General features: G+C 36.5%; 48 protein-coding genes, 1 tRNA gene, 2 pseudogenes and 1 riboswitch. Of the genes and pseudogenes, 13 read left to right on the top strand and 38 right to left on the bottom strand.

Translation table 11 applies throughout. From position 1 onward, the window contains the following. Nucleotides 1–350: 350 nt before the first annotated feature. The 9 genes from BOQ62_RS15315 to BOQ62_RS15350 form a co-directional block, all read right to left on the bottom strand. Nucleotides 351–3,452, bottom strand: a complete 3,102-nt coding sequence (locus tag BOQ62_RS15315) for a reprolysin-like metallopeptidase (RefSeq protein ID WP_129040835.1) — start codon at nt 3,450–3,452, stop codon at nt 351–353. 91 nt (nt 3,453–3,543) lie between these two features. Further along, nucleotides 3,544–5,646, bottom strand: coding sequence for a prolyl oligopeptidase family serine peptidase (locus BOQ62_RS15320; RefSeq protein WP_129040837.1), 2,103 nt, complete (start codon nt 5,644–5,646; stop codon nt 3,544–3,546). Between the two features lie 94 nt (nt 5,647–5,740). After that, nucleotides 5,741–6,418 (bottom strand): hypothetical protein, encoded by a 678-nt coding sequence (locus BOQ62_RS15325; RefSeq protein ID WP_129040839.1) that lies wholly within the window; start codon nt 6,416–6,418, stop codon nt 5,741–5,743. 77 nt (nt 6,419–6,495) lie between these two features. After that, nucleotides 6,496–7,581, bottom strand: a complete 1,086-nt coding sequence (prfA, locus tag BOQ62_RS15330) for a peptide chain release factor 1 (protein WP_129040841.1) — start codon at nt 7,579–7,581, stop codon at nt 6,496–6,498. A gap of 159 nt (nt 7,582–7,740) precedes the next feature. After that, nucleotides 7,741–9,039, bottom strand: a complete 1,299-nt coding sequence (locus BOQ62_RS15335; protein ID WP_129040843.1) for an APC family permease — start codon at nt 9,037–9,039, stop codon at nt 7,741–7,743. A gap of 7 nt (nt 9,040–9,046) precedes the next feature. Beyond that, a complete protein-coding gene (locus tag BOQ62_RS23900; RefSeq protein WP_262708347.1) occupies nt 9,047–9,379 on the bottom strand; it encodes a TonB-dependent receptor domain-containing protein in 333 nt (110 codons plus the stop codon). Then, nucleotides 9,352–11,469, bottom strand: coding sequence for a TonB-dependent receptor plug domain-containing protein (locus BOQ62_RS15340; RefSeq protein WP_262708348.1), 2,118 nt, complete (start codon nt 11,467–11,469; stop codon nt 9,352–9,354). The genes BOQ62_RS23900 and BOQ62_RS15340 overlap by 28 nt, the downstream gene beginning before the upstream one ends. Before the next feature lie 92 nt (nt 11,470–11,561). Further along, nucleotides 11,562–11,667, bottom strand: a riboswitch (SAM riboswitch). 252 nt (nt 11,668–11,919) lie between these two features. Then, nucleotides 11,920–14,757 (bottom strand): alpha-amylase family glycosyl hydrolase, encoded by a 2,838-nt coding sequence (locus tag BOQ62_RS15345; protein WP_129040845.1) that lies wholly within the window; start codon nt 14,755–14,757, stop codon nt 11,920–11,922. Nucleotides 14,758–14,933: 176 nt separating this feature from the next. Beyond that, nucleotides 14,934–17,012, bottom strand: coding sequence for a T9SS type A sorting domain-containing protein (locus BOQ62_RS15350; protein WP_129040847.1), 2,079 nt, complete (start codon nt 17,010–17,012; stop codon nt 14,934–14,936). A 155-nt stretch (nt 17,013–17,167) separates the two neighbouring features. Between BOQ62_RS15350 and BOQ62_RS15355 the strand changes: the two genes are divergently transcribed. Continuing rightward, the gene (locus BOQ62_RS15355) at nt 17,168–18,040 is read left to right on the top strand and encodes a helix-turn-helix transcriptional regulator (RefSeq protein ID WP_164976764.1); all 873 of its coding nucleotides are present in this window, start codon (nt 17,168–17,170) and stop codon (nt 18,038–18,040) included. Between the two features lie 93 nt (nt 18,041–18,133). On the opposite strand, the gene BOQ62_RS15360 is transcribed toward BOQ62_RS15355, so the two are convergent. Continuing rightward, the gene (locus BOQ62_RS15360; protein WP_185097834.1) at nt 18,134–18,418 is read right to left on the bottom strand and encodes a hypothetical protein; all 285 of its coding nucleotides are present in this window, start codon (nt 18,416–18,418) and stop codon (nt 18,134–18,136) included. 93 nt (nt 18,419–18,511) lie between these two features. Next, a complete protein-coding gene (locus BOQ62_RS15365; RefSeq protein ID WP_129040851.1) occupies nt 18,512–20,119 on the bottom strand; it encodes a fumarate hydratase in 1,608 nt (535 codons plus the stop codon). A 170-nt stretch (nt 20,120–20,289) separates the two neighbouring features. Here BOQ62_RS15365 and BOQ62_RS15370 point away from each other — a divergent pair, with 170 nt between their 5' ends. Together BOQ62_RS15370 and fumC are read left to right on the top strand one after the other, a co-directional pair. Next, nucleotides 20,290–20,739 carry a hypothetical protein gene (locus tag BOQ62_RS15370; RefSeq protein ID WP_129040853.1) on the top strand — a complete coding sequence of 150 codons (450 nt, stop codon included), beginning with the start codon at nt 20,290–20,292 and terminating at the stop codon, nt 20,737–20,739. Nucleotide 20,740: 1 nt separating this feature from the next. Next, nucleotides 20,741–22,135 (top strand): class II fumarate hydratase, encoded by a 1,395-nt coding sequence (gene fumC / locus BOQ62_RS15375; RefSeq protein ID WP_079243526.1) that lies wholly within the window; start codon nt 20,741–20,743, stop codon nt 22,133–22,135. A gap of 75 nt (nt 22,136–22,210) precedes the next feature. Here the strand turns inward: fumC and BOQ62_RS15380 are convergent, their stop codons facing one another. The 3 genes from BOQ62_RS15380 to BOQ62_RS15390 are packed head-to-tail and all read right to left on the bottom strand — an operon-like array spanning nt 22,211 to nt 24,440. Continuing rightward, on the bottom strand, nt 22,211–23,254 hold the full coding sequence (locus BOQ62_RS15380; RefSeq protein ID WP_129040855.1) for a porin family protein: 1,044 nt from the start codon (nt 23,252–23,254) through the stop codon (nt 22,211–22,213). A 30-nt stretch (nt 23,255–23,284) separates the two neighbouring features. Further along, the gene (locus BOQ62_RS15385; RefSeq protein WP_129040857.1) at nt 23,285–23,893 is read right to left on the bottom strand and encodes a hypothetical protein; all 609 of its coding nucleotides are present in this window, start codon (nt 23,891–23,893) and stop codon (nt 23,285–23,287) included. Next, entirely contained in the window at nt 23,874–24,440 is a 567-nt protein-coding gene (locus BOQ62_RS15390) for an RNA polymerase sigma factor (RefSeq protein ID WP_129040859.1), read from the bottom strand. The genes BOQ62_RS15385 and BOQ62_RS15390 overlap by 20 nt, the downstream gene beginning before the upstream one ends. 245 nt (nt 24,441–24,685) lie before the next feature. On the opposite strand from BOQ62_RS15390, the gene BOQ62_RS15395 reads away from it, so the two are divergent. Beyond that, nucleotides 24,686–24,892, top strand: a complete 207-nt coding sequence (locus tag BOQ62_RS15395) for a bacteriocin-like protein (RefSeq protein ID WP_129040861.1) — start codon at nt 24,686–24,688, stop codon at nt 24,890–24,892. Nucleotides 24,893–24,952: 60 nt separating this feature from the next. Here BOQ62_RS15395 and BOQ62_RS15400 read toward each other — a convergent pair whose 3' ends face one another. The 10 genes and pseudogenes from BOQ62_RS15400 to BOQ62_RS15440 form a co-directional block, all read right to left on the bottom strand. Further along, complete coding sequence (locus tag BOQ62_RS15400) at nt 24,953–25,891, bottom strand: Dyp-type peroxidase (RefSeq protein ID WP_129040862.1); 939 nt, start codon at nt 25,889–25,891, stop codon at nt 24,953–24,955. A 20-nt stretch (nt 25,892–25,911) separates the two neighbouring features. Next, nucleotides 25,912–26,628, bottom strand: coding sequence for an ABC transporter ATP-binding protein (locus BOQ62_RS15405; RefSeq protein ID WP_129040864.1), 717 nt, complete (start codon nt 26,626–26,628; stop codon nt 25,912–25,914). Between the two features lie 3 nt (nt 26,629–26,631). After that, nucleotides 26,632–28,097: pseudogene (locus BOQ62_RS15410) on the bottom strand (DUF5687 family protein). A gap of 75 nt (nt 28,098–28,172) precedes the next feature. Further along, nucleotides 28,173–29,822, bottom strand: coding sequence for a DNA repair protein RecN (locus BOQ62_RS15415; RefSeq protein ID WP_129040866.1), 1,650 nt, complete (start codon nt 29,820–29,822; stop codon nt 28,173–28,175). Between the two features lie 116 nt (nt 29,823–29,938). After that, the gene (locus BOQ62_RS24105) at nt 29,939–30,124 is read right to left on the bottom strand and encodes a hypothetical protein (protein ID WP_317127383.1); all 186 of its coding nucleotides are present in this window, start codon (nt 30,122–30,124) and stop codon (nt 29,939–29,941) included. Nucleotides 30,125–30,143: 19 nt separating this feature from the next. Beyond that, nucleotides 30,144–30,779 (bottom strand): DUF4835 family protein, encoded by a 636-nt coding sequence (locus BOQ62_RS15420; RefSeq protein WP_317127384.1) that lies wholly within the window; start codon nt 30,777–30,779, stop codon nt 30,144–30,146. Nucleotides 30,780–30,878: 99 nt separating this feature from the next. Further along, on the bottom strand, nt 30,879–32,084 hold the full coding sequence (coaBC, locus tag BOQ62_RS15425) for a bifunctional phosphopantothenoylcysteine decarboxylase/phosphopantothenate--cysteine ligase CoaBC (protein ID WP_129040868.1): 1,206 nt from the start codon (nt 32,082–32,084) through the stop codon (nt 30,879–30,881). A gap of 124 nt (nt 32,085–32,208) precedes the next feature. Continuing rightward, a pseudogene (locus tag BOQ62_RS15430) lies at nt 32,209–32,531 on the bottom strand (DNA-directed RNA polymerase subunit omega). 42 nt (nt 32,532–32,573) lie between these two features. After that, nucleotides 32,574–33,569 carry an outer membrane protein assembly factor BamD gene (locus tag BOQ62_RS15435; protein ID WP_129040870.1) on the bottom strand — a complete coding sequence of 332 codons (996 nt, stop codon included), beginning with the start codon at nt 33,567–33,569 and terminating at the stop codon, nt 32,574–32,576. 102 nt (nt 33,570–33,671) lie between these two features. Continuing rightward, a complete protein-coding gene (locus BOQ62_RS15440; RefSeq protein ID WP_129040872.1) occupies nt 33,672–34,301 on the bottom strand; it encodes a TetR/AcrR family transcriptional regulator in 630 nt (209 codons plus the stop codon). Between the two features lie 96 nt (nt 34,302–34,397). Here BOQ62_RS15440 and BOQ62_RS15445 point away from each other — a divergent pair, with 96 nt between their 5' ends. From BOQ62_RS15445 to BOQ62_RS15460, 4 genes are all read left to right on the top strand, one after another. Continuing rightward, entirely contained in the window at nt 34,398–35,021 is a 624-nt protein-coding gene (locus BOQ62_RS15445) for a TatD family hydrolase (protein ID WP_129040874.1), read from the top strand. Beyond that, nucleotides 35,014–35,739: a ThiF family adenylyltransferase gene (locus tag BOQ62_RS15450; RefSeq protein ID WP_034692724.1), complete on the top strand. Its 726-nt coding sequence runs from the start codon at nt 35,014–35,016 to the stop codon at nt 35,737–35,739. The genes BOQ62_RS15445 and BOQ62_RS15450 overlap by 8 nt, the downstream gene beginning before the upstream one ends. A 100-nt stretch (nt 35,740–35,839) precedes the next feature. After that, entirely contained in the window at nt 35,840–36,211 is a 372-nt protein-coding gene (rnpA, locus tag BOQ62_RS15455) for a ribonuclease P protein component (protein WP_129040876.1), read from the top strand. A 249-nt stretch (nt 36,212–36,460) separates the two neighbouring features. Continuing rightward, nucleotides 36,461–37,069: a DUF4126 domain-containing protein gene (locus tag BOQ62_RS15460; protein ID WP_129040878.1), complete on the top strand. Its 609-nt coding sequence runs from the start codon at nt 36,461–36,463 to the stop codon at nt 37,067–37,069. Nucleotides 37,070–37,109: 40 nt separating this feature from the next. Here the strand turns inward: BOQ62_RS15460 and BOQ62_RS15465 are convergent, their stop codons facing one another. From BOQ62_RS15465 to BOQ62_RS15525, 13 genes are all read right to left on the bottom strand, one after another. Continuing rightward, a complete protein-coding gene (locus BOQ62_RS15465; protein WP_129040880.1) occupies nt 37,110–39,110 on the bottom strand; it encodes a hypothetical protein in 2,001 nt (666 codons plus the stop codon). Nucleotide 39,111: 1 nt separating this feature from the next. After that, nucleotides 39,112–39,663: an LptE family protein gene (locus BOQ62_RS15470; RefSeq protein ID WP_129040882.1), complete on the bottom strand. Its 552-nt coding sequence runs from the start codon at nt 39,661–39,663 to the stop codon at nt 39,112–39,114. Then, on the bottom strand, nt 39,653–40,357 hold the full coding sequence (locus tag BOQ62_RS15475) for a DUF4013 domain-containing protein (RefSeq protein WP_129040884.1): 705 nt from the start codon (nt 40,355–40,357) through the stop codon (nt 39,653–39,655). The genes BOQ62_RS15470 and BOQ62_RS15475 overlap by 11 nt, the downstream gene beginning before the upstream one ends. A 14-nt stretch (nt 40,358–40,371) precedes the next feature. Further along, nucleotides 40,372–41,661 carry a sigma-54 interaction domain-containing protein gene (locus tag BOQ62_RS15480; protein WP_129040886.1) on the bottom strand — a complete coding sequence of 430 codons (1,290 nt, stop codon included), beginning with the start codon at nt 41,659–41,661 and terminating at the stop codon, nt 40,372–40,374. Nucleotides 41,662–41,697: 36 nt separating this feature from the next. Next, entirely contained in the window at nt 41,698–42,495 is a 798-nt protein-coding gene (locus BOQ62_RS15485; RefSeq protein ID WP_129040887.1) for a tetratricopeptide repeat protein, read from the bottom strand. Further along, nucleotides 42,467–42,916 (bottom strand): hypothetical protein, encoded by a 450-nt coding sequence (locus tag BOQ62_RS15490; protein ID WP_129040889.1) that lies wholly within the window; start codon nt 42,914–42,916, stop codon nt 42,467–42,469. Before BOQ62_RS15490 ends, BOQ62_RS15485 begins: the two co-directional genes overlap by 29 nt. Before the next feature lie 78 nt (nt 42,917–42,994). Continuing rightward, nucleotides 42,995–44,431 carry a tRNA (N6-isopentenyl adenosine(37)-C2)-methylthiotransferase MiaB gene (gene miaB / locus BOQ62_RS15495; RefSeq protein WP_129040891.1) on the bottom strand — a complete coding sequence of 479 codons (1,437 nt, stop codon included), beginning with the start codon at nt 44,429–44,431 and terminating at the stop codon, nt 42,995–42,997. A 131-nt stretch (nt 44,432–44,562) separates the two neighbouring features. Beyond that, nucleotides 44,563–44,985 (bottom strand): energy transducer TonB, encoded by a 423-nt coding sequence (locus BOQ62_RS15500; RefSeq protein WP_129040893.1) that lies wholly within the window; start codon nt 44,983–44,985, stop codon nt 44,563–44,565. A gap of 4 nt (nt 44,986–44,989) precedes the next feature. Further along, a complete protein-coding gene (locus tag BOQ62_RS15505) occupies nt 44,990–45,436 on the bottom strand; it encodes a hypothetical protein (RefSeq protein ID WP_129040895.1) in 447 nt (148 codons plus the stop codon). A 171-nt stretch (nt 45,437–45,607) separates the two neighbouring features. Further along, nucleotides 45,608–47,341, bottom strand: a complete 1,734-nt coding sequence (locus BOQ62_RS15510; RefSeq protein WP_129040897.1) for a thiamine pyrophosphate-dependent enzyme — start codon at nt 47,339–47,341, stop codon at nt 45,608–45,610. Between the two features lie 253 nt (nt 47,342–47,594). Further along, nucleotides 47,595–48,797, bottom strand: coding sequence for a diaminopimelate decarboxylase (lysA, locus tag BOQ62_RS15515; protein WP_185146804.1), 1,203 nt, complete (start codon nt 48,795–48,797; stop codon nt 47,595–47,597). Between the two features lie 260 nt (nt 48,798–49,057). Continuing rightward, entirely contained in the window at nt 49,058–50,281 is a 1,224-nt protein-coding gene (locus tag BOQ62_RS15520) for a PolC-type DNA polymerase III (protein WP_129040901.1), read from the bottom strand. Between the two features lie 151 nt (nt 50,282–50,432). Further along, nucleotides 50,433–51,959 (bottom strand): helicase HerA-like domain-containing protein, encoded by a 1,527-nt coding sequence (locus BOQ62_RS15525; RefSeq protein ID WP_129040903.1) that lies wholly within the window; start codon nt 51,957–51,959, stop codon nt 50,433–50,435. Between the two features lie 346 nt (nt 51,960–52,305). Between BOQ62_RS15525 and BOQ62_RS15530 the strand changes: the two genes are divergently transcribed. Beyond that, nucleotides 52,306–53,715: an MBL fold metallo-hydrolase gene (locus BOQ62_RS15530; RefSeq protein ID WP_129040905.1), complete on the top strand. Its 1,410-nt coding sequence runs from the start codon at nt 52,306–52,308 to the stop codon at nt 53,713–53,715. A gap of 19 nt (nt 53,716–53,734) precedes the next feature. Next, nucleotides 53,735–54,034 carry a thioredoxin family protein gene (locus BOQ62_RS15535; RefSeq protein WP_034692844.1) on the top strand — a complete coding sequence of 100 codons (300 nt, stop codon included), beginning with the start codon at nt 53,735–53,737 and terminating at the stop codon, nt 54,032–54,034. A gap of 133 nt (nt 54,035–54,167) precedes the next feature. Here BOQ62_RS15535 and BOQ62_RS15540 read toward each other — a convergent pair whose 3' ends face one another. Continuing rightward, the gene (locus tag BOQ62_RS15540) at nt 54,168–54,920 is read right to left on the bottom strand and encodes a nitrilase family protein (RefSeq protein ID WP_129040906.1); all 753 of its coding nucleotides are present in this window, start codon (nt 54,918–54,920) and stop codon (nt 54,168–54,170) included. A gap of 221 nt (nt 54,921–55,141) precedes the next feature. Here BOQ62_RS15540 and BOQ62_RS15545 point away from each other — a divergent pair, with 221 nt between their 5' ends. From BOQ62_RS15545 to BOQ62_RS15555, 3 genes are all read left to right on the top strand, one after another. Beyond that, complete coding sequence (locus BOQ62_RS15545) at nt 55,142–55,582, top strand: DUF6646 family protein (protein ID WP_129040908.1); 441 nt, start codon at nt 55,142–55,144, stop codon at nt 55,580–55,582. 106 nt (nt 55,583–55,688) lie between these two features. Beyond that, nucleotides 55,689–57,179: an RIP metalloprotease RseP gene (rseP, locus tag BOQ62_RS15550; protein ID WP_129040910.1), complete on the top strand. Its 1,491-nt coding sequence runs from the start codon at nt 55,689–55,691 to the stop codon at nt 57,177–57,179. An 80-nt stretch (nt 57,180–57,259) separates the two neighbouring features. Further along, nucleotides 57,260–57,333, top strand: a tRNA-Asn gene (locus BOQ62_RS15555). Nucleotides 57,334–57,671: the final 338 nt, after the last annotated feature.

Genomic DNA, 57,671 nt, shown 5'->3' on the forward strand with positions numbered 1-57,671 from the left:
TTTTTCATTATCAAATATGCAATACAAAAGCAGGTAGAATATTTTTCTTCCATGCAGAACTTTACTATAATAATCCACTTTTGTACTTGCGGAAAGGTGACTTAAAAGTGCTTCGGGAATAAATTCTAAAACATCTTTAAGTGATATTTTGTGATCTTTAAAAACTGACATAAACAATTGATTATCAGCAATAAAGATACAAAAAATGAAATAATAAAACAAATTAAACAACTGATAATCAATTAATTAAAATAATAATATTGAATATCTAAAAACAAAAAGTCGGAAGAAAAAATCTTCCGACCATGACTAGGCAAATGCCCGGCCTTTCTTATTAATATATCGTCTGCTTATTTTTTGATAAGCTTCGTATTGTAAGTATTTTTATCATCTTTGATAGTGATCACATACATACCTTTGATTAATGAAGCAACATTAATTCTTTGTCCATCAATCTGTCCTTCCTGAGCTAATCTTCCGTCAGCAGTATAGATTTTATAATCTGCTTTTCCTTTCAGATTTTTCACTTCTACGAAGGTATCTGCAGGGTTCGGGTAAATTGAAATTTCAGATGATTTTACTCCGTTTGTTTCGTTTACGGCAAGGGTACCTGTAATTTTCACAGAAAAATCCATAACACTACCACCACCAGAAGTAATATCTCCACAAGGGTTAGCTAATGCTGATGTACCAAATTTAGATATTACACGCATTCTTAATAGTTTATCCCCCGCATATGTTGTTGATGGAACCACAAAGGTTTGTGGACCAAATGTAACACTTCCTGCCGGAACATTTCCACCAACAGAAATCACCCTCTCTGTTGCAGCTTCAAATATTCCATTTCTATTGTAATCAATCCAAACAGAAACATTCAAAGGAACAGCATTATTGCTATATGCTTGTCTAACTACAGGGGTAAGAGCATATGATGTCCCTTGAACAAGATTTACAATTTTACTTGCATCTTCGGATAAATCCTTGTAGGATCTTAATGACGGATCATCATAAACAATATTGGATATTGTTACTTTTCTGATTGCTCCAACATAAGAAGTTCCACTATTTGCAATACAATAATCAACTCCTGTCTTTAAACCATTTGTTTTAAATACATAATTATTAGAGAATGCACCCGGAACACTGTTTACAACAGCTGCTACCTGTACTTCATAATTTGTTTCATCTTCAAGACCTGTTAATACAACTGAATTCGTTGGGCTTGTTGCATTTGACCAGCTTGAAGCGCCTTGTTTTCTATAGTTAATAGAATACGTTGCTCCAGGTACACTATTCCATGATGCTCTGGCTGTTGTTTTAAATACTTCTGTACTTATTGTTGTAAGTCCTGTTGGAGCTGCAGTTGTAGAAGTAGGAGCATCTGCAACAGTAACTTGAGGAGAAACAGCATAGAAAACATTACCAATTGATGACACTCTCAACTTAATTGGTGTCGTAATGGTATTTGGCATTTGTACTGTAAAGCTCCCTGTATTAGGTGTAGAAGCTACTAAGTCTGTCCAGGTTGCTCCGTTATCTGAAGTATAGTCTATCTTTACATTAGGTGAGTTATAAGGAGCTGTATTTGTATTCGCTACTTCCCACTGAATAACATTATTAGCATTTTTATATAATACTGATGATGTAGTAATTCCGTTAAACTTGAAAGGACCATCATTACCCACTACTGTATTAACTTCTGAAGAAGATAACATTGGTCTTTGTGCGTTTTGATCTCTAACAGTTACAGCATAGCTTACCGTTCTAGGAACATAAGATACAGTTTCCCAGTTTGGATTTGGGTTATTTGCAGCATCAGTTTTATTGGTAAGAATTCCATTCATCACTAGAGAAAGGCTTGGGAAATATCTTCTTCCACTAGCTGTTCCAAAACGGGATCTTGTTAAAGCCCCCTGTGTATTATATCCCCATCCTGTGTCTCCGGAAATTGAAGCCAAGCCAGTAACACTATTCGTCTGTTCCCAAGTATAATTAATAGCATCTCCTTCTGCATCTGTTGCTGATGCATCAAGATAATAAGCTGTCCCCTTAGGAACTGTATATGACGTAAGTGCTCCTATTACAGGCGGTGTATTATTCGTAATATTTTCCGAAGTACCACAAGCTGCAGGCTTACCTTCTAAATTCGTTAAAATCTGATCTACTGATTTATAGTGGAAATAAGCATCTGAAGACATTTGAACATTATCACTTGTAATCCCCGCATATCCCATAATAGTAGTTCCTCCTCCTGGTTCTACATTAACATTACTTCCTTCTGATGTATTTGAGAAAGTATGATTCCCTCCTAACTGATGCCCCATCTCATGAGCTACATAATCAATGTCAAAAGAATCTCCGCTTGGAACATTATTGGATGGTGAAGTAAATCCTGATCCTTTACCCTCAGGTACACTAGTCGTTGGATCAACACATATACAACCAATACATCCGGCATTTCCTCCTCCTCCTGAAGCACCAAATAAGTGCCCGATATCATAGTTTGCATTGGTTACCTGAGCTGTCATAACATTCTGAAGTTCCAGATTCCAAGCTCCATCTACACCATCATCAGCAATTGAATAAGGGTCTGAATTTGGATCTGTATAGATAACATTTGGGAAGTTCTGAACCAATAATTTTATTCCGAAGTCTTTTTGAAATACTCCGTTCACACGGCTCATCGTGTTGTTAATTGCAACCAATGCAGGAGCTCTCTTTTGATCATCTGTCGCTGTCGCTGGTACACCCGCCAGATTCATAAAATATTGAGTATACTCTCCTGTAACAGAAACTGCTAATCTGTAAGTTCTGAATTTTGTACTTGATGGTCTGCTGGTTATTCCTACATTAGAAAGATTCTTTTTTCCATTGGCTTCTAATGCCTTTATGTCTTTAAAGTTCTTTTCGTCTGTAGCACATTCAAATCCATGTTCACTTTCTGTTCTTTTTGTTTTATAGAAAACACCGTATACCTGCTTATCTGTAGTAATAGGCTCTATAAACTGAAATTTTCCGTCTTTGATAATCATTGACTGCATTTCAGTAGGTGCAGTACTGAATCTTACATATTTACCCGGATCATCTACTCCTACTCCAACGTAAGACCCTAACTGATATCTGTCTGCTATAGATTTTTCCATAACCGGATCACTATACACAGCAAATTTTTCAATTTTCCCTTCTGCTGTAGGTAAGGATACAATAACAGCCTGAGCTCCTTTTCCTGTTTCTACAGCATCTTTTAAAACATTCCTAAGAGACTGCAAATCAAACCTATAAGAATACTGAACTTCTACTTCTTTTCTGATTTGAGAGGTTTTTTGTGAGGTTGGCTCCCACCTCTGTGCATTGAAACTGGATAGCCCAGCAGCCAAAGCACAAACTAATAAAATTCTTTTTTCATAATTACCTAATTCGTTTAAAATTAATAAACTTTTAATATCCGCCATAAAAGTACTAATTATAAACACAACCACATAAAAAAAACGATCAATTTTATCTAAAATTGACCGTTTTTATAAATATTATATTTTTTTAGAGTTATTTCTTTATTCCCATCTCATATAGGGCAAAAGATATAAGATCTGCATTTTCACTGATCACCTGATCCGTTGATCTCCCCGCTCCATGTCCTGCATTCTTTTCAATTCTCAAAAGAATAGGATTTTTACATGCTTGCTTTTCCTGAAGCTCAGCTCCAAATTTGAACGAGTGTGCCGGAACTACTCTGTCATCATGATCACTGGTGATGATCATTGTTGATGGATAACAAGTACCTGCTTTTACGTTGTGTACAGGAGAATATGATTTCAGATACTCAAACATCTCTTTACTGTCTTCTGCCGTTCCATAGTCATATGACCAACCGGCTCCTGCTGTAAATTTATTATATCTCAACATATCCAGCACTCCTACTCCCGGAAAAGCTACTTTTGCAAGATCCGGGCGCATTGTCATTGTTGCACCAACTAGCAATCCTCCGTTAGATCTTCCTGAAAGAGCCATATATTCTTTTGATGTGTATCCTTTACTTTGAAGGTATTCTCCGGCAGCAATAAAGTCTTCAAAAACATTTTTCTTCTGCTGTTTTGTTCCGGCATCGTGCCATTTTTTACCATATTCACCACCACCACGGATGTTTGGAACGGCATAAATTCCTCCATTTTCCATCCAGATAGCGTTGACTACAGAGAATGACGGTTGTAAACTGATATTGAACCCTCCGTAAGAGTACAGGATCGTAGGATTTTTACCATCCAGCTTAGTTCCTTTCTTATAATTGATCATCATAGGAACTTTTGTACCATCTTTTGAAGTATAAAATACCTGTTCTGAAACATAATCATCCGGATTAAATTTCACTTTTGGTTTTTGATATACTTCAGATTTTCCTGAATCTACATTAAATTTATAAGTGGTTCCCGGTGTGATATAATTGCTGAAAGAGAAATAAACGTCTTTCTCCTTCTCTTTTCCTCCGAATCCTGAGATATTTCCTTTGCCTGGAAGGGTGATTTCCCTAACCAGTTTTCCAGCTTTATCAAACTGTTTTACCTGATCTATGGCATCAATCATATAAGTAGCAAAGAAATATCCTCCACCGGAAGAGATTCCCAAAACGTTCTCAGTTTGTGGAATCACGTCTTTCCATGTAGAAGGAGACGGATTGCTGATTGTAGTTTTTACAAGACGCATATTTGGTGCATCTTTATCTGTAAAAATGAAAAGATCATCACCTTGAGTATCTACGATGCTGGCATTGATGTCAAATCCGCTCATAATTTGTACAAAGTCACCTCCTTTTTGAAGATCTTTAATGTACAGTTCATTACCATTCGTAGCATTAGCAGCAGAAATGATAAGATATCTCTGGTCTTCGGAAACCCCTGCTCCCAGATATCTTCTTGGCGTTTTATCACCTCCGAAAATCAATTTATCTGCGGACTGCTTTGTTCCCAGCTTGTGAAAGTATACTTTATGCTTATCTGTCATTCCGGAAAGCACTGTTCCTTCTTTAGGCTTGTCATAGCTTGAATAATAGAACCCTTCGTCACCCTGCCAAGAAATTCCGCTGAATTTTACATCCAGTAATGTTTCATCAATCTGTTTTTTGGTAACAGCATCAATGATGATGATCTTGTTCCAGTCACTTCCCCCTTCAGAAATAGAATAAGCGGCAAGATTCCCTTTTTTGTTGAATGAGAGGTTAGAAAGTGAAGTTGTTCCCTTTTCTGAAAATTTATTCGGATCTAAAAATACTTCTGTAGCATTGGTCTTGTTGTTTGTTCTGTACAAAACAGACTGAGCCTGCAAACCGTCATTCTTATAATAATAGGTATAGTCTCCTTCTTTGAATGGTGCTGAAATTTTCTCATAGTTCCAGATATCTTTCAGCTGGCTTTTAATTTTATCCCTGAACGGAATTTTAGAAAGGTAATTCTGGCTGTACGCTACTTCTTCATCTACCCACTTCTTTGTAGGTTCAGAATCGTTTTCCAGATCTCTGAAAGGATCAGAAACAGCAGTTCCGAAATAGGTATCTGTCTGGCTTCCTTTTAATGCTTTAGGATAATTCATTTTCTGAGAATAAAAAGATGCTGAAAACAACACTCCAGCAGTTAACAATATAGGCTTAAAATTCATACTGATCGGTTTTTCTCAAAAATACGCAAAGTATGTGAAATAAAAAAAGTCCCTTTACATTGGGACCTTTTTTATTTATAATTGTATTTTTCTACTATTCACTCGCTCCGAAACTTTCAAAATAGAAATCGGTAAGGTTGGAAACAATCTCATCCGGACTGCCGTTCCAATAGTATATTTTATCACCTTCTTTAAGTTCGTATAAACTGAAATTCTGATCTGTTGTTACCGTTTTATCTGCATTTTTGAAATCCTGAACTGCCTGAATCAGATATTTTTTCAGGTCTTCCGGTTTTATTTTACTCAGATCACCTTTGGGTCCTGAAGTAAGTTTTGATGGAACCAGGAAATTTACGGAATAGTTTACTTCTGCAATTTTCTGTCCTTCTACGTATTCATTCGGAACTACTTTTACGTCTTTAACGGTAAGTTTTCCTGCTTTAAAATTTCCAAACATGGCTCTGAAATAATCTTCAGCCTCTTTTTTACATGCTGCAGCCGTAGCTTTCGGAAAAGCAGAAAGAAAATTTTCCACACTTCCGTTGATCATTTCCTGTGAAGTTTCTTTAAAATTAACCTGATAAGCAACCTGTCCGTCTACTGTAGGTTTTAAATAGTCATTAAGCTTACCCAATGCAACCTCATCATTGTTGACGAAGGTACCAAAGAACAGTTCAAAGGTTTCTTTAGGTTTCTTTACTTCAGTTTGAGCCTTAAGCTGCTGTCCCATCATGGTAAGCATCAGCAGCAAAATAATTTTGTAGGTTTTCATAGTTTATATTTTGTTTCGTTATTGGGAAAAACAAAGCCCCTGAAAATTCAGGGGCTTTATTTGTATTGGTTTTAATTTTAGTAATTTTCTTCTTCCCCCTTCATTTTCTCTGCGTTCTCTGCCATAATTACGGCGTCAATCATTTCAGAAATATCTCCGTTCATATAAGCATCAAGGTTGTACATAGACTTGTTGATTCTGTGGTCTGTAACTCTACCTTGCGGGTAATTGTAGGTTTTAATTTTTGCAGAACGGTCTCCAGTGGATACCATAGATTTACGTTGTGCTGCAATATCTCCCTGTACTTTCTGCAATTCGATATCGTATAGCTTTGTTCTTAGCATTTCCATTGCCAACTCACGGTTAGCCAGCTGAGAACGAGCCTGTTGACACACCACAACAAGTCCTGAAGGTTTGTGGGTAAGCTGAACTTTAGTTTCAACCTTGTTTACGTTCTGACCTCCTGCACCTCCTGAACGGGATGTCTGCATTTCGATATCTGCAGGATTCAGTTCAAAGTCTACTTCTTCAGCTTCCGGAAGAACAGCAATTGTAATGGCAGAAGTGTGAACTCTACCTTGCGATTCTGTTTCAGGAACACGTTGTACACGGTGAACTCCGGATTCGAACTTCATGATTCCGTAAACACCTTCTCCTTCTACTTTCATGATCAGTTCCTTGTATCCTTTTGCGGCTTCGTTAGAATCTGTTACTTCATGTCTCCATCCTTTTGTTTTGAAATACATGGTATACATTCTGTAGATATCTTCTACGAAAATAGCAGCTTCGTCACCTCCTGTTCCGGCACGTAATTCTACGATAACGTTTTTGTCATCGGCAGGATCTTTAGGGATCAGTAATACTTTCAGTTCTTCTTCCAGTGCAGGAAGTTTGGCCTGAGATTCGAGTTTTTCTTCTTTAGCAAGGTCTACAAGGTCTCTGTCTGAACCATCGGCAATGATTTCATCAGATTCTGCAATACTGTCCAAAGCCCCTTTATACTGATCGTAAACTCTTACAATTTTTCCCAAATCACTATATTCTTTGTTCAAAGAAGAATATCTTTTTTGGTCTGAAATGACATCAGGCTGTATAATAAGGTCTGCAACCTCATTATATCTTTGTTTTATAGCTTCTAATTTTGGAATTAATGATTTAGACATTGTAGAAATTTTGTGGGTGCAAAGATAAGGATTATTAATTCAAAATTAAAATTCCGAATCATCATAAATTTTTGAGCATTAGGGATAAAGGATGCAAAATGACAAAAATGCGAAATTATAAATTTATTTATCCTGCTTTATGTGAGATAAAAATTAGCTCTAAGATCCTTTAGAGAGTCTTCTGTCTATCAAATATAAAACAATTCCTACTGCGATAATTCCCAGTCCTATTAAGCTTTCTTTAGGGTTATGAATGAATGTGAAATAAAGAATATAAAAACTGAACAGTAAAAAAACGGCCGGAAAAATGTGGAAAGCATTCGACTTAAAAATTTTTCGGTCTTTTTTCTTCAGGAAGAATACGGTTGAAATGGCCAGACTTGCAAAAAGCTGTAAAATAAAGGCGGTATAAACAAATATTTCTTTGAAACTCCCTGTAAGAATGATAATAGCTGCAATCACTGCATGGGCAAAAATAGCTCTTACTGGAATTCCTTTCTCGTTACCCAAGGATAATGGTTTCCAAATGGAGGTATGTTTTGCAAAAGCCTGCGTTAGTCTTGATCCTACCCACAGATATCCGCTGATTGTTGCAATAAGCTGCAGCGCAATAAAAATATTAACGATCTTTCCAAAAGTGGATCCTAACATATTGACAGCAGCTTCTCCCATCACATCTTCTTTTCCTGCCAATTGACTCACAGGAGCATGTTTCAGCATAATATAATTCACCAGAATATAGCTTACCGTCACAAAAACAGTTCCTATAATCAATGATTTGGGAAGGTTTTTCTGAACATCTTTTATTTCTCCCGCAATATAAGAAGCTGAGTTCCAGCCTGTGTAGGAGTAGGTGACAAATACCAGAGACGTGGCAAAAGCTGGGAGCATGATTTCATTTTTCCAACTGTCACTGAAGTTCAGGCTATTTCCGATCTGTGGCGAATCTGAAAGTCCAACACCAAGAATAACCAACACAATAATGAAAGTTATTTTAATAAAAGTAAAAAAATTATGAAATCTACTGGATGTTTTTAAGCTAAATGATAAGGCAATAGCCACTACGAAAATAGCTGCAATCGCAAAACCGTTCCCAAAAGAATAATCAAATACGGAAAGGTATTTTGACATTGCCAATGCAGCAAGAGCCACCGGAGAGGAAAATCCGATAATCAGGGAAACCCAGCTTATCAGGTATCCGAATAAGGGATGATAGGTTTCTTTAAGATAAATAAAATCGCCTCCATTTCCTTTAAAGTGTGAACCTAATTCCGCATAGCAAAAAGCCCCGAACAGAGCAAGAATTCCTCCGATTGCCCATAACAGGAATATGCTATAGGTATTGGTAATATCGGATAACTGAAATCCCAGGGTGGTAAAAATCCCTGTTCCGATCATATTGGAAACCACGATGGCTCCAGCTGTTTTCCAGCCAATCTGATGTGAGGTAGTACTCATTTACTGATTAAAAATTAAAATTAAGCCTTCCGAAGAAATAATTCCCCAGTGTCCCCATCTGAACCGGTGCATATTTGAATACTCCATAATATGAATTTTCATAAATCTGGCGATCCGGGAAGACATCAAATACATTGTTGGCTCCTAATGTAAAGTTGATATTTTTCGTAATATCATATCCAACACTGATGTCGGTAACTACTTTTGGTGAGAATTCCTGCACACCTCCAAACGGATAGCCATCTCTTATTACTTTACCAAAATAAGTATTTCTTACGAGAAAATTGAATTTCCCGCTTCCATAATTTAATCCTAATGATGCTTTTGTTTTGGGAGACAATGTTTCAATGATGTTGATCTGATCCGGTCCAAAGAATTCATTTTGTGGTGTTCCCAGGTTTTCCGGAAATGGAAATCTGTGATTTTTGTTTCGGTATAATTTCCGGCAAGATTTATATTTAATTTTCCGTTACCAAGAACCCAGTCATAGGAAACCACTACATCCACTCCTTTTGTCTCGGTATCAATGGCATTGGCAAAGAACCTTCCGCTTTCTACCTTAAACTGATCCAGTCTTGGATCGGTAATATTGCTGGTAATGACAATTCTGTTTTTCACCTTGATCCAGTATCCGTCTACGGTAATGAATAATCCTTTTGCAGGTTTTAAAGTGAACCCAGCACTTGCATTAATAGAAGTTTCCTGTTTAAGTTTATCAAATCCAAGAATTCTTGCAGCATCGCTATCATTTCTGAAAATCCCTTTGGTTACAATTCCGGAACCGGACGTAGAAATATCCGCATAAGAGTTATTAAAATACTGCTGTTGAAGAGAAGGTGCTCTGAATCCTGTTCCCACCGCTGCTCGTACTGCATAGTTTTTTACAAATTCATATCGTACAGCCAGTTTTCCATTCAAAGTATTTCCAAAATCTGAATAATTTTCAAATCTTGCCGCAGCATCAATGTTTAATTTTTTATCTAAATCGTAGGAAACATCAGCATACACCGCTGTTGAATGCCTGTCTTTTGTCAATGCATTGTTGGGAGAAAACCCGATAAAAGATTGAGATCCACCTGCGCCCAACACTGTGGATCCTTCTGTGGCAACATTTCCGTTAATGTCATATTGGGTGTAAGAAGCTTCATCTCCTGCTTTGATCTGGTATTGTTCAAATCTGAATTCTCCTCCGAAAGCGATATTGAATTGGTTTATATTTTTGGAAACATCAAGATTAATCGTGTTTTGGAGGAAGCTGTGTGCTCCGGCATAAAAACTTGTTGGGGATTTTGCTCCCAGTGAAGCATTATTCGTATTGTCTACATTGTAATTAAAAGTATTGCTTCCGAATGTATTGCTAAGATCAAAAAACCAATTATTGACATTATATTTTGCTCCTACAGCATAAGAAACATCATACACCTGAGATGCAAGATTTGCCTGAAACCCATTCGGATAAATAGATGAAACTACATTAGATGTTTCGCTCGGAAGTCTTCTGAAGCCAAACCCTTTTCCTTCTTTGATACTGAAACCTCCAAAAGAATACAGTTTAAAATGATCGTTAAAAGGATATTCTGCATTGAAAAAAAGTTGTCCCTGTCTGATCTGGGCATCTCCGATCTGAAAATTAAAATCGTCACGGGTTAATCCTTTTTCTTTGATCTTCTCATCATCTGCTGCTCTTGCAGCAGCAGGATCATCGGCAAATGCATACGCAAAATTATTCCCGAAAATATCAAGATCATGATTTTGCGTTCTTGTGGTTTTTCCTCTGTGGCTTAATTGCAATGAAAGGTTAATATAACTATCTGTCTTTCCTAATGTTGTTCCGTAGTTGGCTCCTGCCTGGTAAGTATCGCCATCATTTCTTCCGGTTAATCCATAAGTAAGGCTTGCTGAAGCTCCGGCATTTTTTTTAAGAATAATATTGATAACTCCAGCAATGGCATCAGAACCGTATTGTGCAGCAGCTCCGTCTCTTAACACTTCTATTCTGTCAATCGCAATCACCGGAATGGCACTTAAATCTGTTCCTACAGAGCCATTTCCCACTGTATTCTGATAATTTACCAAAGAAGTAGAATGCCTTCTTTTTCCGTTAAGCAGCACCAGAACCTGATCAGGTCCCATCCCTCTTAAGGTTACAGGGTCGATATGTTCCGTACCATCCGAAGCAGACTGTCTCACTGCATTAAATGATGGAATGACATAGTTCAGGAGATCCTGAGCAGTCATTTGCGGAGAACTTCTCTGAATTTTGTCGATATTGATTACATCTACAGGAACCGGTGTCTCCAGCTTTGTTCTTTTGACATTACGGTTTCCTACGATGATGATATCTTCAATCTGTTTTCCTTTCTCCTCACTTTCCTGAGCAGCGACCAGAATTGCTCCAAGCAATAATACAGCTGTGCTTAATTTTTTCATTTTATTCTTGCCAATTAATAATACGAATCTGGCGGATCTTTCCGCAGATACACAAGACTTCAAGAAATGGAATTCATATAGAATATTGACTTCACTTATCTCCCCCTAAGGGTTGGAATTAGCACCTTTACACTTCTGAAACCGTGTAGGTTGCTAAGGTTTCACGGGGCCAAATCCCTCCACCTTTCTTGATAAATCTACTGCAAAAGTAGACTATTTTTTTAAATGTACAAAAAAGACAAATCTGCTACACTGCAAATTTGCCTTTTTATTTTTTATGGAACTTGTTTACCCTTTTATTTTTGAACCATTAAGATGTAATAAGAGTTTAAGAGTATTAAGATAAGCTTCGCTTTATGCTTAAAAATCAGAATGATTCAGCTTAACTCTACTTTATTGCTTAAATCCTTCTTAATGGTTTTAATACATTTTTCATAAGTCTAAACGCTTTTATTTAATGATCATCTTTTGAATCGCAATTCCTGTATCCGATTTCAGCTGTACAAGGTAAGTTCCTGCCGGATAATTGATTTTTGCTTCATAGGTACCGTTTTCTTTATCCAGTTTGAATGAATCAAGTTTTTTACCGGTCATATCAAAAATTAAAATCTCTCCGTTTTTTGCTTTATTGAAAACTAATTTAGCTACTCCATTTTTTACCGGATTATCAGCAATCTGAAGGGATAATTTGCTGGCTGCATTGGTATCAGCAGTTGACAAAGTACCTGCATAGTTTCCAAAGATTCTGAATTCTCCTGGCTGTAGAGTAATCGGAGCTGTTGTGGAGGCTACATTTGAGATACTGTCATCCATCAAATTCTGCCATTGACCTGTATAAGGGAAATAAGGTACTACATTCTGTACGGATGTAGTGTAATTGGCTAATACCACAACATTCTTTGTTCCCGTTGTAATAGCTGTATCATACACGTAAATTCTTGTGATCAGACCATTAGGATCATTCGTAAGATTATTGGATTCTATACTGTACGTTTTAGATTTAAAAACCGGATGACTGTTTCTGATATTGATGATTTTAGCCCAGGTATCATACACTGCTTTTCTGTTCGGATTCGTATCATACCCTAAAGTAAATGCAATAGGTTTTTCATCTGTTCTGCAACCATTATCTATGGTACCATTTGCACATCTGTTGATGCTGAATTCATAACCTAATTCTCCAAACTGCCAGATCATTTTCGGGCCGGGAATGGTAAAGAAAGTAGCCCCAAAAGTTTTCATTCTTTCAAGAGCGGTATTCATATCTTTCACATTATAACTTCCGTTGACTGCACCATAAGCAAGGTTTTTAAACATCAGTCTTTCTTCATCATGACTTTCTCCGTAGCCTAAAGCACTCATGTTGGTAAAGCCATGAAGACTGTGGTTCATGCGGTCATAATTACTGTTTTCCTGATATCCCATCGTATTCTGGTTGTAAGGATCGGTCTGTTTATTCCAAAGCATAACGCCTTTTCCTTCTGCAATTCTGTAGTTCGCCCATTGCTGTTCTTCTGCATCCGTTCCCAAGTGTTCGAAGATCATGTAAGAATTCGGATCAAGAGCCCATTGTCTGTCTGCATAATGTTTCATGATGTCCACTCTGTCCTGCTGATAGGCATTGGTACAGGCTTCATCGTTTTCAGAACAACTTTGAGTGAATCCTTTTGTTAAATCCCAACGGAATCCGTCTATATGATATTCCGTCAGCCATTGCTCAAGACATCTTTCAACGTAATATTGCGTTGAAGGACTAGTATGGTTAAAATCATTGAATACATTGTATGAATGTTTCGGAACCTGATTAAAGTAAGGGTTGTTTGCTGCCACATCACCATAGCCGTCTCCATCCGGATCTACATTCCAAAGTCTTACCAGAGGAGAACGCCCTGTGGCATGATTAAATGCAACATCCAGAATTACTGCAATACCGTTCTGGTGGCAAAGATCTACAAATTCTTTGAATTTTTCCGGAGTTCCATAGGCTTTGTCTAATGCATAATGGAAGGAAGTATTGTATCCCCAGGAAAGATTTCCGTCAAATTCCATGATCGGCATTAATTCTATGGCATTGATTTTTAAATTCTTTAAATAAGCAATTTTATCAATCAGTGACTGCCAGTTCTTTTCCTGTGTAAAGTCTCTCAATAACAATTCATAAACTAACAAATCTTCTTTCGCTGGTCTCTGAAAATTGGTAACCTGCCAGTTGTAAGCAGTCTGACCAGTTTTAAAGGTTGAAACTTCGAAACCCTGTCCTGCAGGAAATGCGGGTAAATTCGGATAGGTAGAGGCTGAAATCCACTGATCGTCATAAGATGATAAAATCTGTGGTGAATAAGGATCTGCTACTTTTCTCAAATCATTGGTTCTGTACTGGAAGGTATAGAGCTGCTGAGGAGTAATCCCGTTAAATTCTATCCAGTACAGATCAGGATTTGTAGTATCTCTTTTCATTAAATAAGCATCATTCACCGCCCAGTTATTGAAACTTCCGATGACATGTACAAAATTTTTCCCGGGAGCATATAAAGCCAGTCCTACTTTGGTCTGATCTGTAGGGTGATAATTGATTCCCTGTCTCATCCAGTTCGGTATTGCTTCGGAAACCACATTTCTCGGAACCTGTAAAATAAATGTTGCATTTTTAGAATTGGTTCCCTGTGTTGCCACAAGTTCCATACTGGCATCCTGAGTAACTGCATAACTGTAAGAATAAGATTGTGAAGGAGTTGTAGTAGAATTGACAACAGTTCCATTGGCTTTTAACTGAAATGTTGCGTTGACATTGGTTGTAGCCGTAATATTAATAGAATTCCCCACAGGAACTGTGGTAAGGCTATTCGCCAGTGGATTGGTAAGATTTAAGCTTAAAGTCCCTACGTTTACAAAAATATCAGGTGAGGTCTGATGGGATCCTGTTTTATCTTTTAATAAAAACCCGAACCTTCCGATTCCTGTTCTTCCGAAGAATGCAGTTGGGGTAAAAGTAAGTGAATAGCTGTCTGTTCCGGCATTATAAGTCAGCTTATTCAAATCATTGGAATTGTTCCAGCTGCCATTGGTAGGACAATCCTGACTGTTCTGATAATTGGTATCAAACGACCATGTCCAGATGTAAATGGCATTATTGGAAACACCCCACGCAGATTCATCAATCTGGTCTCCCGGAACGGTAAGCGTAATAGCATCTGTTTCATTGAATGGATTGGGGGTAATGGTGTAATTGATCTGCCCAAAAACAACGATTGTAATCAGCAGAAAAACAACGGAATAAAATTTTTTCATGTCTTATTTTTTATCGAATATAATATTAATTTTTATTCATACTTACTATTTTGATACGATAATTTCATTTTCAGAAGAAAAAATACATAAAAAAGGCTCATGAAATTTTCATGAGCCTCCCAATAAAAGTAATTGTAATGAACTATTTTTTATATGACGAATATCTTTGAAACTGATTAATCTTTTATAATTTTTTTAGAAACAATCTGTCCGTTCTTTAATTTTAATTCTACGATGTATAATCCTGCAGAAAGCTCAGTCATGTTGATCTGATTATCCGAGAACTGTACATTCATTCTTTGCCCTACCGCATTGGTAACGTTTACTTTTTCAATCGCTGAGTCTGATTTTACCATAAGAAGTCCTTTTGTAGGGTTTGGGTACATTCCTATGACAGCTTTATTTAACTTAATTTCAGATGTGCTTAATGAAGATGTAGGCTTGATACATCTTACCGATGCTCCCTGTCCTCTCATAGCTCCTGCCGATGGATTGGCAATAGTAGTTCCTATATAAAGGTATTTTCCTCCTGAACTTGATGTATCAGAACTCCAGAAATACCCTCTTTGTCCTACATACGTAAAGTTACCATCACTTGAGCTTCTGAATCCTCCTGCCGGTAATTTAAGATAACTGTTATAAGCCGTTGTCGGGTTAGCAATACTTTCCGCTCCTACTAAAGAGGTCCAGTCCGCCTGAGAAGGCATTTTCCAGTCTGGTCCAATGGCTTTACAAGGATCTACTCCTACAGATGCATTAACATCTGCTACTGACGCTCCGCTCCATGTATCTCCACCTGAAAAAACAGCCCACCAAGCCGGAGATCCTGCAATATAACCTCCCGAAGTTGTACTTGTTCCTTCCGGTGTGTTAGGTGATGGTGCCTGTACTACCTGAGAATTTCTAAGCTGATGTCCGTCATCCCATCTTCCCCATTGGAAAAGATCTCCATATGAATTGGCATCAGCCATTGATGAAGCCACCTGTGCACTTCCCAGATTCTGCTGAAGCCAGATTTTTCCGTCTGATCCTCTTACCGTAGTATAAGCAACCTGCTGACCACGGTACATGAAACTTACGCAGCCAACATCTCCTGCGTTGGATCCAGGATCTGTATTACTGCAAGTTTGTGGATTTAAGTTCAGAGAAATTCTTTTAACTTTTGTCGTATTGTCAGAATAAGCCAAAACAAGATAGTTCTGAGCTTTATCTACTGCAAGATCATTGTATTTTGCTTCACCATCCGAAACAAAATCTCCTCCAAAAGGAACCCAGTTTTGTGAGTCGTCTAATTTATAAACGGTATTTCTCAGGAAATTATCATTTTCAAAACGGCTCGCCACCACATAAGGAGTTCCGGATCCTGTAACTGCTAAAGCAACATGTTGTACTCTTCCATCAGAAAAGTTGGCATTTCCAACCTGCACCCAAGCGTTTCCATCAAATTTTTTGACATTCACTTTTCTTCCTCCTCCTGAGTTGGATACATAAGCTACATAAATCTTGTTGGATCCATCCAAAGCGATATCAGCATTATACTGCTCTCCTGATGATGAAGCATCTGCAGCAGCACCGCCTACTAAAGTCCAGTTTTGTGTAGAATTGGCATCCGTACTGTTTTGATATACTTTCAACCCTCCGGAAACATTACAGGTATAGATCATATTATTAGATCCTATTACCATTTCAGCAAATTCAGCACCTCCGGAAAAGCCTGCATTTCCTACCTGTTCCCAAGTACCTCCAAAATATCTTTTTACTGTTCCTGAACCATATGATCCATAAGTGAATATAACATTATCCGAAGATACTGCAGAAGCCTGGTAATTAACAGAACTGTCTGTAGCGTTAGGTAACTGAGACCATAATGACCCTGTAAACAAACGTACTTCCATTCCTGAACCTGGGTAGCCAAGCTGATTGGTATAATAAATACTGCTTCCGTTCGGGCTTACGGATAATGAATTGTAAGTCGCTGTTCCTGTAGTAACTCCGGGAGTTCCACCTAAGTAAGACCATGAAGTTCCGTTGAATTTCTGAACAGAACCTTTGGCTACTGAAACATCATAATATGACAGATAGTAATTTCCTGAGTTATCAATAACAAGATTATTAAAACTGCTTCCTCCTGCAGATACATCCTGAACGCCTCCTACATTTTCCCACTGCTGCGCATACATATAGCTTCCAGCAAGGGTTAGCAGTGCTAATCCCGTTCTGATTTTCTGTATTGCAAAATGTAAATCTTTAAACATATGAAATATTATTTTTAATTATTCTAAATTTAATTTAATTTTGCGCAAAAGTACCCCACATTATTAACCCCGAGTTATCATTTTCGAACTTTTGGTTATCCTGAGGAGGACTTTTCTCTTAAGTAAGTTGTACCATGGCCGTAAAAATGTGTTGTATGAGGAATCAATATAAAAGTGGACTTTTGTTCAGATCCGAAGACATCAAAATCATCATGCAGGAAGACCTGTGCCCTGACCAAACCTTCAAGTCTCATATGCTGGAAGGGAAGTCAAGTTTTAATCTGATATTCATGCTGAGTGATGGCATTAATTTAGAAGGTCATGATTGCGGTACCCAATTTTTATTTAAGAAAAATCAGTATATCCTCCATTATTCTCCAAAAGAGAGTGTTGCTGAACTGTGGACAGAAAATCAGGAAATTCTGAGGTATCTTCAGATTCAGATTAATTATCAATATATTTTTAACCTCATTAATCCTGAGCTTAATCGTGAGAATGCTGAGATCCTGGAAAATATGATTCATAATAATTTCATATTTCTTCATAAAGAAACACCTCCGGACATGACGGTTGAAATGCATATGATTGTAAAGGAAATTCTGGGTTACACAAAGAAAGGAATTATGCAGAAATTATTTATAGAAGCAAAAATCATTAAACTTCTTATTCTGATTTTTGAGCAGTTCAATGAGAAAAACACAGTGGAATCTATTCCAAAAACACCGGAAATCATCAGGAAATTTATTGATGAAAATTATCACAGAAATATAAAAGCGGAAGAGATTGGAAAGTATATGGGCTTGAATCAAAATATCATCAGGAAAGAATTCAAGGCTCAGTATCACACAACGATAGCGCATTACATATCAGAGCTCAGAATGCTGAAAGCCAGAAAACTGATCACTGATAAAGAAATCATGATCAAAGAAATCGCTATTGAATGTGGCTATGAATATCTCCAGAATTTTACCAGAGCTTTTAAAAAGAAATTTGGAGTATCTCCGGAAAGCCTGAGGAACAATAAATAGAAAAACCGCTTAATTGCTTAAGCGGTTTTGTATATGTTGTTTTGCTTTGATATTACTTTTCCAGAATTAAGGTGAAAAAGCAATGACAATCAATTAATGATGATGTCCGTGATCGTGAAGGAAAGGTCCGTTTCCTTTAGGCTCGCTATAGATAACTTCTACACCTTCCTGCTCAGTAATAAGCTTTCTTCTGATATCTTCAGGGTCGAAAGGCTTTACTTTTCCGAAATACTCTTTCAAACCTTCAGTTAGCCACATTGGGATTACTAATCCGAAGAACATAAAAATACACCAGAATCCTACTAAGAACATAGTAATGAAGAATATAGTCCAAAGGAACTGGTAAAACGGCCAAAATGCTGATAATATCGTTATCATTCTCTTAAAGATTTTAAGCAAAAATAGAACTTTTTTCTTTTTTACACAAAAGATAAGGGTTCTATTTTGTTATTTATTTTAATTTTAAACTAATTAGTGGGCAAGATTTGCGAAGAAATCATTCCCTTTATCATCGGAAATAATGAATGCAGGGAAGTCTTTTACTTCAATTTTTCTTACTGCTTCCATTCCCAATTCCGGGAAGTCTACTACATCTACAGACACAATATTGTCTTTGGCAAGAATAGCAGCCGGTCCTCCTATAGATCCAAGATAGAAACCTCCGTATTTGTGACAAGCATTGGTAACATCTTTACTTCTGTTTCCTTTCGCCAGCATGATCATACTTCCGCCATGGCTTTGGAACTCGTCTACATAAACGTCCATTCTTCCGGCAGTAGTAGGTCCGAAGCTTCCTGAAGCCATTCCTTCCGGAGTTTTTGCAGGTCCTGCATAATAGATCGGGTGATTTTTGAAATATTCCGGCATTGGTTTCCCGCTGTCGATAATTTCTTTGATTTTTGCGTGCGCGATATCTCTTGCTACGATCAGTGTTCCGTTCAGTTTTAATCTGGTTTTGATTGGATATTTGGAAAGCTCGGCAAGAATTTCCGGCATCGGTTTATTCAGGTTAACCTCAACGGCTTCTTCCAAGTGTGGAGGGGTATCAGGCAAGAATCTTTTCGGATCTTGTTCTAATTGCTCAAGGAAAATTCCTTCTTTGGTAATTTTTCCTTTGATATTTCTGTCTGCAGAACAGGAAACTCCCATTCCTACCGGACAAGATGCAGCGTGTCTCGGAAGTCTGATCACTCTTACGTCATGGGTAAGGTATTTTCCTCCAAACTGAGCTCCGATAGCACTTTCCTGGCAGATTTTCTGAACTTTAGCTTCCCATTCAAGGTCTCTGAAAGCCTGTCCGGCCTCATTTCCTTCAGTTGGAAGATTATCGTAATATTTTGCGGATGCTTTTTTAACTGCTGCAAGGTTCGCTTCTGCTGAAGTACCTCCGATCACCAATGCTAAGTGGTATGGCGGACATGCGGCTGTTCCAAGGTCTGAAATTCTTTCTTTAACAAATTCTTCAAGAGATTTCTCGTTCAATAAAGATTTTGTCTTTTGATATAAGAATGTTTTGTTGGCAGAACCACCTCCTTTTGTTAAGAATAGAAATTCGTAGTAATCTCCTTTTTTAGCATAGATATCAATCTGCGCAGGAAGGTTAGACCCGGAATTCTTCTCATCAAACATCGTTAAAGGGACAACCTGAGAATATCTTAAGTTTCTTTTCTGATAGGTATTGAAAATTCCTTTGCTCAGGTATTCTCCATCCTCTACTCCAGTGTATACATCTTCTCCTTTCTTCCCCATTACAATCGCTGTACCTGTGTCCTGGCAAGAAGGAAGAGCTCCTTCAACGGCTACGGCAGCATTTTGCAGAAGATTATACGCAACGAATCTGTCGTTATCTGTAGCTTCAGGATCGTCAATGATTCTTCTAAGGCTTTCTAAGTGTGAAGAACGAAGCATGAAAGAAACATCTGCCATCGCTTCTTCAGCAAGCAGTTCCAATGCTTTAGGATCTACTGTTAAAATTTCTCTGTCACCCAGTTTTTCTACCTTTACATAGTCTGATGTAAGCTTCTTGTACACCGTATCATCTTTCTGAATAGGATACGGATCCTGATATCTAAAATCCATTCAATTTTTGTTTGTACAAAAGTACGCCTCCTTAAAAAAATATGAGTAAAATCAGTCATTTATATTGATATTTATAATGATTATAAATTGTGGGTTTCTGAGTTTATAAGTACCTTTATAGAAAGTTATTGTAATAGCAAAAAGATTTCAAATTTGCATAATTCAGTTTAATGAAAAATATATTAATCATTTTTTTATGTTTCATAATGTACGGTAACAGTTTCGGTCAGTCTGAAAGTAGAATACAACTTTCTGGAATTTGGACCGGAAAAGCTGAGGGCCATCCCATTAAGTTTGAGATTTTGGAAAAAAACCCCAATTCTATTACTTTTTCGTTTATCAATTTTCAAAATGAAAGGTTTACTATTTTAAAATCTGATGTAACAGCTAATGAAAAAAATGAGTTTATTATTTCTATCAAAGAGGCTAAATTTTCTTCACAACGCTACGAAGATTGCATATTTTCCACAGGAACTTTAACTCTATCTGATGTCTTGCAGAACAGCATGAGATTAAATTTAAAATCAGTTGGCCCAATATGTTTTATAAGCTATGATGTAGGGAGGAATATGGATGATATAAAGGATCTCATTCTAACAAAAGAAAAATCAAATAAATAATATGAATTACAGAATTGAAAAAGACACCATGGGAGAAGTGCAGGTACCTGCAGATAAACTTTGGGGTGCACAGACAGAACGTTCAAGAAACAATTTCAAAATAGGACCTGAGGGTTCGATGCCTCATGAAATCATTGAAGCTTTTGCTTATCTGAAGAAGGCTGCCGCTTATACCAACACTGATCTGGGAGTACTTTCTGCGGAAAAAAGAGATATGATCGCCAAAGTATGTGATGAAATTCTGGAAGGAAAACTTAACGATCAGTTTCCTTTGGTCATCTGGCAGACAGGTTCCGGAACACAATCGAATATGAATGTGAATGAAGTTGTTTCCAACAGAGCTCATGTCAATAACGGAGGAACTTTAGGCGAAAAATCTGAAATTCACCCGAATGATGATGTGAATAAATCCCAGTCGTCCAATGATACTTACCCTACTGCCATGCACATTGCTGCGTATACAAAGGTAGTGGAGGTAACCATTCCAGCCGTTGAAAAACTAAAAAATACGTTGGCTGAAAAGTCAAAAGCATTCAAAGATGTTGTAAAAATTGGAAGAACCCACCTGATGGATGCTACTCCACTTACCCTTGGACAGGAATTTTCGGGATATGTGGCTCAATTGGAATTTGGATTGAGAGCTTTAAAAAATACATTGCCTCACCTTTCTGAACTGGCTTTGGGAGGGACTGCTGTAGGTACAGGACTGAATACGCCTAATGGTTATGATGTAAAAGTGGCAGAATATATTGCTCAATTTACCAATCATCCTTTCATTACCGCAGAAAATAAATTTGAGGCCCTTGCTGCTCATGATGCGATTGTAGAATCTCACGGGGCATTAAAGCAACTGGCTGTTTCTTTATATAAAATTGCTCAGGATGTAAGATTACTGGCATCAGGACCACGTTCCGGAATTGGGGAAATTCATATTCCTGAGAATGAGCCGGGGTCTTCTATTATGCCAGGGAAGGTAAATCCTACTCAAAATGAAGCAATGACTATGGTTTGCGCACAGGTTTTAGGAAACGATACTACGATTTCCTTTGCCGGAACTCAGGGGAATTATGAGCTGAATGTTTTCAAACCCGTAATGGCGTACAATTTCTTACAGTCGGCCCAATTGATCGCTGATGCATGTATTTCCTTCAATGATCATTGTGCGGTAGGTATTGAACCGAATCATGAGAGAATTAAAGAACTGGTAGACAAATCTTTGATGCTTGTTACGGCTTTAAATACTCATATCGGATATGAAAATGCCGCTAAGATTGCAAAAACTGCCCATAAAAATGGGACAACTTTAAAAGAAGAAGCCATTAATCTTGGTTTGTTAACTGCTGAACAGTTTGACGAATGGGTAAAACCAGAAGATATGGTAGGAAGTTTAAAATAATGATTCTATAACTGATACAATGTAAAAACTCCGGAAGTCTTTTCCGGAGTTTTTCATTTTGCTGTCAAAATATATTTAATCTAATCCGATGGCCAAGCCAAATATCAGTGCTTTATCATCTTTGAAATAACTGTCTTTGAAGAAATTGCTGAAATCTTTTTTCACAAAGAGACTGAAACTGTTGTATGAAAAAGTAACCTGTGCTCCGTACACAAAAGGATTCACCTGGTAATTTCCGCGGTCTCTGGTTTCGCCATCAATCCCTTTTACAATATTGTTGGTAGACATTTTTACCCCTCCGTATACATTGGCTCCTATTTTAAATCCGGTGTAATAGCTTCTGTACTGAATATCCATTCCTGCATTTTTAAGTTTGGAAAAGTTATACTGTACCCCAAGAGGAACCATAATATATCCTGTTCTCAGCTTACTTTTCTCAAGATTCTCGCTGTATTGAGCCAGAGCAACACCTTCATTAGCATTTCTTATAAACATCATATTGTTATCTGCTCTTACGGTTCTCCATGAGAATCCTAATCCCGAAATAATGGCCCATGGACTTGTTCTGCTAAGCTGATAATTCAGTTTCAAACCAAACTCCAGATTGTTGGCATATCCTAAATTTTTATCCAGCAGATTATCGGGAGCACTGTTGGTCAATGTCATAATTCCGTAAGAGAAATACCCTGTAAAGCTTCTGCTGGGACGGAATTTTTTCAACAATTTTTCTTTAAGCTCTTCTTTGGAGGTAACGTCTGTATTCAAAAGAGAATATCTTACCTGCTTTTGAATGACATCATCCAGATCAAATCCAAGTTCTTCAATTCTTTTATCCATTTTCTCAGAATAACGGTCTGCAATCTGCGCTTTTTCTCGGTCAAAGTCTGTTTTATCAAGGTTTCTGGCCTGTAAAACCACCAGTTCTTCTTCCATCAGCTTTTTTTCTTCCTGGATGATGGTATTGATTTTCGCGGCATATTCTTCCACTTTCTCCTTTACAATCGGGCTCACTTCGGTTTCTTTTTTAGAAGACAGGTTAATATTCAACCCCCTCTTCTGTGCATGGAATGATGCTGAAAGAGAGCATAGCAATCCCATTACGATTAATTTCTTGATCATATTATTAATTTTTAAATTTTTACGGATAAATTATCTGGCATTCAAATCAATAGTGGCCACATTACTTCCATCTTTCGTTTTTTCAATCACATCTTTATGTTCTACGGAGAAAAGAAGTGTGGAAGGATCTACATATTTTTTCTTTTTAGCCGGAATTTTTAAAGAATCGGCTTTTGCCATCAGTTTTGGATTCGAAAGCTGAGGAAGCTCCAGTTTTTTCAGAGGAAGAGTTTCTTTGGGAATCAGTTTATTCTGACCTATTGCTACAGGAGAAATCGCTTCTTCTTTATCCTGGGAAAGTGTTTTCTTTACTTCCTTTTTATCAGTATTCTCAAGTGCAAACGGAATAGTATGCTGAACCGGATCTTTTACGATTTCTTCAGTCGTTTTTTTTTCGGTTTGCTTTACCATTTCCGGTTGAATTTCCGAAGGTTGATTAAGAAAAAACAGAACGCTACCCAAACTGAATGTCAACATCAAACATGCTGCTACCAAAAACCAGTTTACTTTTGATTTGGGATGAGTATTACTGCTGTTATGAAGTTCAATTTCAGACCACAGATCACGGGATGGAGCCATCTCTCTTTCCTCAATCTGTTTTTTGATCTGTTGTTCAATATTATCTGTAAACGTTTTCATTTTTCATCTTTTTTTGTTGTTGAAAGTAAATCTTTCTTAATTTTTCTTTTGCTCTGAACAGCTGCGTCTTGCTTACAGTAACAGTAATCTGCAAAGTATCAGCAATTTCCTGATGAGAATATCCTTCCAATACATACAGATTAAAAACCATCCTGTAAGCATCGGGAAGCTGATCCAAAAGTTCCTGTGCATTAAAGTCACAATCAATCTCCGACTCATGAATATCTTCGTGAAAAGATTGGTTAATCTCGTCCAGATAGAAAACTGTTTTGTGGCTTTTGATAAAATTCAGGCATTCATTCACGACAATTCTTCTCGCCCAGCTATCCAGATTAGACTCTCCCCTGAAACTTTCTATATGCTTAAAAATCTTACAAAATGCTTTAATGAGACAATCTTCCGCCTGGTACAAATCACTTACATAGCTTTTGCTTACACTCAGGAATCTCTTCACATTCTGCTCATAGAAAATCTTCTGTGCAGCCGGATCCTGCTTCTTCAGGAGGCTCAACAAATCATTCTTTTTATTTCCGAACAAAAGTTTCATGTTTATACTGTTTCTATACTAAAGACAATCAAAACAAAAAAAGGTTACAACTTGAAAAAAATATTTTACTATTTATTATAATAAGTTGATTTTTTTGCTCAGAGTTACAAATATTCCATCTTATTTTAATTTAGTCAACAAAAAAAAATGCTTTCATTAAAAACTGAAATACAATTTTTTAGATGAAAATAATTTGTATTTATTTTTTCCTATATTGGAGATATAATTAATACCAAACTAAAACCATGAAAAATTTAAAGAAATTAAAAAGAGAGAATCTGAAAACAATCAAAGGAGGAAATACACCACTTTGCGACATGTATCTGGTACAATACAACGGATATTATGCATGTTGCAGCGTTCCTACAACCAACCCTTGTGAACTGAAGAAAAGAGAGTGTCTCGTAGAAAACGGAATGTGTGATTCGTCCAATTCTGGGAATCCAATATAACTTCTATAAAAAGGAACAGATAAAAGGCTGCCTCAGAAATGATGCAGCCTTTTTATAATTTTATCCTGAAAATTTATCAAGCATATTTCTGGTGGGAACAAAGAAAAGCGTTCCTGTAACTGCTGTGCTGAAATCTAAAATTCTGTCATAATTTCCCGGAGGATCACCTATAAACATATTCGTCAACATTTTTTTTGTTGTGGAAAATGTATTTGCATAGGCAATAAAATACGTTCCGAATTCATTCGTAGAAGGACTCCCAAAAGGCATATTATCTCTTACAATTTTCAATTCTTCTCCATTTTCACTTTCAATATTAGCTAAAGCGATATGTGAATTGGAAGGTTTTACATCATCAGACATTTCAATATCATTTTCCTTTGATCTTCCTATCACTTTCTCCTGATCTTCTGTGGAAAGACTTTTCCAGGCAGCCATATTGTGAAGGTATTTTTGTACAAAAAGATAGCTTCCTCCTTTGTACTGAAGATCTTCATCACCAATTTTGGCAAAATAATCGCGGTCATCCCCATGAGGGTTTTCCGTTCCGTCTACAAATCCGAGAATAGAACGTGCATCCCAATATTTAAATCCGTGAATCTCCAGAATACTTTCCGCAACAGCGTTTAACAGATTTGATACTTCCATTCCCATATCAAAAATCAGGCTTTTATTGTCTGCTCTTAAATGGAAATGAAGATCTCCCGGAGTAGATACAGCAGTATGCTTTGCTCCTTTTATTTCTTCAAAATCAACCAATTCTTTTGGTAACGGTGTGGGAAGATCAAGCTTTTTCCATGCTTCAGCACCAATTCCCATAACACAGCTTACTCTGCTGTCCGGAAAACGGTTGAAAGCAGAATTATTAAGGTTTAATACCAGAGCACATAATCTTTGAAACACATCTTTCAGCTGCGGGCTGTCATGAAGTTTCCAAACCATGAAAATGGTATTGCTGTTCGGATAGTCTGTTACATTCTGTGATTCTATCGTATTCATCTACGTTTTCTTTTAACGTATTAAATATCCGAAATTGAAACCTGTTCTGCAAAATATTGTTCTAATTCTTTCAATGTTTCCGGATTGGTTTTGATGTCTTTTACCAGAAGACCTTTGTTTACTACCACAATTCTGTTGCAGACTTCTGTGGTATGGGAAAGATCATGGCTGGATATCAGAAAAGTAACACCATCCTGTTTTGATAATTCTTTGATCAGGTTTTTAAGTTTGATCTGTGTGGAAGGATCCAGATTGGCAAAAGGTTCATCCAGAATAATAATCTCAGGGTTTCCGATGATGGCTCCTACAATTCCTACTTTTTTCTGATTTCCTTTCGAAAGATCGCGGATATACTTCCCCGATTTTAGGATCTCACCGTTGAAAAGATCATGAAAAGGCTTCAGGAATTCATCTACCGATGCTTTATTCTGACCTCTCAACTCTCCGATAAAGTAAAAATATTCTTCCGGAGTAAGATAACCAATGAGAAACGTATCATCCACAAAGGCTGATACTTTGTTTTTCCATGTTTCGGATTCATTGACTTTAATTCCGTCAATGCTTACAGATCCTGTAGTAGCCTGAATCAAATCAAGCATCAGACTGAAAAGGGTTGTTTTTCCTGCCCCGTTGTTCCCTACAAGACCAAATGTTTCTCCGTTTGGAATTTCAAGATGTTCGATGTTAAGAACCGTTGCTGTTCCGTATGTTTTGGATAAGTTTTGTATGTTGATCATGGCTTAATCTTTATTTTTAAAGGCATCCAATGTGCTGTATTTTTCTTTTTTATAGTGTTTCACAATGATATCGAAGATTTTTTCTCTCATGAAAAACCCGATAATCCCAATAATAGCAATGCTGATTACTCCTCCTGTAATTCCTGTGAAATATTTTGCCAAAGCAAATACGCCCATAGGAAGAAGCATTTTGGGAATCAATAAAAGCATCGAGATCATATTAAAACTTCCTTTCTGTCCCAGCCTTTTTTCCTTTGAATTCAGATCAATCTGAGTTTTGTTGAAGGCTCCTGACCACAATGTAAATTGAGAATTCACCCCGATATTATATAATCCTGCTGCAAAAAAAGTGACATAAACTTCCCATCCAAAATAAGCATAGCAAAGCGCTACAATGATAGAAACACCTGTAACAATATTCATCAGCCACCATTTTGCTTTCAAATATTCTTTATAAGGAACATTCAAAGTCATCATTAAAGGATAGTATGAACTATCAAAAGCGGGTACCCTTGTCCAAAAAGAAACTGAAAACCTCCTGTTACAAACAATCCCATAAACATCATCATCGCCGGAGTTTTGTAGAGTGAAGAGGTAAACATCAGCAACCCGTAGAAAAGAAACATAAAACTACCCAGCAAAACGCCTTTGGTTACTTTATTACGTTTCAGCATTTTAATATCATTATTGATAAATGTCCCTATAGCACCGTATTTATTCAGGAAGGCAATATTTTCTGTTTTCCCGACAGTTTTCTTGGCTTCAAGCCCCTGATCCAGATAAAATTCTTTACGCAGATAACGGAAGCAAATCCACCACAATATCACAAACAAAGCAACAGGAATGAATGCAAAGTAAGGTTTTTCATAAAAGCTGAAGAAAACTGATTCTGAATAAGACAGAACCGGAATGATTTTATAATACCCCAAACTTCCAATAATCACAAAGCAGACGCCTATGATAGTGGCTAAAGTCTCTTTTCCGTTGAAGAAAATATTGATAAAATTATTCAGATAGAGCAATGCAATCACTCCAATAAGCCAAACGAATGTTCCTATGATGCTATATCCATTGAACAGGGCAATCAGAGAGAATGTAATAAAGAATAAGGAAGTCAGCCAGCTGAATGCAGAAAGAAAAGTTTTGGCCAGCATATAATTGACCAATGTATTCTTTCTGATGTTCATGGTGAGAAATGGCTTAATATTCTGTGTAGGAATTTCCTGCCAGAGATATTTAATCATCAGATCTATAATCCAGGCAACAATCATGAATTTTGAAACTACCTTTAAAGGATTCTGATGCATTTCTTCCTGTACGTAGAAGAAAGCAATAAAAGCTCCGCCCACGAGACATCCAACGAAATAAAGAATCCCTATAAACCTGAGTATTTTCATGGTGAGATTGATCCCTAAAGATGTACCACGAAAGAAGCTTTTGATTTCAAGCCTAAGGAACTTTAGAAACATATGTTAGTTTTTATACATTAGTAAATATAATGTATAATATGTTACAAGTTTTTAAATAAAAATGTAGTTTAATTGTTATCCTATAAGCTCTTTTGCCTGTGCTAAGGCGGCTTCGGTAATTTTACTTCCGGAAAGCAGCTGGGCAATTTCGTTCAGTTTTTCTTCGTTACTCAAAGGAATGATAGTAGATTGTGTTCTTCCGGAAATATCCTGCTTTACTACTTTATAGTTATCATTTCCTTTTGCAGCTACCTGTGCCAGATGGGAAATAACGATCAATTGCATGTCTTCCGACATTTCTCTCATCAGGTTTCCTATTTCTTCAGCTACTTTTCCTGAAACTCCGGTATCAATTTCGTCCAGAATCAGGGTTGGAAGTTCATCGCTTTCTGCAATAATTTTCTTTACAGCAAGCATTACTCTTGATCTTTCTCCTCCGGAAATAGCAGTCTGAATCGGTTTCAAAGGAAAGCCGGAATTCGCTTGAAACAACAACTGGATATTTTCTTTACCAAACTGGTTGAATTCCTCAGCATCCTGCAACTCGATATCTACTTTTGCTTTTTCCAGTCCTAATTTTTTAAGAAGACTTTCTGCTTTTTTGATGAAAACAGCAATGTTTTTGTGTCTGTTTTTGGAAAGCCTTGCAGCAAGAGTTTGAAGTGTTTTTTCTTTTTGAGAAATATTTTCTTCTGTTTCTTCAATCTGTACTTCCAGATCTGAAGCTCCCTTCTGATCTCCTGCCAGTTGATTTCTGATCTCAATCAGTTCATTAAGATCTGAAACGTTATGCTTAAGAAATAAGGCGTTAATTTTATTATTAAGATCGGTAAGATAAACCAGATTTTCCGGGTTGATTTCAACTCTTTCTGCTTCATGTTCCAGCTCGGAAATGATATCTTTAAGCTCTACAAAAGAGGTCTCCAACCTTTCATCAAGTTCGGCAAAACTAGTAGATACTTCAGAAATCTTTGAAAGCTTGTTGGTTGCTTCATGAAAGAAAGATAATATTCCTATTTCTTCCTGATGGAATCTGGATAGGATTTGCCCAACATTTTCAGAGATCATTCCTGCATTTTCCTGAATAGAAAGTTGGTTCTGAATATCTTCATAGTCTACATCATCCAGCTTGAGTTCTTCCAGTTCATTAAGCAAAAATTCTTTGTAAACGCTTTCTTTATTAGATTCTGAAAGTTGGGTTTTGAGTTTTTTCAACAATAATTTAAGATTCTGAAAGTCAGAAAACTCCTGCTGATACTCTTCGATGATCTTTTTATTTTCAGAAAGTCCGTCTATAATTTTAAACTGATATTCTGAGGTAAAAAGATTGGATGTTTCAAACTGGGAATGAATATCAATTAATTGTGAGGAAAGCTCCTTAAGAATATCCAGCGTTACCGGTACATCATTAATGAAGGCACGGGATTTTCCTGATGGAAGGATTTCTCTTCTGATAATGGTCTGATGCTCATAGTCCAGATCATTTTCGATAAAGAATTTTTTAAACTGATTATTAAGTGAAAACTCGGTTTCCACTACACTTTTCTCATCCGTTTTGGCAATAGATTTTACATCTGCTCTTTCCCCTAAAATAAGACGAAGAGCACCCAAGACAATAGATTTACCTGCCCCTGTTTCACCGGTAATCACCTGTAAACCATTTTTTAATGATACATCAAGGGTATCAATCAGGGCAAAGTTTTTAATGTAAATTCTAGAAAGCATTGATAATCCGGGTTATGATCCAATTTGAATTTGAACTGTAAAAATAAGTTTTTTTTTATTGAAGTAAGAAAATGTTTTTTGAATACTTTTTAATGCTCAAACTTATTCACAGATTTTTATACTTTCCACTTATTCCACTTATTATCAATGTTTTTCGGCGAAAGAATGATCATTGTCTGTTTAAGATCATTAAGAATCAACCCCCCATTATTTCCGGAATTGAAAATATTGAAGATTTCATCACTTTTGGTATCCATAAACAGGTTAAAGAAAAATGCCTGCTGAAAACTGTTTTCGTACATTTTCAATTGCATCAGGGCGTCAAAAATTACTTTTTCCCGGCAGTCTGATCCTGGTTGAAAAGATTATCCAATCCTGCTCTGTGGTAAGTATAATGGTAGAACGTAACTGATTCCAGTTGGGGTTCATGATTTCGTTAATCAAAATAGAGCGGCTTCTCGGTTCATTAATGGTATTCCAGCCTTCGTAGTTTCTGTTTTGGGAGTTTTGTGCTATCTGCTGTGCTTTTGCAAACCATTGTGAACCGCCCATAGACTGAAAGCTATCTCCGTCTAATCCTAAAATAACATAAATATAAAAGCTGACTACATCTGTTAAATTTTTACCTGAAAACTGTCTTTCATTGAATATAAGACTTTCATTTTCAACATATTCAAAGGCAAATCTCTGATCCTGAAGATTCAGTAAAGGGGATTCGTACGTTGTATTATAAACGGGGCGCATTGCCTGAACAACAATAGATCCTTTGAATTTATTACCATCCCTTTCTCCAATAACAACAGAAAATCCGCATTTTATTTTTTCAAAATTCTGAAGCTTCTTCCCTGTCCAGCTAGTATTGTTGATAAAGTCTCTGAGACTCTTTTCCAATGCTTTATATGCCTGCTGGTTACTTCCACCAAGTTGCTGGGCATTTACCTGAACTGTTGCCAGCAATTCCTGAGAAAAGCTTTGGGTATATATAAAAAGCAGAAAAAATAAACTTATAATTTTTTCATTGTCTACTAAAAAATTGAGAACGGAAATTTATTAAAATTATTTTAAAAGTTGAGACTCAACAAAATTAAGAATATCTTTTGCTACATCGTCTTTAGATTTCAGATTGAATTCTTTCTTTTCCGTTTTGGTAAATATCTTGATTTTATTGGTATCATTCTTAAAACCAGCGCCTTCATCACGAAGAGAGTTTAACACAATCATATCCAGGTTTTTCTTTTCCAGCTTTCCTTTTGCATTTTCTTCTTCGTTCTGGGTTTCCAGAGCAAATCCTACTAAAAACTGGTGCGTTTTCTTTTCGCCCATGGTTTTAAGAATATCTGGGTTCTTTACCAGTTCTATCGTCAGGTTTTCATCATTCTTTTTGATTTTCTCCTTTGCCACTTCTTTGGGAGCATAATCAGCCACTGCTGCACTGGCAATTCCAATGTCTATTTTATCATAGAACTCAAATACTTTTGCCAGCATCTCTTTCGCTGAAGTTACTTTATGAAGCTCCACATTCGGATCATTGATCGTTTGAACACTTGGCCCTGAAATCAGAATTACTTTTGCTCCTCTTTTGGAAGCTTCTTCTGCCAGAGAAAAGCCCATTTTACCTGATGAATGGTTTCCGATAAACCTTACCGGATCAATAGCTTCGTAGGTAGGTCCAGCAGTAATCAATACTGTTTTTCCATCAAGGCTTTTGGTTTGATTGCTATTAAAAAAATAATTTTCAACGGTATGAAAAATAGTTGCCGGCTCTGCCATTCTTCCCTGCCCTATGAGACCACTTGCAAGTTCTCCATTTTCAGCAGGAATAATAATATGTCCAAAGCTTTCAGCAAGTTCCAGATTCTTCTTTGTAGAAGGGTGTGCGTACATGTCAAGATCCATTGCAGGAGCAATGAATACCGGACATTTTGCAGACATATACGTTGCTATAACCAGATTATCACACATCCCGTGGATCATTTTAGACAATGTATTGGCAGTGCAGGGAGCTACGATCATAACATCTGCCCAAAGTGCCATTTCCACATGGCTGTTCCATGTTCCGTTATCATTGTAAAATTCCGAATACACTGGTTTTTTGGATAGTGTAGAAAGGCTTAGTTTCGTCACAAAATGTTCTGCATCAGGAGTCATAATGACTTGTACATCGGCTCCTTTCTTCACAAAATCTCTTATCAGAAAGTGAATTTTGTAGGCTGCAATTCCTCCAGAGACAGCGATAAGTATCTTTTTACCGGAAACACTCATTTAGTTCTAATTTTTTGAATTACTAAAATACTTATTTTTTCCCACACAATCAGGCTTTAAAACAACAAAGGTCATAAAAGAAAAGATTTCCTTTATGACCTTCATTTATAAAAACACAGAAGATTTATTTTCTTTCTTCTGTTTTTCTGAAATAAACATCTTCGTTTAACCATTCTTCAATAGCAATTGAAGTTGGCTTTGGAAGCTTTTCGTAATGTTTAGAGATCTCAATTTGTTCTCTGTTTCGAAAACCTCTTCTAATGTAGAATTGTGAACGGCAAATTCATCCAATTTGTTGTGAAGTTCCGTACGGATCTCCGCATTGATCTGCTCTGCTCTCTTTCCCATGATAACAATAGCTTCATAGATTGAACCTACTTTATCTTCAATCTTATCTTTATCGTAAGTAATTGTATTTACTTCTGCTTTTGTATCTTTTACACTCATTTTGAGAAAATTATTTTTATTTTAAGATGGCAAATTTACGAATTATCTTTGAATTTTGAAAGTCGCTGCCGGAGGGGGGGTCTTAAGTGCTGCACTGTCCCTCTGTAACTGCATTGCTTTCTTTTCATTGCTGATCTGATCTTTAATTTGCTGTTCAGTTTTATCTTTAGCAGCCAATTTCTCAGCCTCTTTTTTCTGTTTTGCAGTTAAAACTGCCATTCTTGCTTCGGTTTGTTTTTTAACAACCACAAAGTTTTGTTTTTCCTTTTCCAGTTTTTCTCTAAGCTCTGTTGCTGTCTTTGAATATTCTGTATTAGGAAGTTCCTTTTCTACCAGTCTTGTATATGTCAATGCACTTTCAATACGCTCATCTTTAAGACTATAAACAGATTTTGTTGCCAGTTCATAACGGGATTTCATGATATAATCATAAATCTTTGAACGAAGTTTTGTACTTGGAAAATCTTCCAAAACGTTTTCCAAAGCTACATTTGCGGCTTTGTACTCTCCCATTTTGTAATATTGTTTTCCATTTTCAAAAGCTTTAAATTCAAGCTTATAAGACAGTTCATCAATTAATTGGCTGATATTTTTAGATCTTTCAGAGTTTGGATAATTGTTCAGAAATTCCTGAAGCTCATTAATGGCCAATTCTGTACTGGACTGATCTAAATTATAATCCATAGATCCTTCATAATAGCACAATGCAGACATATATGCTGCTTCTTCAGCTCTCGGATCTTTCGGAAAACTTACTGCAAAGTTTTTAAACTGGTGACCTGCCAGCTTATAGCTCTTATCATAATAGTTAGCATAAGCCGTGTTGAAACCTACATTAGGAAAATCATCAGTTCCTGCCACAAGATTCGCTAGTCTGTCATAAAGAGCCAATGCATTTTTCCACTTTTTCTTAGCGAAATTTTCATTAGCTGCTTTTAAGATAAACTCTTTATCAGCACTCCTCATTGCTCTTTCCTGCTGGCTTACACAAGATGAAATCACCGCTACAGCGAAAAGACCTAAAATATATTTTTTCATATAAAAAATTCAACAGTTTTCGGATTATACAGCCGATTTACTAATTTGCAAAAATATAACTTTTTTATCAATAGATTTTTTTTATGAATATTTAACGTAATTTTAGTCTGCAGCGTATCCCAAAATGGCAAAAACACTTAATAAAAGATTCATTCTTACCTTTTTCTCAGCTTCTTTTGCATAGGTTTCTTCATTTTTGCTCGGAACATAGAGCTCATAAAAATTTTTATTCCTGATTACAAATAGCGTAGAACCGATAATCATCGTAAGGATATCTTCAGGTTTGGGAGTAAAAGTAAAAACTCCGGAAGCCACTCCTTTTTTGATGACTTCATCCAGCTTTTTTACGAATAACTGATAGAAATCAAGCAATTCATCTTTCAGATTTTCTGTATGACGAAGCTCCTGGGTAACGAAACCATGGAAATAGTTATACTTGAACAACTGAGAAACGATATATTTAATCATCTCTCTCATCTGCATTTCCGGTTTCCCATCTTTGATGGTATCCGCAAATTCTGAAAAATTTTCTCTGGTCTTCAGTACCCTGTACTGATAGAGATAAGACATCATTTTCTCTTTAGAACCGAAGTAATAAGAGATCATGGCGACATTGATATTGGCTTTGGAACAAATATCCCTTACAGAGGTTCCCTCATATCCTTTCTTGGCGATGAGCTCTTCTGCAATATCCAATATGTGAATCTGTTTTTCTGTAAATTTTCTTTTCATGAAGTGCACTTTGAGTAAAGTTAAGAAATTTTTAACACATTTATAAACGATTGTTTAATAATTTTAAATTAAATCTGAAAAACGCTACTTTTGAACATGGAATTTTTTGATTTTCACCATCATAAAAAATATATCAGAAACGGAATTTATAATCTTGCGAAAGAAATTCCGCCTGATTTCCCCTATTCTATAGGAATTCATCCGAACGATATTGACATAAACAATCTTGAACAGCAGTTTTCATGGATGAAAAGTATGATGTTTCAAAATTGTTTTGCGATTGGTGAATGTGGTCTGGATTCTTTGGTTTCTGTGGATCAGAAAATTCAGGAAGAAGTTTTCTTAAGGCAGATCATGATTGCCAATGAAGTAAAAAAACCTATTATTATTCATTGTGTAAGAAAATTTTATGAAGTTATTTCTTTCAGGAAAAAATCCGGGCAGCCTATGATTATTCATGGTTTCAACAAAAAAAGACAGATTGCCGAAGATCTTCTGGCTCATAATTTTTATCTGAGTTTTGGAAAAGCTGTTTTGTATAATTTATCTTTGCAGGATATTTTAAAAAACACTCCATTAGACAAATTCTTTTTAGAAACTGACAATGAAGATTTTAACATCGAAGAATTGTATGAAAAAGTTTCAGAAATAAAAGGTATTTCTTTGGAACAGCTTAATGAACAAATTTTAGAAAATTTAGAGACGATAAAAAATGGATAAGTACTGGTTGGAAAGAACAGAACTTCTGGTAAAAGAAGAAGGTTTGGAAAAATTGAATAAAGCCACTGTTTTAGTTGTTGGTTTAGGTGGAGTAGGTTCTTTTGCGGCTGAATTTCTGGCCAGAGCCGGAGTAGGAAATATGACGATTGTGGATGGTGATACTGTGGACATTACCAATATCAACAGACAGTTACCAGCCTTACGTTCTACTGTTGGAAAACATAAAGTAGAGGTTGTTGCCGAAAGACTTTTAGATATTAATCCTGATCTTAACTTAACCAAAATCAATGAGTTTCTAAATCCTGAAAGAATGGATGAAGTGTTGGATTCTGCAAAATTTGATTATGTTTTGGACTGTATCGACAGTGTTACTCCAAAACTTTGTCTGATTATTGCTGCCAAAAGAAGAAGGATAAAAATCGTAAGTTCAATGGGAGCCGGCGGAAAGACCGATCCAAGTAAGGTTATGGTAAGAGATATCAGCAAAACGGAACATTGCCACCTAGCAAGACAGGTAAGAAAAAGACTGAAAAAGGTAAAAATTGACAAAGGAGTTCGTTGTGTTTTTGCAAATGACATTCAGGATGAAGAAAGCTTGAAAATGACTGACGGAACCAATTATAAAAGATCTTTTTACGGAACCATAAGCTATATGCCTGCCATTTTCGGGTTGTATACCGCTTCTGAAGTAATCAATCATTTATTAAATCAGGATTAAAATATTTTCTCGCGTATTTCACAGATTTTCAAAACGATTTTCGTCTATTAATTTGTGAAATCTGTGAGAAAAAAATAAAAAATATATTTACACTTCGTAAATGACAAATTCCAAATATCCCAGAGCGGATAAGCTCAAAAAAAATACGGAAATCAGTTTGCTTTTTGATAAAGGCAAATGGAGAACCAGTGGAAATCTGAGAATTATAATTCTGAAAGACAAACCTAACTTTCCTGTAGAATCAGCAAGATTCGGGGTTTCTGTTTCTAAAAGATATTTTAAAAGAGCTGTACACAGGAATCGTATCAAAAGGTTATTGAGAGAATCTTATCGCTTGAATAAGGATTTATTTAAGCAGGCTTTTGGAGAGAAAACGATGGCGATGTTGTTTTGGGCTTCTCCTGAGATGCCTCCGAAATTCCAGGATGTGGAAGCTCAGTTTATCAAGCTTTGTGAAGCACAGAAAAAGTAATCATCTTTTCTAATCTAACAATAGTACAATAATAAAGATCTGTGAGAGTTTTTCTCGCAGATTTTTTATTTCCCACAGATCGCACAGACTTACACTGATAAAATCTTCTTGCTACTCTCCGGCAAATCACGAATAGTAAAGCTCAAAACCTCGTACCCTGCATCCCGTATTTGGAACTCTAAAATCAACAACGCCCAAATATCATATAGTTTTTGTAATTTAGAGAAAACATTAAATCTGAAAATTAATATGTTAGACAACATTCCTTATTTTTCTTATGTCATCAGTGCATTTATCGGCATTGGATTAGCGGCTGCTACAGGATTCCGGGTGTTTCTCCCTATGTTTATCGTAAGCCTTTCCTCTTATTTCAACTGGATTCCGATGAATGAACATTTTGAGTGGCTTGCAGGGCTTCCAACATTGATAACAACAGGAATTGCTACAGTAGCTGAGATCCTGGCTTATTATATCCCTTTTATTGATCATTTATTGGATACCGTTTCTATTCCCATGGCAACGGTTGCAGGTTCTATATTATTTGCAAGTCAGTTTGCTGAATTGGGGACCTTTCCGCAATGGGCATTAGCATTAATTGCTGGCGGTGGTACAGCGGCTACTATCAGCTCCGGATTTGCAGGAATACGGGCTGCTTCTACCGCTACAACCGGAGGATTAGGTAATTCTGTGGTAGGGACTACGGAAACAGCAGGTGCTGGTCTTATGTCTGTTCTTGCGATGGCAGCTCCGGTGATTGCAGCAATTTTTGCCGTAATCATTTTAATACTTGTTATTGTTTTTGGACGGAGAGCCTTGAAAAAATTAAGAGGCAGTAAGGATAAACCTCTGGACATATAAAATAAAAAAGGTACTGCTTAGAACAGTACCTTTTTCTTTTTTAATTTTTACTTCTGAAATCCTTAATATCCTGAATTTTAGATTCAAAATACGTTTTCTTCTCAGGACTCTTTTTGATTAATATTTCAAACGCTTTGATGGCCTTTGTATATAATTTCTGTTCAAAATAAAGATTAGCCAGCGTCTCCGTCATCAGATGGGAGATGTCGTCATTCTTTTCTTTTACCACATAGGAACTTTCTTCTTTTAACTGGCTTATTCTAGGATTATTCTCAATAAAGGTTTCAATGGCCTTTTCTTTGATTTCGGTTTTCTCTTTTTCGATTTCTTCCGTTCTGTCGATCTTAAGCCAGCTTTGCCAGGTATTGATAAAACCGGGAACATTGCTGTCCGCTGGTGCCTGAGTCGTATTCTTCATAGTAACCTCCTGTACTTTTTCTACAGCCTCTTCTTTACTTTCCTGCTGTTTATCTTCCACCTTAAGGGTAGAAATATCGGTTCCAAAGAAGGAAACATTCATCACAGGAGCATCTTCTTTCGAAACTTCTGCAGTCGTTTTTTCTTCTTCAGATGATTCAACGGGTTCTGTTTCTTCTATAACTTGTAAAACGTCTTCCTCAACAGCTTCAACTTTTTCCTCTGGTTGTGGTTCTTCAGTAATTGTTTCTGGTTCTGGTGAAGGAATTACTTCCGGTGCCGGAGCTTTTATTTCAGGAACTGATATTTCTGCTGATTTGGTGATTAAAGAATCCGGCATATTGGATTCCACGCTCATTGGCTTCCATGCTGACTGAACTTCGGGAGTTTCTTCTTGTTCTTCTTCTTTTTCCTCAACAACATCAACATTAACCTCCTCTTTTACAGATAATTGATCCTGAACATTTTCTTGCTGCACCAATTCTTCTTTGATTTCCAAAGGCTTTTCCTCGCTCGTAGACCAAAAATGAAAATTCTGAGTTTCAGCAAAGCTAATTTCATGGTCTTCAACAACTTCCGGCTCTACCTTTTCTTCTTGAGAAACAGGTTTTGCCTCCTTCATTTTTTTCTCTACTTCTTCAATCAGTCTTCTCATCTCATCCTCATGTTTATTTACATTGGATTGAGATACTTCAGCAGTTTCGGAAATTTCATCGTTATTGGCCTGGATTTTCACATCCGGCATGAATGAGTCTGTTCCATGGAAGCTTACTTCTGCATCAGATAATTCTTCTACAGGAGCTCCTTCTTCAGAGACAGTTATCATTTCAGTATTTTCTACTTCTGGATGTATAAGCTCTTCAGCTATGGATTCTTGAGTGTTTATTTCTGGTGATACAGAAGCTTCTTCATGGAAACTTATATTTTCCTCGTCATTAATCTTCTCTTCTTCTTTTTCTGTAGATATCTGATCTTCATCAATGATTGTTTCTGGTGTAAAATTCTCTCCTGCCTTTTCCTCTATTTCAGTTTGTACTTCTTCTTTAGATTCCTGAACAGGTTGTTCTACAGCAGGCTGAGCCTTTTGGGTTACCAGGATGCCTGATTCCAGCGTAGATTCAATGTCTATCTTTTCAGAATTTTGTTCGTCCAGGAAATTTTCTTCTCCTTCGAATAAGATTCTGTTTCGTTCACCGTTTACATAAATATGTTTAATTTCATGGGAAGTGGGCAATACACATGCGTTTTCCTGCTCCTCTCCCTGTTTCTCCAAAGAGACTTCTTCTTCTCTTTTAATAGGAAAAGACTTACTTTTTGGCACGTATTGAGCAGGCTTTTCAATTGCTTGAGATAGTGGCTTCTGTTCAACAACTTCTGGTTTGATCTCCTCTCTGATTTTTCCGTTAATCAACTGATATAAAATCTTCTTATCAGTGGTATAAGCAGCTGTTGTAGAAAGTTCTTTCTGATAATTTTCTTTTTCATACAGGTGTACTCCATACAGATGAAGTGCCCTGATATTTTGAATATAAGGAAATGTGTGAATCTCTTCTTTCAAAAGACCAAGATCTTCTGACTGAATTTTCTTCGGATTTTTTATTAATTCTAAAACTCTGGGATTCATCTTACCAATTCGCTACAATGTCGTTAAATATCTTGTTAATAATTCTATCTGTCACCAGTTTTACCTGCTGATCTTCGATCTGACTTAGTGATACATCACTATTGAAAGCCGCTTCATCGCTATACGTTCTGTCAAAACTTGAATCCGGATGAATTTTATTTTCATAGTGTACCTTCACTGTAATCGTAAGTTTATTCTGTGCCTGCTGAATCACTCCACCAGAAGGGTTGGTCTGGGTATTGGAACTGATTGTAGTAGGAGTAATTGAATAGTCTGTAATTTCTCCTTCTATCAGGATATCAGGATTTTCTTTTGTCCCTTTCAGAGTGGTTCTCTGAAGGAATCTATTTTGTATTGCTGTAGAAAACTGTTGGGATAATGCAGGATTTACAAGAGGTGCATTATTCGGGAATTCATTGATCTGAACGGTCTTTTCATCAGTAAGAGATGACCCTGTAAAGCTGTAACATGAGTTTAAAACGCCTAGCAACGCAAAAAGCATTACTATTAGTAGTGACTGTTTCAGACTGATATTTTTAATTTTAAAATTCATTTTTAATTCCAATTTCAGTAATTTCATCATACTCAATTTGTTGCATCGCATCTTCATAAGCAAAATATTTTGCGGTGTATAAAAACGGTATTGTAAGGAAAAGTCCTATTCCGCAAGCCACAATACCAATCTGAGCTAAGATACTCACCACTAGCGAGAAAAGGAAAATTGACAATACATTTCCTTTCGTCATTATTTTTGAAATATTCCACGCTTCTTTTATTTCGGTGATTCCTTTAAGACTGATTAACGGAATGATATAAAAACCTTTCAATACGAAGTAATATATCGCAACGAACATCAGAAAAATATAAGGGAATATTAAAAACATGATCATCGGGTTAGGCTGATTCCCTTCAGACATGGCGCCTGATACTGTCATCATAATAATCATAGGAATATAAAGTAATATAACCCCTCCGAAAACAATTAACTGCAACATAAAATAAGGCATAAAGTCTTTAAAATCAAAGATATCTCCGGGACTTGCCGGTTGGTTTCTGCTCAGCCTTTGAAGGTATTTGAATAAATTACCCATAGCAAGCAGCCCACAAAACGGAATAATAGACATGATTAAGCATACCAAACATGCTATAAATATATTCCCGAAATCTTTCTTTAAAAGTTCGAACCCTTTATTAATATATTCTCCGAGCTTAAAATGGATCGGCTTAGGTTTTAAATTTACTTTCATTATCTATGTTTTGCTTAATCTTCCAGGTTATATTGTTTTATTTTTCTGTATAAAGTTCTTTGTGAAATTCCAAGTTCATCTGCCGCTCTGTTCCTGCGTCCTTTATGCTTCTCCAGTGCTTTGACAATCAGATCTTTTTCATTATTTTGAAGTGAAAGTGATTCCGGTCTGTTTTCTTCTACTTCGATGTCTTCAATATCTTCATAGCTGTCATCAGGAGTGGAGATAATGGTAGGGGTCTGAACCACCGGGGTATCATTATTATTTTCAAAATAAACTAAAGACCCGGTATTTACCTGTGGCTGAGTTTCAGGGGTATAAATCCTGTTGATCAGATTTTTCTCATGATTGCTCAGATCTGCTGTTCCTCTGTTTTTAATCAATTCCGAAGTTAAGGATTTTAAATCATTAATATCATTCCTCATATCGAATAGAATTTTATACATGATTTCTCTTTCGCTTCCGAAATCGCTCTGCTTAGGAGCACTCTGAGTATTGACCACCATTGGCAGGTGGGTTTCCATAGGAATATACTCGGCAAGTTTTTCAGCAGTTATATTTCTGTTTCTTTCCACCACGGTCATCTGCTCTACTAAGTTTCTTAATTGGCGGACGTTACCCGGGAAAGAATAGCTTTCTATATAATGAACCGCGCTCTGTTCCAGTTCAAGCTCCGGCATTCTGTACTTTTCTGCAAAGTCTATTGCAAACTTTCTGAATAATAAATGAATATCTCCTTTTCTTTCTCTCAAAGGGGGCATATCTATCTGAACAGTATTCAAACGGTAATATAAATCTTCACGAAATCTTCCGTCATGGATGGCTTTCATCATATTAACGTTGGTAGCCGCTACAATTCTCACATTGGTTTTCTGTACCTGTGAAGAACCCACTTTCATAAATTCACCACTTTCCAAAACTCTTAAAAGACGAACCTGCGTTTGCAAAGGAAGCTCTCCTACCTCATCCAAAAAGATGGTTCCGCCATCAGCTACTTCAAAATATCCTTTTCTTGTAGCCGTAGCTCCGGTAAAGGCACCTTTTTCGTGTCCAAACAGTTCAGAATCGATAGTTCCTTCCGGAATAGCTCCACAGTTTACTACGATGTAAGGCTGATGTTTTCTTTTGGATTCTGAATGGATAATTTTCGGAATAAATTCTTTTCCTACTCCACTTTCTCCTATCACCAATACTGAAATATCTGTAGGTGCTACCTGAATAGATTTTTCAAGGGCCCGGTTGAGTGCCGGAAAGTTTCCGATAATTCCGAAACGGTTTTTTATGTTTTGTAACTCGTTGCTCATAAGTAAATTTTTGATTATTGATTTAATGTTATTTTTCTACAGTGCTTCAATCTCTGTTCTGTAGACTTTGTTAAAATGATGAGTGTAGACGTCTTTCATGGTCTTTCCTTCATCATACGTTTGCAGGGCTAACATTTTTAAATCTAAATAATCTTTGTTTCTGATCTTAGAAACTTTACTTTTAAAGTATATATTCTCGGCAAAGTTGTACTCTTTGCTTTGTTTTTCAAAATTTTCCAGGGCTTTATCATATCTTCCCAGCTCAAAATAGGTCACCCCAAGCTGATAATGATCAAACATTCCCTTCACATAACTTCTGGTGGTCAGAAGCCTTTCTATAATCCCAGCTGCTTTTTCTTTTTGTCCTAAAGCACTGTAGGACATAGCTCTTACTACGTCCAGATTATAGTCGCCATTTTGAGATCTTCCTAAGTCCTTAGGATAATATTTTTTTAAACTTTCTAAATCCTGAATTGCCCCTTTATAGTCTCTTAAAAACTGAAACTTCGTCCAGCCTCTGTAGCCAAGATGCATTTGGGGATTTAAAGCAACTGCTTTATCAATTAAAATTTTCCAGGTTACAAAATCTCCGTTTTTAAGATATGGAACGGCTTTTTCCATATAAGCATGGGAGAAATCAGGACACAGTTCTATAGCTTTGTCAAAGCCTTCCTGAGATTCTGCATAACCTTGTAAATCTGAAGCCCAGTTGTATAACTCACACGCTTTTTTGCAGTTCTCACCCTCTACTGCATTACAGTTGACCTGTGCAATAGTATTGGTGTAAACGATAAGCAACAAAAAGCTAAGGTAATACCTCTGAAACTTTTCCATTTTCAATTTTATAGGTTAAATACTGATAGTAATCTACTTTTAAACCTTTTATCTCTTTCGACATCCAGCCATCGAGTGATTTTGTAAACTGCAACAGCTTATTTTCTAATTCTTCATCCAGTATGGTATCTTTCAGATCCGGGCTCATATGCTGCAATCTGAAGAGACCTGTCTTTCCTTCACAATTTACTAAAAATCTCACGGTTATATACCCGTTGACATTCTTTTCAGAATATATATTTTCTTTTTCAAGTTTTTCTGTGATCGCAATCTTTTCGCCTTTGTAGCTAAATTCCTTTGAACCCTGATAATACTGAAAGCTGAAATGTCCCCATTGTTCTGAGCCACATCTTTTAAAATCAGCGTCATCCAGTTTATCATCAAACTCAATATCTCCTACGGTAGCAGGGTATTTTTTCACTTTTTTTTCTGTCTGGCAAGATACCAGGGAGAAAGAAAACATTGTAAAAAGATAAACCGCTTTAATCACTACTTTATTTTATTCCACTGTTCTCCCTAAAAGTGTGCCTTGTGTATTGTCATGTACAAAAACGTTCACAATGTCACCTATTTTCTGTCCTTCCAGTTTATCAAAGACACATACGGCATTTTGGGAGTTTCTTCCTTTCCATTGGTTTTTATTCTTTTTGGAAATTCCTTCAATCAGAACCTCGTGTACTCTTCCTACATAAGATTTCATTCTTTGGTTGGAGAGTTCCCCTTGAAGCGCAATCACCTCAGCAAGACGTCTTTGTTTCACATCAGCCGGAATATTGTCTTCCATTTTCTTGTGAGCCGGAGTTCCCGGTCTTTCCGAGTATGCAAACATATAACCGTAGTCATACTCTACTTCTCTCATCAGGCTTAAGGTATCCTGGTGATCTTGTTCTGATTCGTTACAGAATCCAACGATCATATCCTGAGAAAAGGCTACTTCCGGAACAATTTCCTTCGCTTTTTTAATCAGATCCAGATATTCTTCACGGGTATGCTGTCTGTTCATCGCTTCAAGCATAGTATTGCTTCCGCTTTGTACAGGAAGGTGTACATATTTACAGATGTTGTGGTGTTTTGCCATCATTTTGAATACATCCAGACTCATATCCTGAGGATTTGAGGTGGAGAATCTGATTCTTAATTCAGGAACAGCTTTAGCGACTAAATCAAGAAGCTGAGCAAAATTAACGGCAGTTGCTTTCTGCATTTCAGAAGCTTTGGCAAAATCTTTTTTAGGGCCTCCTCCATACCAAAGATAAGAGTCTACGTTTTGTCCTAAAAGGGTAATTTCTTTATATCCGTTATTCGCAAGGTCTTTACATTCATCTATGATAGAGTGCGGATCACGGCTTCTTTCTCTTCCTCTTGTAAAAGGAACGACACAGAATGTGCACATGTTATCACAACCTCTGGTAATGGTAACAAAAGCTGTAACTCCGTTTCCTCCTAAACGAACGGGATTAATATCGGCATAGGTTTCTTCTTTGGAAAGGATTACGTTGATGGCATCTCTTCCGTCATCGGTTTCTTTTAAAAGATTAGGAAGGTCTCTATAAGCATCAGGCCCCACAACAAGATCAACCAATTGCTCTTCTTCTAAGAATTTAGTTTTCAGTCTTTCCGCCATACATCCCAGAACGCCTACCGTCATATTCGGTTTTTCTTTTTTGAGATTTTTGAACTGGGAAAGACGCATTCTTACAGTCTGTTCTGCTTTTTCACGGATAGAACATGTATTTAAAAGAATCAGGTCTGCTTCTTCTACCTTCATTGTTGTATTGTATCCCTGTTCATTAAGGATAGATGCAACAATCTCAGAGTCAGAGAAATTCATCTGACAACCATAGCTTTCTAAAAACAGTTTTTTAGAATTCTCTGGTCTTTCTGCAATAGCAAAAGCTTCACCCTGTTTTGTTTCGTCTATATATTTTTCCTGCACGATGATCAATTTAAGGTCCGCAATATTCAATTACGAACAAATAAGTTTGCAAAGATACAAAATATTGTGACAGAATGTCAGCGCTATTATTTTAACAAAATCATAAATTAAAAATGGATTGGAATTATTTTTTAATCATGATCATAGGTATGGTTATCAAATCTGATTTTCATGATCGTCTTATAATCAACAGGGACACCATTTTTAGTGGCGGGAGTCCATTTTCCTTTTACCTTTTTAGCCGCAAACTTCATATCATCAATAAAAGTTTCGCTGTTTTTGAACTTGGGAAGAATGTCTACTTTATCAACTTTACCTTTCGGATCAATATTAAATATAAAGGTTACTTCTCCTTTGATTGCATATAAAGCTACATCAATATAGGCATACACCATTTTCAGAAATTCTTTTCTAAAGGCATCTTCACCTCCCGGAAATTCTGCTTTTTTAAAATCTGCATCATTCTGATATTGATACTGAACAGCGGCTGTCTGTTGTGAGAACCCTTTAAAACCGATCAATAGTAAAGGTAAAATTAAAAGATATTTTTTCATGGTATTAGTCGATATCTACGGATACTGAAGAGAAGTTCATTTTAACTTTGATCTGTGAAGCTACAGGTTGGCCGTTACAAGACGCTGGAGTCCAGTTTTTCTTTATTCTTCTTACTACATACTGCATATCATCAAAAAAGACTTCACTGTTTTGTACTTTAGGCATTCCTTTCACATCTACTACTTTTCCTTTAGCATCAAGTACGAGTGTAAATGTAAAATCACCTGCAAGAGCATAGAAATCTGAATTCAGATAAGCATACATATACTTATTCAGGATGGTTTTATAAGCAGTAACCCCACCTTCATACGATGCCGGTTTGAAATCATTACATTTTACAGCAACCTGCATAAAAGGTTCTTTAATATCTATTTTCAGAACATTTTTATTGCTTTCTCTGATAAAAGAATCATCACGGTCTTCCTGATCCTGGGCGAATGAAAAATTCATTACACACAAGGTTAAAAATAAAAATATCGTTCTCATAGTTTTGTTTACTAATAATAAACAAAGGTAAATATTTAACTCATTTATAAAAAAGAAAAACTTCACACAAAGCATGAAGTTTTAAAATATAGATTCTGAATTTCTGATATACCTGAAATTCATTTACTTTTTTTCTTACAGCAATCCTTTAATATGTTTATAATTGCTCTTCACAGTTTCAAAAACCTCATCCATTTTACCTCCAAGCATCAGCTGTGCCATAGACTTGGTCATTCCCATAATCTGGTCAAATTCAATTTTGGGAGGAAGAGCTAGTGCATTAGGATTGGTAAAGATATTCAGAAGATAAGGGCCGTTGTGATCTAAACATTCTTTGATGGCAGCTTCTACTTCTTCCGGCTGATGTACATTCTTTCCGGGATACCCCATTGCGTGTGCTACCATTGCAAAATCCGGATTAATCATATCGGTTTCGTTATCGGGCATTCCTCCTACTTCCATCTCCAGTTTTACCATTCCCAGCGTTCTGTTGTTGAATACAATCAGTTTTATGGGTAATTTATACTGGAAAATAGTCGCCATATCTCCCAACAACATGGATAACCCTCCATCTCCACATAGGGCAATCACCTGCTTTTCAGGATGAGCCAAAGCAGCTCCAATTGCCATTGGCATTGCATTCGCCATTGATCCGTGATTAAATGATCCCAGCATTTTTCTTTCTCCGGTTCCTGTGATAAACCTTGCCCCCCAAACGCAGCACATTCCGGTATCTACGGTAAAAATAGCGTCATGTTTAGCCAGTTTATCTAAAGTATGGGCAACAAATTCCGGTTGAATAGCATTTTCTTTTCCAGAATCTTTCACATACTCCAGCTGGTTTTCTTTTACTTTATCATAAAATGCAAGCTGTTCGTTCAGGAAATGAACATCCGTTTTTTCTTCCAGTAAGGGCAGTAATGCTTTAATGGTTTCTTTGATATCTCCTGTAAGACCTAATTCAAGTTTTGCTCTTCTTCCCAATCTTTCAGGACTTTCATCAATCTGAACAATTTTATTTTTTACAGGCATGAATTTTTGATAAGGAAAATCCGTTCCCAAAAGAATCACAAGATCTGCTTCGTGCATAGCGTGATAAGCGGAAGGAAATCCTAATAGTCCAGTAAGTCCTACTTCATTGGGATTATTGGGCTGAATAGCCATTTTTCCACGGAATGAATATCCCACAGGAGCTTTTAATAGATTAGACAAAGCGATCACTTCATTACGAGCTTCGGCAGCACCTATTCCGCAATACAAGGTTACTTTTTTGCTTTTATTGATAAGTTCAGACAAACTTTTCAGTTCATGATCTGATGGTCTTATAACAGGATTAGTTTTAAAGATTTGGGTGGAAGTGGAACCCTCTTCAGCGTCCAGCTCAGAAACATCTCCCGGAAGGCCTATCACAGCCACTCCTTTTTTGGAAATAGCATGCTGAATAGCCGTCTGAACAGTTCTCTGCACCTGCTCCGGTCTTGTAATCATCTCATTGTAGTAACTACAGTCATCAAAGAGTTTTATTGTATTGGTTTCCTGGAAGTAATCCATCCCCATTTCATCACTGGGAATTGTGGAAGCAATGACCAGCATTGGAACATGGGAGCGGTGCGCTTCGTAAACACCGTTGATTAAATGAACATGCCCAGGACCGCAACTTCCGGCACATACTGCCAAACCATCAAGCTCTGCCTCGGCCGCAGCCGCATACGCTCCTACTTCTTCGTGCCTTACATGAATCCACTGAATGCTGCTTTTTTTAACCGCTATATTCAGATGATTGAGACTGTCGCCTGTTACTGCATAAATTCTTTTCACATTGGCATTTTCGAGCATTTCAACAATCTGCTCAGCTATGTTTTTTGCCATAATTACTATGTTTTGGTGGTTGATTTTGGTGAAAAATGGTACTTGAGAAGAAGGAAAACCTTCCTATCCCTATCAAATTTAGCTAATAAAGTTGAGACTCCATCTCTAATTCAATGTTAAAAACTTGTAATTTAATTTTGAATTCTTTTTCGTATTTAAACCTCACAGGTTTTGAAAACATGTAAGGTTTAGGTCACCAGCAAAACAAGACAGCCACCCAAAAAGGTGGCTGTCTATATAATATGTTTTAAGTTTACATAACTACTTCAATCTGATTTCTCAACAAATCTTCAAATTCGTCTCTTTTACGGATCAAATGCGCTTTTCCATCTAAGAATAATACTTCAGCTGGTTTTAATCTTGAGTTAAAGTTTGAACTCATTTCAAAACCATAAGCTCCTGCATTGTGGAAAGCAAGAATATCGCCTTCTCTTACTTCATTCAGTTTTCTGTCCCAGGCGAAGGTATCGGTTTCACAAATGTTTCCTACTACTGTATAAATTCTTTCAGCACCTTTTGGATTAGATAAGTTCTCAATCATATGATAAGAATCGTAGAACATAGGACGGATCAAATGATTAAATCCTGAATTCACTCCTACAAAAACGGTAGCTGTTGTTTGCTTAATTACATTAGCTTTCACCAATAAATATCCGCTTTTTCCTACTAGGAATTTCCCTGGTTCAAACCATAATTCGAATTTTTTTCCTGTAGTTTTTGAAAACTCAGAAATCACTTTTTCTACTTTTTTACCCAATGTTCTCACATCAGTTTCTTCTTCGCTATCCTGATATGGAATTTTGAAACCACTTCCCATATCCAGATATTTCAGATTCGGGAAATGCTCAGAAAGCTCCAGCATGATATCTAAAGCCTGCAGGAATACATCCGGATCTTTGATCTCACTTCCAGTATGCATGTGAAGTCCTTCAACGTTCAGGTTTGTGCTTTTCATCACTCTTTCAATGTGACGAACCTGGTGAATAGAAATACCGAATTTACTGTCGATATGCCCTGTTGAAATTTTATAGTTACCACCAGCAAAGATATGCGGGTTGATTCTTACTAAAATCGGATAAGAATTTCCGTATTTATTCCCGAATTGCTCAAGAATAGAAATGTTATCAATGTTTATATGAACTCCGAAAGTCATTGCTTCTTCTATCTCAGCAAGATCAACACAGTTGGGAGTAAACAATATCTTTTCTTTTGGAAATCCTGCCTTTAGTCCCAGTTTCACTTCATTAATAGATACACAATCCAGAGAAGCGCCCAGGTTCTTGACATACTTAAGGATATTGATGTTGGTCAACGCCTTCGCTGCATAGAAGAACTTTGTATGTTTTAAAAAAGAAGATGTAAGTTTTTCGTATTGAACTTTGATGGATTCTGCATCATAAACATACACCGGGGTGCCAAACTCATTGGCAATCTTTAATAATTCTTTTGAATTCATAATTTCATTTTAACATAAAAAAAGGCAGATTCTTATAAAAAGAGTCTGCCGCATTGATTATTTTTTATGCAAGACAACTCTTTTAAATATTCCAAACCTTAGAGAACCTTACAGCTCCCTTTTTTCCAGTTTTAATTTGTTTAAAATTTTGCATTGCTTCTATTTATTTTTTACAAAAATACTATTTATTTTTCATTTTCTGAAAATTGATTTGAAAAGCGTCTTCTTTTAAATCAATTTGTAAAGTGCTAATTCCTATATCATTTCGGTAACGGCAGTGTTTCAAAATCACTTCGAAGCAGTGCCAGCTGTAGTTCATTATTCAGATCTGTGGAAGATAACGGAAGGTCAATTTTTAATTTAGCCAGCTTACTGATGGTCTGTATCTGTGTAAACAACTCATAAAAACCAAAAGAAACCACTTTCCCGTTTTCTATGATTAAAAATAACTTTTCACCCAGTTTTCTTCCCTGTCCCAGCCACAGTTCATTTCTTTTCCTGAATTCAATTTTCTCTTTCAGGATTGAAAAATCTTTAAATTCTTCCTGGGAACCAATAAACTGAACAGCTTTTGTCCCTTGTGTAAATGATCTGAATTTTAAAACTGGTTTTTCGGTTTTATTAAGCGTATTTTTCTCAACCACATATTTATGATTCCTGAAATACAAGCCGAAAGGTAAAACTTCTTTCTTCTTAATATTCTTGGAATTAAGAATCAGTTTAGCAATAATATCTGTTCCGGTAAGCTCAAAATTAATCTGCTCAACATCTTTCTGAATCTGTTCCCATTTTTTTGATTTGGAATTGAAAACTTTTTTGGAAAACTTGTTGATATCCTGAACATAATCCGAGAACATAATACGCCCTGCTTCATCCTGAAAATAAACAAACCCCTTATCATTCGGAAGATCCTGTGTAAGTTCTTTGATCTTATTGATATAGCTTTTTGCATTAGACTCATCATGCTGTTTCTGAATGATTTCATTTTCTACATCTTTTGAAATCAAAAGTTTGAAAAGTTCCAATGTAGCTCTTGCATCACCTTCAGCTCTATGATGATTGGTCAAAGGAATTCCCAGTGATTTTACCAGTTTCCCCAAAGAATAGCTTACCTCATCAGGAATGAGTTTCTTTGCCAACGGAATTGTATCTAAAGTATTGATTTTAAAATCATAACCAAGCCTTTTGAATGATTGGCGAAGCATTCTGTAATCAAAGTCAATATTATGACCCACCAACGTTGTATTTTGAGTTATTTCTATAACTCTTTTGGCAATTTCGTGAAATTTCGGAGCAGTTTTGACCATTTTTGGGGTAATACTGGTCAGTTTCTGTACAAAAGGAGTAATATCACCTTCAGGATTTACCAGAGAGATAAACTGGTCCGTAATTTTCTGACCGTCATATCTGTAGATGGCGATATCTATAATGCATTCATTTCTATAACCTGCACCATTACTTTCTATATCTATAATTGAATACATTGAATCTGTGTTAACTGCTGTTTTGTCATTTATATGTAAAACCGATGTCTTATTCCCCAATAAAATCCGGTTTTATTTTTTACTGTTATGTAAAGATAACCTGCTAAAATAACAAAAAATATGTCAGACTCTAGCAGATTATCCTTCAAAATTATCTTCTTCTTCCTCCCAGGCCAAACATTCCGAGAATAGCTTTTGCTCCTTCCCTCATTAATGTAGAGGTAAAAGTACGGCCAGCTTTACTCTGTAACACCTGTTCAAACATTCCAGGCTCTTCTTTTACAGGTCTTGCCTTTTGAGCAGGAGTTGGGTTTTGTGCCGCCTGTTCCATTCTATTCGTTAGCATTTCATAAGCAGACTCTCTGTCAACTGCCTGCTCATATTTTGCAACAAGTGCAGATTTTGAGGTCAGATCAGAGATTTCAGCCGGACTCAATACATCCATTCTTGATTCCGGAGAGATCAGATAGGTATGTACCAATGGAGTAGGAATACCTTTTTCGTCAAGAGCAGTAACAAATGCTTCTCCAATTCCTAAATTCTGGATCAGACTTGACGCATTGTAATATTCTGTGGTAGGATAGTTTTCGACAGCTTTGGTAATTTCTTTTTTATCTTTTGCCGTAAAGCCTCTTAATGCATGCTGTATTTTCAATCCCAATTGAGAAAGAACATTTTCAGGCACATCACCAGGAATCTGAGTAATAAAATAGATCCCAACTCCTTTGGAACGGATCAGTTTTACCATGGTTTCAATCTGCGAAAGAAGGGCTTTGGACGCTTCATCAAAAATCAGGTGGGCTTCATCTATAAATAACACCAGCTTTGGCTTACCGCTATCTCCTTCTTCCGGAAACGTCATATAAATTTCCGCAAAAAGTGAAAGCATAAATGTTGAGAAAAGTTGTGGCTTATTCTGAATATCTGCTACTCTTAATATATTTACGACTCCTTTTCCGTCTCTTGTTTCCAGTAAATCCTGAACATCAAAGCTTAGCTCACCGAAAAACCCTGCTGCACCCTGTTGTTCCAAGGCTACAATAGATCTTAAAATCGTTCCGAGAGACGATGATGCAATGGATCCGTAATTAGCAGCAAGCTCCGCTTTTCCCTGTGCATTATCGGTTACATACTGCAAAACTTTCTTCAAATCATTAAGATCAATCAATGGAAGTCCTTTATCATCACAGTATTTGAAGACGATAGACATGATGCTTTGCTGCGTATCATTCAGTTCAAGAATTTTGCTGAGTAAAACTGGTCCGAATTCTGTAACAGTAGCTCGCAATTTCACGCCATCACCTCCGGAAATACTCATCAATTCTACCGGAAAGGCTTGCGGAGTATAAGGAAGCTGTGTTTTAGCATACCTTTCTTCAATAACAGGATTCATCTGGCCTGCTTCTGCAATTCCGGAGAAATCCCCCTTAATATCCAGAACCAAAGAAGGAATTCCTGCATGGGAAAGCTGTTCTGCAAATACCTGTAATGTTTTTGTCTTACCAGTTCCTGTAGCTCCGGCAATAAGACCATGACGGTTAATTGTTTTCAGGGGAATGGTTACATTTACTTCTGTCACCACTTCGCCATCCAACATTCCTTTTCCTAATATAATATGCTCTCCTTTGGGAGTGTATCTTGCGTTAAGTTCTTCAATAAATTGTGTTTTGTCTGCCATTTGATCGCTTTTTTAAACTTATAAATATAAAATTTTTTAGAAGATGTTTTTAAATATTTTCCAATGAACATTTCTCTATTCCTCTAGAAAATAAAATTCTTACCTGCTTAAGCAAATTTTAAACCACGTCTATTAAGTCTGAACAACAAACCTGTTCTATGCACAAACATGATATAAAACAGCATTCATCTGTTGTCTCTATATAAGGCATTCTTTTTGCTTGAAAAGCTGTACATACTAAACGTATGTTTAACAAAGTATTGAAAGAAACTATCAATGGAATTTAACATTTCATTTAGAATTTATCTAATACTTCGTATCTTTAACTCATTAAAAAAAGACCCCAATGAAAATTGAACAAATATATACGGGCTGTCTGGCTCAGGGTGCCTATTATATTGTATCAGAGAATGAAGCAGTGATTATAGATCCTTTAAGGGAGGTAAAACCTTATCTGGATCGTCTGGAAAAAGACAATGTCACTTTAAAATATATTTTTGAAACTCATTTCCATGCTGATTTCGTATCAGGACATTTGGATTTAAGCAAGAAAACAGGTGCTCCGATTGTATACGGCCCTACTGCCGCTCCGGAATTTGAAGCCATTATAGCTGAAGATGATCAGATTTTTGAGATCGGAAAAGTAAAAATAAAGGTAATGCACACTCCGGGACATACTATGGAAAGCAGCACTTATCTTTTAATAGACGAAAATGGTGTTGAAACTGCAATTTTTACAGGTGATACATTGTTTTTAGGTGATGTGGGAAGACCAGATCTTGCACAGAAAGCGACTAATCTTACTCAGGAAGATCTTGCAGGGATTCTGTATGACAGCCTTCAGAACAAAATCATGCCATTGGATGACAGCATTACGGTTTATCCAGCTCATGGAGCCGGATCTGCTTGTGGAAAAAATATGCAGAAGGAAACAGTAGACATTTTAGGAAACCAAAAGAAGACAAATTACGCTCTTAATCAACCAAATAAAGCATCTTTCATCAGAGAGGTTCTGGATGGTTTAACCGCTCCTCCAAAATATTTCGGAATGAATGTCGCTTTAAACAAAGGTGGATATGAAAGTCTTGATGTCGTAATGAACAAAGGTTTACAACCCGTTGCACCGGAAGATTTCGAGGCTTTGGCAGAGGAAACAGGAGCATTAATTTTAGATACAAGAGGAGCTGCGGATTTCCATAAAGGATTTGTTCCGAACGCTATCAATATAGGACTGAAAGGTGATTTCGCCCCATGGGTAGGAACACTTATTGTAGATGTAAAACATCCTTTATTACTGGTAACAGACGAAGGTACTGAAGAGGAAGTGATCACCAGACTAAGCCGAGTAGGTTTTGACAATGTGATAGGATATCTGAAAGGAAGTTTTGAAGCATGGAACAATGCAGGTATGGAAACTGACGAGGTTAAAAGAATCACTCCGGCTGAATTTGCAGAGCAGTTTACAGAAGAAGCAAAGGTAATTGATGTAAGAAAACTAACTGAGTATTCTGCAGAGCACATTGACAATGCTTACAATAAGCCGCTGGACACCATCAGTGATTGGGCTCGTACTATTGATGACTCTGAACATTTCTTTCTACACTGCGCAGGTGGTTACAGAAGTATGATTGCAGCAAGCATCCTTAACTCTCACGGAATCAGAAATTTCACTGAAATAGAAGGAGGATTTAATGGTATCAAAAAAACGGAAAAATTCCCGACTACTGATTTTGTTTGTCAATCCAAAACATCTTAAGATCATAAAAAACTAAACTATGTCACAAAAATTTCAGGAAATTATTGATTCCGAAAGACCTGTATTGATTGATTTTTTCGCTACATGGTGCCAACCCTGTAAAGTACAGTCTTCGGTATTAAATACAGTAAAAGAAAATATAGGCGAAGGAGCCAGAATCATCAAGGTTGATGTAGACCAATATCCCGCACTGGCAGCTCAATACGGAGTGCGTGGAGTTCCTACACTGGCCATTTTCAAAAAAGGAGAAATGCTCTGGAAGGAAAGTGGTGTTCATGATGTGAATACCCTCACACAACTTTTACAAGAATATGCTTAAAGCTGTGATTTTTCACAGTTTTTTGTTTTTTATAATTCCCGCAGATTGCAAAGATTTTCACAGATGATTATGCTTATTTTTTTTATATAGAAATTAAAAATCTGTGAAGATCTGCGAAATCTGTGGGAAAATCCTAAAATTCAATAGAAAAAGAATCTCTGTCATTTAAAAACTGGAAGTGTTTTCTAAAATCTTTCAATTCCTCCATATATAATTCTGCAGATACAAGATTTCCATGTTTCTGGGAAATTTCTTTTCCATCCCCAAAGAAGCAGTGGGAGCTTTCCTGATAAAACAGATTATTTCCATCTGTCCCGATTCTGTTTAAACCAAATACAAAAGATAAATTTTCAATAGCTCTGGCTTTCAGTAAATGTTCCCATGCCCCTACTCTTTTCTCAGGCCAGTTGGCAACATATAAAATGGCATCATAATCATCATTATTCCTTGCAAAAACAGGAAAACGCAGATCATAGCACACCTGAAGGAGGAAACGTATTCCCTTATACTCAACAATTACTCTGTCTTTTCCAGGTGTATACACTTTATCTTCTCCGGAAAAGGAAAACAAGTGTCTTTTGTCATAAAAAGAGATTGTACCGTCCGGCTGTACAAAATACATTCTGTTATAAAAATTTCCATTCTGCTCTACGGGAGCACTTCCACAGAATGCTGCATTTTTCTCTTTTGAAATCTTTTTTAAAAATTCCAGAGATTCATTATTTCTGTCCGAGACTTCAGAAGCATCCATACAGAAACCTGTAGAAAACATTTCCGGGAGAAGAAATATGTCTGCCTCCGCATTTTGCAGTTCGTTTTCTATGAGTTTAAAATTCTCAGTTTTATTTTTCCAGATGATATCTAAATTAAGTCCTACAACTTTCATCTTTTATTCTTTTAAATTATTCCAAATATGAAGTATAAAAATACAGTTTTTATGATTAAAAAAAGGGAATTAACTGATTGAAAAATGAGTTTTATCTATAATAATCAAGCTTTATTTCTTAATAATTTATTAAAGTCTTCCATTTTTAGAGTACTGTCATTCTTTCGGTTTCATTTTTGATAGAGATATTTTTTATTAATATCCTTAAAAATTAGAAATTTATGAAGAAATTGTTTTTTATGGTGATGATCTGCTTTTTTGGTGCTATGGCGAATGCTCAGGCCTGGACAGGAAAGGGAGATCAGAAAATACAACTGGGGCTGAGTGCCTGGGGATATGGAACCGGAGTAACGGGAACTTATGATTATGGACTCAATCAACTTATTTCAGTAGGAGCCGGAATTAACGGTTACTTTGACAATTATAAAAACAACGATAAGGATAATCGTGTTTTTGTTTTCGGGAGACTGAATTTTCACTTGCAAGAGGCTTTAAATCTACCTTCAAAATGGGACATTTATCCTGGTGTAGACCTTGGAGTATTAGGAAGAGACTTCGGAGTAGGTGCTCACATAGGAGCAAGATACTTCTTCACGGAGAAAATAGGAGTTTTTGCAGAGGTAGGTAATAATGGCAGTCTTGGTGTTTCTTTCAATTTATAATCAAATCGTCCTTAAATATGACAAAGCTTCTCGTTTCGAGGAGCTTTTTTATTTGGCATAGTTTTGATAATTGTTACCTTTGCAAATTAAAATCTAAAATTTATTAATGGAAATAGCAATCAAACTTTTTCAGTTCATTCTGAGCATCTCTATACTTGTGCTTCTTCATGAGCTTGGGCATTTTTTACCGGCAATATGGTTCAAGACCAGAGCAGAGAAGTTTTTCCTGTTTTTTGATCCTTACTTTTCTATATTCTCCATGAAGAAAATCAACGGAAAATGGCAGTATAAGTTTTTATCAAAAAATTTACCGGATTCTGAAGTAATAGAAGTGAATGGAAAGAAGGAAGAAGTTCCTATCGATATATCAAAACTTCCGGACAACGACTGGAGAAAACATCCTGAACAAACGAAATATGGTATCGGATGGCTTCCTTTCGGAGGGTATGTGAAAATTGCCGGAATGGTAGATGAAAGCATGGATACTGCCCAAATGAGAAAACCGGCAGAGCCATGGGAATTCAGATCAAAACCGGCTTGGCAGAGACTGATCATTATGTTGGGAGGGGTTACAGTTAACTTTTTCCTTGCATGGTTAATCTACAGCTGTCTGTCTTTCTTCAACGGGGAGACGTATACGGATATCACTAAATTCAACAATGGTATTGAAGCAACTTCAGCCGGAAAGAAAATGGGATTCCAGAATGGTGACAAAATTATCAGCGTAGACGGAAAACCTGCAGAAAGACTTGAAAATACTTCAATCAATATTCTTTTAGGAGATCATGTAACGGTAGACAGAAACGGACAGGAAGTTACTTTCCCGGTAAATGCAGATGGTGTAGCAGATGTTCTTAAACAAAGAGAAGCAAAACTATACATCACTCCAAGAGTTTCTATGGTTATTGACTCATTGGCAACTCCTGCTTCTCAGGCATCTGGTCTTGCAAAAGGAGATAAAATTGTAGGAATCAACGGTAAGAAGGCGGCTTTCTTTGATGAAGTAAGTGCTCTTTTAAGTGAAAATAAAGGTAAAACAATTTCTGTAGACGTTGAAAGAAACGGAGCTGTACAGACATTACCAGCAGTTTCTGTTGATAAAAACGGAAAACTTGGGATCGCAATTGATACAAAAAGCATCGCTAAAGATATTGTAACGAATAAAAAATATTCTTTCGGTGAGGCTATTCCAAGAGGATTTACAAGAACTATTGAAGCGTTAACCACTCAGGTTAAGCAGTTCAAAATTATGTTCAACTCTAAAGTTCAGGGTTATAAGAACGTTGGAGGACCTATTGCTATTGTAAAGAACATGCCTGTAGATAAAGATGCAGACGGAAGCTTTAAAATCAACTGGGTTGCTTTCTGGAGTTTTACAGCAATGTTCTCAGTATGGTTGGCATTCCTTAACCTAATTCCGATTCCAGGACTTGATGGTGGGCACGTTTTATTTACTTTATATGAAATTATTGTAGGAAAACCAGTTCCGCAAAAGGTTTTAGAAAATGCGCAGATGATTGGAGTTATCTTCCTGCTAGGATTGATGTTACTGATCTTCGGAAGCGACATCTTCAAGGTATTTACAGGGAAATTATAATTTTTTTAAAATTTTTCTTAAAAATATTTGTAGGGTATAAATATTCGTCCTATATTTGCACCACTTAAAACAAAGGACATTCCTCCTTAGCTCAGTTGGTTAGAGCATCTGACTGTTAATCAGAGGGTCGCTGGTTCGAGCCCAGCAGGAGGAGCAAAAAGACTTACATTTCTGTAAGTCTTTTTTTGTACTTTACTCTGAACAATTATACAGCTATAACTAAAAAAGGAAGGCTTAGAGTGTTTTACCTCAGTAATTTAAATTTAACACAAAGATTTAATGTCTTATTCTCAATTTTTAAGGAAGCAAAGATATACATCAATAAAGTTGATTCTTTTGAAGCGTACACATAACCATTCAGCTTCATCAGCGACATTGTCACTTTCTTAGCTTCATTAACAATAGGATGACTAAATATAACCTTTGCGTTTTTTTATAACTAATGAGTCTGACACAAAAAAAGACAGATATTTGTTATTTTTCTTCAATCAT

This window comes from Chryseobacterium sp. CH21 (assembly GCF_004119445.1).
Lineage (GTDB): Bacteria > Bacteroidota > Bacteroidia > Flavobacteriales > Weeksellaceae > Chryseobacterium.

What these genes read in the sequence shown, in the direction of transcription:
- BOQ62_RS15315 (WP_129040835.1), bottom strand. Translation starts at nt 3,452, where the DNA reads ATGGCGGATATTAAAAGTTTATTAATTTTAAACGAATTAGGTAATTAT.
- BOQ62_RS15320 (WP_129040837.1), bottom strand. Translation starts at nt 5,646, where the DNA reads ATGAATTTTAAGCCTATATTGTTAACTGCTGGAGTGTTGTTTTCAGCA.
- BOQ62_RS15325 (WP_129040839.1), bottom strand. Translation starts at nt 6,418, where the DNA reads ATGAAAACCTACAAAATTATTTTGCTGCTGATGCTTACCATGATGGGA.
- prfA (WP_129040841.1), bottom strand. Translation starts at nt 7,581, where the DNA reads ATGTCTAAATCATTAATTCCAAAATTAGAAGCTATAAAACAAAGATAT.
- BOQ62_RS15335 (WP_129040843.1), bottom strand. Translation starts at nt 9,039, where the DNA reads ATGAGTACTACCTCACATCAGATTGGCTGGAAAACAGCTGGAGCCATC.
- BOQ62_RS15340 (WP_262708348.1), bottom strand. Translation starts at nt 11,469, where the DNA reads ATGAAAAAATTAAGCACAGCTGTATTATTGCTTGGAGCAATTCTGGTC.
- BOQ62_RS15345 (WP_129040845.1), bottom strand. Translation starts at nt 14,757, where the DNA reads ATGAAAAAATTTTATTCCGTTGTTTTTCTGCTGATTACAATCGTTGTT.
- BOQ62_RS15350 (WP_129040847.1), bottom strand. Translation starts at nt 17,012, where the DNA reads ATGTTTAAAGATTTACATTTTGCAATACAGAAAATCAGAACGGGATTA.
- BOQ62_RS15355 (WP_164976764.1), top strand. Translation starts at nt 17,168, where the DNA reads ATGAGGAATCAATATAAAAGTGGACTTTTGTTCAGATCCGAAGACATC.
- BOQ62_RS15360 (WP_185097834.1), bottom strand. Translation starts at nt 18,418, where the DNA reads ATGATAACGATATTATCAGCATTTTGGCCGTTTTACCAGTTCCTTTGG.
- BOQ62_RS15365 (WP_129040851.1), bottom strand. Translation starts at nt 20,119, where the DNA reads ATGGATTTTAGATATCAGGATCCGTATCCTATTCAGAAAGATGATACG.
- BOQ62_RS15370 (WP_129040853.1), top strand. Translation starts at nt 20,290, where the DNA reads ATGAAAAATATATTAATCATTTTTTTATGTTTCATAATGTACGGTAAC.
- fumC (WP_079243526.1), top strand. Translation starts at nt 20,741, where the DNA reads ATGAATTACAGAATTGAAAAAGACACCATGGGAGAAGTGCAGGTACCT.
- BOQ62_RS15380 (WP_129040855.1), bottom strand. Translation starts at nt 23,254, where the DNA reads ATGATCAAGAAATTAATCGTAATGGGATTGCTATGCTCTCTTTCAGCA.
- BOQ62_RS15385 (WP_129040857.1), bottom strand. Translation starts at nt 23,893, where the DNA reads ATGAAAACGTTTACAGATAATATTGAACAACAGATCAAAAAACAGATT.
- BOQ62_RS15390 (WP_129040859.1), bottom strand. Translation starts at nt 24,440, where the DNA reads ATGAAACTTTTGTTCGGAAATAAAAAGAATGATTTGTTGAGCCTCCTG.
- BOQ62_RS15395 (WP_129040861.1), top strand. Translation starts at nt 24,686, where the DNA reads ATGAAAAATTTAAAGAAATTAAAAAGAGAGAATCTGAAAACAATCAAA.
- BOQ62_RS15400 (WP_129040862.1), bottom strand. Translation starts at nt 25,891, where the DNA reads ATGAATACGATAGAATCACAGAATGTAACAGACTATCCGAACAGCAAT.
- BOQ62_RS15405 (WP_129040864.1), bottom strand. Translation starts at nt 26,628, where the DNA reads ATGATCAACATACAAAACTTATCCAAAACATACGGAACAGCAACGGTT.
- BOQ62_RS15415 (WP_129040866.1), bottom strand. Translation starts at nt 29,822, where the DNA reads ATGCTTTCTAGAATTTACATTAAAAACTTTGCCCTGATTGATACCCTT.
- BOQ62_RS24105 (WP_317127383.1), bottom strand. Translation starts at nt 30,124, where the DNA reads ATGTACGAAAACAGTTTTCAGCAGGCATTTTTCTTTAACCTGTTTATG.
- coaBC (WP_129040868.1), bottom strand. Translation starts at nt 32,084, where the DNA reads ATGAGTGTTTCCGGTAAAAAGATACTTATCGCTGTCTCTGGAGGAATT.
- BOQ62_RS15435 (WP_129040870.1), bottom strand. Translation starts at nt 33,569, where the DNA reads ATGAAAAAATATATTTTAGGTCTTTTCGCTGTAGCGGTGATTTCATCT.
- BOQ62_RS15440 (WP_129040872.1), bottom strand. Translation starts at nt 34,301, where the DNA reads ATGAAAAGAAAATTTACAGAAAAACAGATTCACATATTGGATATTGCA.
- BOQ62_RS15445 (WP_129040874.1), top strand. Translation starts at nt 34,398, where the DNA reads ATGGAATTTTTTGATTTTCACCATCATAAAAAATATATCAGAAACGGA.
- BOQ62_RS15450 (WP_034692724.1), top strand. Translation starts at nt 35,014, where the DNA reads ATGGATAAGTACTGGTTGGAAAGAACAGAACTTCTGGTAAAAGAAGAA.
- rnpA (WP_129040876.1), top strand. Translation starts at nt 35,840, where the DNA reads ATGACAAATTCCAAATATCCCAGAGCGGATAAGCTCAAAAAAAATACG.
- BOQ62_RS15460 (WP_129040878.1), top strand. Translation starts at nt 36,461, where the DNA reads ATGTTAGACAACATTCCTTATTTTTCTTATGTCATCAGTGCATTTATC.
- BOQ62_RS15465 (WP_129040880.1), bottom strand. Translation starts at nt 39,110, where the DNA reads ATGAATCCCAGAGTTTTAGAATTAATAAAAAATCCGAAGAAAATTCAG.
- BOQ62_RS15470 (WP_129040882.1), bottom strand. Translation starts at nt 39,663, where the DNA reads ATGAATTTTAAAATTAAAAATATCAGTCTGAAACAGTCACTACTAATA.
- BOQ62_RS15475 (WP_129040884.1), bottom strand. Translation starts at nt 40,357, where the DNA reads ATGAAAGTAAATTTAAAACCTAAGCCGATCCATTTTAAGCTCGGAGAA.
- BOQ62_RS15480 (WP_129040886.1), bottom strand. Translation starts at nt 41,661, where the DNA reads ATGAGCAACGAGTTACAAAACATAAAAAACCGTTTCGGAATTATCGGA.
- BOQ62_RS15485 (WP_129040887.1), bottom strand. Translation starts at nt 42,495, where the DNA reads ATGGAAAAGTTTCAGAGGTATTACCTTAGCTTTTTGTTGCTTATCGTT.
- BOQ62_RS15500 (WP_129040893.1), bottom strand. Translation starts at nt 44,985, where the DNA reads ATGAAAAAATATCTTTTAATTTTACCTTTACTATTGATCGGTTTTAAA.
- BOQ62_RS15505 (WP_129040895.1), bottom strand. Translation starts at nt 45,436, where the DNA reads ATGAATTTTTCATTCGCCCAGGATCAGGAAGACCGTGATGATTCTTTT.
- BOQ62_RS15510 (WP_129040897.1), bottom strand. Translation starts at nt 47,341, where the DNA reads ATGGCAAAAAACATAGCTGAGCAGATTGTTGAAATGCTCGAAAATGCC.
- lysA (WP_185146804.1), bottom strand. Translation starts at nt 48,797, where the DNA reads ATGAATTCAAAAGAATTATTAAAGATTGCCAATGAGTTTGGCACCCCG.
- BOQ62_RS15520 (WP_129040901.1), bottom strand. Translation starts at nt 50,281, where the DNA reads ATGTATTCAATTATAGATATAGAAAGTAATGGTGCAGGTTATAGAAAT.
- BOQ62_RS15525 (WP_129040903.1), bottom strand. Translation starts at nt 51,959, where the DNA reads ATGGCAGACAAAACACAATTTATTGAAGAACTTAACGCAAGATACACT.
- BOQ62_RS15530 (WP_129040905.1), top strand. Translation starts at nt 52,306, where the DNA reads ATGAAAATTGAACAAATATATACGGGCTGTCTGGCTCAGGGTGCCTAT.
- BOQ62_RS15535 (WP_034692844.1), top strand. Translation starts at nt 53,735, where the DNA reads ATGTCACAAAAATTTCAGGAAATTATTGATTCCGAAAGACCTGTATTG.
- BOQ62_RS15540 (WP_129040906.1), bottom strand. Translation starts at nt 54,920, where the DNA reads ATGAAAGTTGTAGGACTTAATTTAGATATCATCTGGAAAAATAAAACT.
- BOQ62_RS15545 (WP_129040908.1), top strand. Translation starts at nt 55,142, where the DNA reads ATGAAGAAATTGTTTTTTATGGTGATGATCTGCTTTTTTGGTGCTATG.
- rseP (WP_129040910.1), top strand. Translation starts at nt 55,689, where the DNA reads ATGGAAATAGCAATCAAACTTTTTCAGTTCATTCTGAGCATCTCTATA.